44 protein-coding genes (1 of these 44 running past the window's edge) are annotated in these 53092 nt (G+C 56.3%); 16 read left to right on the top strand and 28 right to left on the bottom strand.

Going from position 1 to position 53092, the window contains the following annotated elements; genetic code table 11:
- A partial coding sequence (locus IEY52_RS07175; RefSeq protein ID WP_308424994.1) for a glycoside hydrolase family 3 N-terminal domain-containing protein occupies positions 1–376 on the bottom strand: 376 nt, incomplete at its 3' end.
- Between the two features lie 282 nt (positions 377–658).
- Here IEY52_RS07175 and IEY52_RS07170 point away from each other — a divergent pair.
- Complete coding sequence (locus IEY52_RS07170; RefSeq protein ID WP_189001819.1) at positions 659–1507, top strand: alpha/beta fold hydrolase; 849 nt, start codon at positions 659–661, stop codon at positions 1505–1507.
- Positions 1508–1573: 66 nt separating this feature from the next.
- On the opposite strand, the gene IEY52_RS07165 is transcribed toward IEY52_RS07170, so the two are convergent.
- The 5 genes from IEY52_RS07165 to IEY52_RS07145 form a co-directional block, all read right to left on the bottom strand.
- Positions 1574–2833 (bottom strand): MFS transporter, encoded by a 1260-nt coding sequence (locus IEY52_RS07165; RefSeq protein ID WP_189001817.1) that lies wholly within the window; start codon positions 2831–2833, stop codon positions 1574–1576.
- A gap of 295 nt (positions 2834–3128) precedes the next feature.
- Positions 3129–4022, bottom strand: a complete 894-nt coding sequence (locus tag IEY52_RS07160; RefSeq protein WP_189001815.1) for an aldo/keto reductase — start codon at positions 4020–4022, stop codon at positions 3129–3131.
- A 25-nt stretch (positions 4023–4047) separates the two neighbouring features.
- A complete protein-coding gene (locus IEY52_RS07155) occupies positions 4048–5409 on the bottom strand; it encodes a GH1 family beta-glucosidase (RefSeq protein WP_189001812.1) in 1362 nt (453 codons plus the stop codon).
- Between the two features lie 30 nt (positions 5410–5439).
- Positions 5440–6921 (bottom strand): gluconokinase, encoded by a 1482-nt coding sequence (locus tag IEY52_RS07150; RefSeq protein ID WP_189001809.1) that lies wholly within the window; start codon positions 6919–6921, stop codon positions 5440–5442.
- 24 nt (positions 6922–6945) lie between these two features.
- Positions 6946–7821, bottom strand: coding sequence for a MurR/RpiR family transcriptional regulator (locus tag IEY52_RS07145; protein ID WP_189001807.1), 876 nt, complete (start codon positions 7819–7821; stop codon positions 6946–6948).
- On the opposite strand from IEY52_RS07145, the gene IEY52_RS07140 reads away from it, so the two are divergent.
- Entirely contained in the window at positions 7820–8113 is a 294-nt protein-coding gene (locus IEY52_RS07140; protein ID WP_189001805.1) for a hypothetical protein, read from the top strand. The genes IEY52_RS07145 and IEY52_RS07140 overlap by 2 nt on opposite strands.
- Positions 8114–8127: 14 nt before the next feature.
- Here the strand turns inward: IEY52_RS07140 and IEY52_RS07135 are convergent, their stop codons facing one another.
- The 6 genes from IEY52_RS07135 to IEY52_RS07110 form a co-directional block, all read right to left on the bottom strand.
- On the bottom strand, positions 8128–8871 hold the full coding sequence (locus tag IEY52_RS07135; protein ID WP_229684665.1) for an ABC transporter permease: 744 nt from the start codon (positions 8869–8871) through the stop codon (positions 8128–8130).
- On the bottom strand, positions 8868–9809 hold the full coding sequence (locus IEY52_RS07130; protein ID WP_189001803.1) for an ABC transporter ATP-binding protein: 942 nt from the start codon (positions 9807–9809) through the stop codon (positions 8868–8870). The genes IEY52_RS07135 and IEY52_RS07130 overlap by 4 nt, the downstream gene beginning before the upstream one ends.
- Positions 9810–9815: 6 nt before the next feature.
- The gene (locus IEY52_RS07125) at positions 9816–10952 is read right to left on the bottom strand and encodes an ABC transporter permease (RefSeq protein ID WP_189001801.1); all 1137 of its coding nucleotides are present in this window, start codon (positions 10950–10952) and stop codon (positions 9816–9818) included.
- 18 nt (positions 10953–10970) lie between these two features.
- Positions 10971–11876 (bottom strand): glycine betaine ABC transporter substrate-binding protein, encoded by a 906-nt coding sequence (locus tag IEY52_RS07120; RefSeq protein ID WP_189001799.1) that lies wholly within the window; start codon positions 11874–11876, stop codon positions 10971–10973.
- Between the two features lie 92 nt (positions 11877–11968).
- On the bottom strand, positions 11969–12619 hold the full coding sequence (locus IEY52_RS07115) for a hypothetical protein (RefSeq protein WP_189001797.1): 651 nt from the start codon (positions 12617–12619) through the stop codon (positions 11969–11971).
- Positions 12612–13448, bottom strand: a complete 837-nt coding sequence (locus IEY52_RS07110) for a phosphate/phosphite/phosphonate ABC transporter substrate-binding protein (protein WP_189001794.1) — start codon at positions 13446–13448, stop codon at positions 12612–12614. Before IEY52_RS07110 ends, IEY52_RS07115 begins: the two co-directional genes overlap by 8 nt.
- A 462-nt stretch (positions 13449–13910) precedes the next feature.
- Here IEY52_RS07110 and IEY52_RS07105 point away from each other — a divergent pair, with 462 nt between their 5' ends.
- Both IEY52_RS07105 and IEY52_RS07100 read left to right on the top strand, forming a co-directional pair.
- On the top strand, positions 13911–15134 hold the full coding sequence (locus IEY52_RS07105; protein WP_189001792.1) for a sugar efflux transporter: 1224 nt from the start codon (positions 13911–13913) through the stop codon (positions 15132–15134).
- A 241-nt stretch (positions 15135–15375) separates the two neighbouring features.
- Positions 15376–16239 (top strand): aldo/keto reductase, encoded by an 864-nt coding sequence (locus IEY52_RS07100; RefSeq protein WP_189001790.1) that lies wholly within the window; start codon positions 15376–15378, stop codon positions 16237–16239.
- Between the two features lie 60 nt (positions 16240–16299).
- On the opposite strand, the gene IEY52_RS07095 is transcribed toward IEY52_RS07100, so the two are convergent.
- A complete protein-coding gene (locus IEY52_RS07095) occupies positions 16300–18447 on the bottom strand; it encodes a glycoside hydrolase family 44 protein (RefSeq protein ID WP_189001788.1) in 2148 nt (715 codons plus the stop codon).
- A 446-nt stretch (positions 18448–18893) separates the two neighbouring features.
- Between IEY52_RS07095 and IEY52_RS07090 the strand changes: the two genes are divergently transcribed.
- Together IEY52_RS07090 and IEY52_RS07085 are read left to right on the top strand one after the other, a co-directional pair.
- Positions 18894–22070, top strand: a complete 3177-nt coding sequence (locus IEY52_RS07090; protein WP_189001786.1) for a bifunctional diguanylate cyclase/phosphodiesterase — start codon at positions 18894–18896, stop codon at positions 22068–22070.
- A gap of 312 nt (positions 22071–22382) precedes the next feature.
- Positions 22383–23984: a hypothetical protein gene (locus tag IEY52_RS07085; RefSeq protein ID WP_189001784.1), complete on the top strand. Its 1602-nt coding sequence runs from the start codon at positions 22383–22385 to the stop codon at positions 23982–23984.
- 18 nt (positions 23985–24002) lie between these two features.
- Here IEY52_RS07085 and IEY52_RS07080 read toward each other — a convergent pair whose 3' ends face one another.
- A complete protein-coding gene (locus IEY52_RS07080; RefSeq protein WP_189001782.1) occupies positions 24003–26585 on the bottom strand; it encodes a PAS domain S-box protein in 2583 nt (860 codons plus the stop codon).
- Between the two features lie 314 nt (positions 26586–26899).
- On the opposite strand from IEY52_RS07080, the gene IEY52_RS07075 reads away from it, so the two are divergent.
- The 3 genes from IEY52_RS07075 to IEY52_RS07065 all read left to right on the top strand — a co-directional run bounded on the left by IEY52_RS07075 (position 26900) and on the right by IEY52_RS07065 (position 30510).
- The gene (locus IEY52_RS07075; RefSeq protein WP_189001780.1) at positions 26900–27325 is read left to right on the top strand and encodes a MarR family winged helix-turn-helix transcriptional regulator; all 426 of its coding nucleotides are present in this window, start codon (positions 26900–26902) and stop codon (positions 27323–27325) included.
- Between the two features lie 129 nt (positions 27326–27454).
- The gene (locus tag IEY52_RS07070) at positions 27455–27877 is read left to right on the top strand and encodes a hypothetical protein (protein ID WP_189001777.1); all 423 of its coding nucleotides are present in this window, start codon (positions 27455–27457) and stop codon (positions 27875–27877) included.
- A gap of 164 nt (positions 27878–28041) precedes the next feature.
- Positions 28042–30510 (top strand): UvrD-helicase domain-containing protein, encoded by a 2469-nt coding sequence (locus tag IEY52_RS07065; RefSeq protein WP_189001775.1) that lies wholly within the window; start codon positions 28042–28044, stop codon positions 30508–30510.
- Positions 30511–30608: 98 nt separating this feature from the next.
- Here the strand turns inward: IEY52_RS07065 and IEY52_RS07060 are convergent, their stop codons facing one another.
- Positions 30609–32174, bottom strand: coding sequence for a catalase (locus IEY52_RS07060; protein ID WP_189001773.1), 1566 nt, complete (start codon positions 32172–32174; stop codon positions 30609–30611).
- Positions 32175–32246: 72 nt separating this feature from the next.
- The gene (locus IEY52_RS07055; RefSeq protein WP_189001771.1) at positions 32247–32690 is read right to left on the bottom strand and encodes a Fur family transcriptional regulator; all 444 of its coding nucleotides are present in this window, start codon (positions 32688–32690) and stop codon (positions 32247–32249) included.
- 799 nt (positions 32691–33489) lie between these two features.
- Between IEY52_RS07055 and IEY52_RS07050 the strand changes: the two genes are divergently transcribed.
- Together IEY52_RS07050 and IEY52_RS07045 are read left to right on the top strand one after the other, a co-directional pair.
- Entirely contained in the window at positions 33490–33900 is a 411-nt protein-coding gene (locus IEY52_RS07050; protein WP_189001769.1) for a hypothetical protein, read from the top strand.
- 410 nt (positions 33901–34310) lie between these two features.
- Entirely contained in the window at positions 34311–34907 is a 597-nt protein-coding gene (locus tag IEY52_RS07045) for a DUF4142 domain-containing protein (protein WP_189001767.1), read from the top strand.
- Positions 34908–35008: 101 nt separating this feature from the next.
- Here the strand turns inward: IEY52_RS07045 and IEY52_RS07040 are convergent, their stop codons facing one another.
- Entirely contained in the window at positions 35009–36382 is a 1374-nt protein-coding gene (locus tag IEY52_RS07040) for an ammonium transporter (protein ID WP_189001765.1), read from the bottom strand.
- Between IEY52_RS07040 and IEY52_RS07035 the strand changes: the two genes are divergently transcribed.
- On the top strand, positions 36381–36518 hold the full coding sequence (locus IEY52_RS07035; RefSeq protein ID WP_189001763.1) for a hypothetical protein: 138 nt from the start codon (positions 36381–36383) through the stop codon (positions 36516–36518). The two genes, IEY52_RS07040 and IEY52_RS07035, sit on opposite strands and share 2 nt — an antisense overlap.
- A 153-nt stretch (positions 36519–36671) precedes the next feature.
- On the opposite strand, the gene IEY52_RS07030 is transcribed toward IEY52_RS07035, so the two are convergent.
- Positions 36672–37646: a glycoside hydrolase family 43 protein gene (locus IEY52_RS07030; protein ID WP_189001761.1), complete on the bottom strand. Its 975-nt coding sequence runs from the start codon at positions 37644–37646 to the stop codon at positions 36672–36674.
- 345 nt (positions 37647–37991) lie between these two features.
- Here IEY52_RS07030 and IEY52_RS07025 point away from each other — a divergent pair, with 345 nt between their 5' ends.
- The gene (locus tag IEY52_RS07025) at positions 37992–39248 is read left to right on the top strand and encodes a glycerate kinase type-2 family protein (protein ID WP_189001759.1); all 1257 of its coding nucleotides are present in this window, start codon (positions 37992–37994) and stop codon (positions 39246–39248) included.
- Positions 39249–39253: 5 nt separating this feature from the next.
- Here the strand turns inward: IEY52_RS07025 and IEY52_RS07020 are convergent, their stop codons facing one another.
- The 3 genes from IEY52_RS07020 to IEY52_RS07010 all read right to left on the bottom strand — a co-directional run bounded on the left by IEY52_RS07020 (position 39254) and on the right by IEY52_RS07010 (position 41498).
- On the bottom strand, positions 39254–39823 hold the full coding sequence (locus IEY52_RS07020) for an endonuclease dU (RefSeq protein WP_189001757.1): 570 nt from the start codon (positions 39821–39823) through the stop codon (positions 39254–39256).
- Entirely contained in the window at positions 39816–40541 is a 726-nt protein-coding gene (locus IEY52_RS07015; RefSeq protein WP_189001755.1) for a nucleotidyl transferase AbiEii/AbiGii toxin family protein, read from the bottom strand. Before IEY52_RS07015 ends, IEY52_RS07020 begins: the two co-directional genes overlap by 8 nt.
- A 138-nt stretch (positions 40542–40679) precedes the next feature.
- Positions 40680–41498 (bottom strand): helix-turn-helix domain-containing protein, encoded by an 819-nt coding sequence (locus IEY52_RS07010; protein ID WP_189001753.1) that lies wholly within the window; start codon positions 41496–41498, stop codon positions 40680–40682.
- A 188-nt stretch (positions 41499–41686) separates the two neighbouring features.
- Here IEY52_RS07010 and IEY52_RS07005 point away from each other — a divergent pair, with 188 nt between their 5' ends.
- Positions 41687–43579, top strand: a complete 1893-nt coding sequence (locus IEY52_RS07005) for a glycoside hydrolase family 127 protein (RefSeq protein ID WP_189001751.1) — start codon at positions 41687–41689, stop codon at positions 43577–43579.
- Here the strand turns inward: IEY52_RS07005 and IEY52_RS07000 are convergent.
- Positions 43570–45477 (bottom strand): PAS domain S-box protein, encoded by a 1908-nt coding sequence (locus IEY52_RS07000; protein ID WP_189001749.1) that lies wholly within the window; start codon positions 45475–45477, stop codon positions 43570–43572. The two genes, IEY52_RS07005 and IEY52_RS07000, sit on opposite strands and share 10 nt — an antisense overlap.
- A gap of 132 nt (positions 45478–45609) precedes the next feature.
- Positions 45610–46620 carry a DUF4384 domain-containing protein gene (locus IEY52_RS06995; protein WP_189001747.1) on the bottom strand — a complete coding sequence of 337 codons (1011 nt, stop codon included), beginning with the start codon at positions 46618–46620 and terminating at the stop codon, positions 45610–45612.
- Positions 46621–47017: 397 nt separating this feature from the next.
- On the opposite strand from IEY52_RS06995, the gene IEY52_RS06990 reads away from it, so the two are divergent.
- Both IEY52_RS06990 and IEY52_RS06985 read left to right on the top strand, forming a co-directional pair.
- On the top strand, positions 47018–47497 hold the full coding sequence (locus IEY52_RS06990; protein WP_189001745.1) for a cation:proton antiporter regulatory subunit: 480 nt from the start codon (positions 47018–47020) through the stop codon (positions 47495–47497).
- A 73-nt stretch (positions 47498–47570) separates the two neighbouring features.
- Positions 47571–48785, top strand: a complete 1215-nt coding sequence (locus IEY52_RS06985; protein ID WP_189001743.1) for a cation:proton antiporter — start codon at positions 47571–47573, stop codon at positions 48783–48785.
- 15 nt (positions 48786–48800) lie between these two features.
- Here the strand turns inward: IEY52_RS06985 and IEY52_RS06980 are convergent, their stop codons facing one another.
- The 5 genes from IEY52_RS06980 to IEY52_RS06960 form a co-directional block, all read right to left on the bottom strand.
- Positions 48801–50093 carry a sensor histidine kinase gene (locus IEY52_RS06980; RefSeq protein ID WP_229684664.1) on the bottom strand — a complete coding sequence of 431 codons (1293 nt, stop codon included), beginning with the start codon at positions 50091–50093 and terminating at the stop codon, positions 48801–48803.
- A 32-nt stretch (positions 50094–50125) separates the two neighbouring features.
- Positions 50126–50800 carry a response regulator transcription factor gene (locus tag IEY52_RS06975; protein ID WP_189001742.1) on the bottom strand — a complete coding sequence of 225 codons (675 nt, stop codon included), beginning with the start codon at positions 50798–50800 and terminating at the stop codon, positions 50126–50128.
- Between the two features lie 207 nt (positions 50801–51007).
- Positions 51008–51418: an SHOCT domain-containing protein gene (locus IEY52_RS06970; RefSeq protein WP_189001838.1), complete on the bottom strand. Its 411-nt coding sequence runs from the start codon at positions 51416–51418 to the stop codon at positions 51008–51010.
- A 154-nt stretch (positions 51419–51572) separates the two neighbouring features.
- The gene (locus tag IEY52_RS06965) at positions 51573–51914 is read right to left on the bottom strand and encodes a hypothetical protein (protein WP_189001741.1); all 342 of its coding nucleotides are present in this window, start codon (positions 51912–51914) and stop codon (positions 51573–51575) included.
- Positions 51915–52062: 148 nt separating this feature from the next.
- Positions 52063–53092, bottom strand: the 3' portion of a protein-coding gene (locus tag IEY52_RS06960; protein WP_189001740.1) for an MDR family MFS transporter. Its footprint extends 794 nt past the window's final position; 1030 of the gene's 1824 nt are visible here — the last part of the coding sequence; its start codon lies beyond the right edge, outside the window; its stop codon occupies positions 52063–52065.

Genomic DNA, 53092 nt, shown 5'->3' with positions numbered 1-53092 from the left:
CGGTGGCGCGTCCAATTCTGCGCACGAGATCAAAGTCCCTGGTGGCTCCCAGGGCGTTGTTGTGGGGGAAGAGGGTGGCGCCGATCATGTTGTTGTGGCCGTGGACGGCATCCACGCCGTAGATGAGGGGAATCTGGAGTCGGGAGTGTTGTGCTTCTTCCAGGAAGCCCTCGACCATGTCCCGCCAGTTTTGGGGGTTGTTTTCGGTAGGGTTTCCGCCGCCGCCTGAGAGGACGGATCCGAGGCTGTATCTGGCGATGTCGCCTTTCTTGACGCTGTTCTTTTCGGGCTGGGTCATCTGCCCGATTTTTTCAGCAAGGCTCATTTCTGACAGCAGGTTCTGGACAAAGGGATGGGGGGTGCTCTTCTGGTTCATGGTGCTCCTAGGAGGATACTTTAGCGGTACAAGTATATGGTACGCCTGTTTGAGGGGGAAGCATGTGACTTTGTTCTAGGGTGGTCTGTCGAAACGATTCGATGATAGCATGTTCACCCCCTGAACAAAAGGCCCTTTTCCCTGATCCCGGTTCAGATCTGGCAGAAGTTCAGACAAATTGGGCAAAGGTTTTCAGTGTCTGGCACATGAAGCGCTTCCAGTTCGTAAAGCAACAACACAGGGCAGGACCATTGCCCTACCGTCCTCCCCTACCCTGAAAAGATGGATTCACTTCAAATCAAATTTGCTCAGGTTCGGGACCTGCAGCTGCAATACCTGCAGTGGAGCACCACAGGGACACCCCTGCTGTGGCTTCCGGGCCTGGGGCACACCGCCCACATTTTCAGAGACATTGCTCCCGTTTTTGCACAGCGGTTTCAGGTGCTGGCCCTTTCCCGCAGAGGGCACGGAAAATCCGAAGCTCCGGCGAACCACGATTACACCCCGCAAAGACTGGCAGATGACCTGCTGGAATTCCTCAACGTTCTGGAACTGCAAGATGTGATTCTGGTGGGCCATTCCATTGCAGGAAATGAGATGACCCTGGCCGCCTCACAACAGCCAGAGCGTTTCAAAGCCCTGGTTTATCTGGATGCGGCCTACAACCGCAGTGGCGTTCTGAAACGCATGCAGCAAGATGCAGAGCACAACAGCAATGCCAGTCGCCCTCAGCCCCACACCTTGCAAGGATTTCGGGAAGACCTGCAGGCACAGTACGGTTGCTGGACCCCTGCTCTGGAAGCAGACCTGCAGGACATGCTGATTCAGGACCAGGGAAGGTTGCGCCTGAGGGAAGGTCCTTCCAGACTCTTTGCCGCCACAGACAGCCATGTGCCAGATTACCGCAGCATCCGCTGTCCTGCTCTGGCGATTTATGGCCTGCTGGAAGAAAAAGAGGATGCTTTGACCCGGAAGGTGATGCTTCCCTGGCAACAGGAATCCATGGCACAGTTTGCCAGAGAATGTCCTCTGGGGCAGGTCATCCGCTGGAACACCGATCACCATTTCTTTCTGACTGAGCCTCAAAAAACCGTGCAGTGCCTGCAGGATTTTCTGGGCACCTTGCAGTGAAGAAGCCATGTCGCTTTTTCACAAGCCTTCTGCAGCAAGTTTAAGGGAAACTGGAGGGTTGAAGCTTCAATTTTTCGCAGCATCCGCCAGCCGAATCCCCCGAATCGGCAGCAGGCAGATCAGGCGCATCCCGATGCACAGCAGGAAATACACCAGATAATGCTCCTGCACATGCAGCCCTTGCAGCAGGGACACCACACCCCCGGCCACCAGTCCCATGCTGAACGCTGCTGCTCCAGACAGCAGGTTGCCTGAAGACAGGTAAGGCAGGCGGTTTCCAGGCTGTGTTTTCTGCATGGCCAGATTGAAGATGGTCAGGTTGGCTGCGCTGTAAATCACGGCTTCCAGCACCGCCAGCAGCCACACCAGGGCCGTCCAGTGGGTCTGGTAAATCACCATCAGGGTGAGGGGAATCAGGAAAGCGCTGCACAGGGCCGCCATTTTGAGCACCAGGGTGTTGGGGATGCGGTCCACGACCTTTCCGATCTGGTAATTGACCAGCAGGCCCACCGCAGCGGTCAGGGCTGTGTAAAGGCCCACCTGGGTCATGGTGAAATGCATTTCTTTCAGGAAGTACGGAACCAGCATGACCGTGCAGAACGCCTGCGCACCGCCCCACACCGTCATGAAGCGCAGGAACGGTGCAAAATTCGCGTCTCTGAGGGGGGTCATCAGCACATCTTTGAAGGTCAGTCTGGGGGCACTGGGGTAAGGATCGTGGTACATCAGGTACATCACTGTGGAGACCATCGACAGCACGAAAGCCGCCCCAAACAGCACTGCATAATTGCTGGGAGGAACCAGATGGTCAATCACCAGACCGCCCAGCAATGCCGCTGAGGTGGCGCACATTCCCATCAGGCCGTTGCGCATTCCGAAATAGCGGCCCCGGATCACACCAGGGACAACATCCCCCATGATCCCGCTCCAGATGGTACCTGCTGCAGACTGGAAGATGTTGGTGATGGCCAGTCCCATCAAAAGCCAGATGACTTTCTGGGGATCAGGAACATCTGTAAAAAGCAGAACCAGGGGCAAAATGCCCACCAGTCTGCCCACCAGTCCGAGGTAAAACATCAGGCGTTTGCGTTTCTTGACCTGCGACACCCACCATGCGGTGACCGGGCCGCTGAGCTGGGCCAGAAAGGGAATGCTGCCTGCAAAAGCCAGCTCTGCACTGCTGGCCCCCAGGTGCCCCAGGTGCCCGATGAAGATGGGACCCAGCATCCAGGTGGCGTAAATTTGCCAGATGCAGCCTTCCCACACGGAAAGTTTGAGGGTGTTCAGTTTTTGTGGGTCGCGGATTTCGGCATAAAGGGATTGCATGAAAGGTCCTCTGAAAGCAAGGCGAAAGGCAGCAGGCCACAGAGGGCTGCCAGGGGCAAAATGGAGGAGGGCAAAGGAAGCCAGGATGGCCCTCATGGACCATCCAGATGCTTCAGTATGGTGGGTCATGAACAGCGGGTCAAGGAAGATCCTTCACAATGTTCAACCCGAAAAAAACGCTCACGAAAAACCCTGTTCCCATCTTGCTTTTTTTCTGTGCAGGAAAGATGTGAAAAACTTTTCATTGCTCAGTACAATTTTTTCAGGGTTGTGACAATACTTTCAAATTCAGCGTTCAGACAGAAGCAGGAGCAAGCCTGTTCAGCGTTGCAAAGTCTTCATCCGAGAGGTCCAGACGGGCTGCACCCAGGTTCTCTTCCAGGTGCTTCAGGCTGGAGGTTCCAGGAATCGGGAGCATCACCTTCGATCGTTTGAGCAGCCAGGCCAGGGCCACCTGGGAGGGGGTGGCATTCAACTTCTGGGCGATGGTGCTCAGCACCTCCAGATGACCTCCAGCAATGGGCCTCCAGGGAATGAAGCCAATGCCGTGCTGCTCACAGTGGTTCAGCACCGCCTCGTGGTTGCGGTCGGTCAGGTTGTACAGGTTCTGCACGGTGGCCACAGGGAGCACGTTCTGGGCGGCCTGCAATTCCTCGATGCTCACCTCTGAGAGCCCAAAGAAACGGATTTTGCCTTCCTGCTGCATGTCCCGGATCACGCCGAACTGTTCGTCTCTGGGGACCCTGGGGTCAATGCGGTGCAGTTGCCAGAGGTCGATGCACTCCAGCCTGAGGCGCATCAGGCTCATTTCCACGCACTGGCGCAGGTACTCGGGGCGACCCACCGGAACCCAGCGGTCTGGTCCCTGGCGGGTGTGTGCCCCTTTGGTGGCAATCACCAGATTGCTGGCGTAGGGGTAAAGGGCCTCACGGATCTGTTCCTCGTTGACGTGTGGACCGTAAGCATCTGCAGTGTCGATGAAATTGACACCCAGTTCCACCACCCGTCTGAGCACCTTCAGGGCGTTTTCGGGATCCCTGGGAGGACCCCAGATGCCCGGTCCGGTCAGGCGCATCGCCCCGAAGCCCAGACGGTGGATGTCCAGTTCTCCGCCAATTTTGAAGGTGCCACTGGATGCAGCGTTCAGTGTGTTGGTGTCTGTGTTGGTGTCTGTGTTGGTCTGAGTCATGCTGTCTCCCAAGTGGTGCAGAAAATCAGAAAATGCCTTTCGCCTGAGGTGCTTTTTGCAGGATGCCCCGCTGTTCGCCCACAAAATCCCGGTACCACTTCGCGCTGTCTTTGAGGGTGCGTTGCTGGGTGTCGTAATCCACATGCACGATCCCAAAGCGCTTGGCATATCCAAAGGCCCATTCAAAGTTGTCCAGCAAAGACCATTCAAAATAGCCGCTCACAGGCACCCCCTCTGCAATGGCCCTTTGCAGGTGGTGAAGATGGTCCTGCAGGAAGCGCACCCGCTCAGCATCGTGCACCTGACCATTGACCAGCTCGTCTTTGAAAGCCGCTCCGTTTTCGGTGATGTAATACTTCGGAACGGGGTATTCCCGGTGCAGGTCTTTCATCAGGCGGTAGATGCCCTCGGGGTAGATTTCCCAGCCCATGTCGGTGCGCTCCACGTTCTGCAGGGTTTTGCCCTCGGTGCTGACCCAGTAGCGGTAGTAGTAATTGACCCCCAGAAAATCCAGCGGCTGTGCAGCCACTTTCAGAGCCTCCAGGTCCAGATCGGGCATTTTTGCACCCAGCTGGTTCTGGTAATGTTGCAGCGCACGCTCGGGGAAGGTGCCCCGGAACACCGGATCCAGATACCAGCAGTTGATTTTTGCATCCAGCAAGAGCGCAGCTTCCTGATCTTCAGGGGAACCGGTGGCAGGGTCCACGGGGTAAAGGTTCAGCACCGTGCCCACCTCTCCCCTGACGTTCTCCCCTCTGAGGGCCAGCACGGCCTGACCGTGGGCCAGCTGGATGTGATACGAGGCCAGCACTGCAGTGGGCAAATCCTGAATCCCCGGAGCATGCCGCCCGATGTGGTACCCCAGTTCCGCCGTGCACCAGGGCTCATTGAAGGTGCACCAGCTTTTCACCCGGTCTCCCAGTTTGCGGTGCAGGGTCAGGGCGTAATCGGTGAACCACTGCACGATGTCCGGGTTGGCCCAGCCTCCCCGGTTTTGCAGGGCCTGGGGCAGATCCCAGTGATACAGGGTGAGGTGGGGATCCAGACCCCGTTCCAGCAATCCATCAATGAGACGGTCATAAAAATCCAGTCCCTTTTCATTGATCTGGCCCATGCCTTCAGGAAGGACCCTGGGCCAGGACACAGAGAAACGGTAAGCGTTCAGGTTGAGGTTCTGGATGAGGTCCAGGTCCTGCTGCCACAGGTGGTAGTGGTCGCAGGATGTGGTGCCATTTTCGCCGTTCAGGATCTTGCCGGGCATCAGGGCGTAGGCGTCCCAGATGCTGGGTCCCCGGCCATCTTCAAAAGCGGCCCCCTCGATCTGGTAGGCGCTGGTGGCAACGCCCCAGGTGAAATCTGCTGGGAATGTAGGAATCTTGTGGGTCATGGTTTTGCCTTTCTGATGGTGTTTTGGGCTTCAGGCGTTTTGCAGGGTTCTGGCAGGACGCAGCAGGTGCATCAGGTGCGTCTGGCGCTGCATGGCCTGCTGGTAGATCTGGTGGGCCTGCACAGAGGGTTCAAAGGCCGCTGTGATGCGGCGGTCTGGCAAATCAAAAGGATCCAGCACCCCCAGGGCACCCAGACCCATCAGGGCGGCCCCTCGGGCGGTGGCTTCATCTGGAATGTCTGTGACCACCACAGGGGCATCCAGCACATCAGAGAGCATCTGCAACCACACGTTGGAAGACAGGACAGCCTGACCACTGGCAAAATAGGTGGGCCTCACCTCCAGGGCGGTGCTGAGCCGCTGGGCAATGTCGGCCAGACGGTAAGCGATGCCTTCCATTCCCACCTGCAACACCTGCAAGGGCCGGGTGCTGAGTTTCAGGCCGTGCAGGGTTCCGGTGGCTTCAGGGTTGTAGTGGGGGCTGCGTTCTCCACTGAAAGAAGGCACAAAAGTCAGGCCATGACCATCCGGGGGCAACTGGGAGAGGTGCTGTTCCAGTTCATCCCAGGGTCCCAGGTTCAGGGATTCCCGCATCCACTGGTGGATGTTGCCGCCTTCGGTGAGGGCACCACCCAGCAGGGCATGGTCCTGATCAATCAGGTAAGACCACAACCCCTGAGGGATGGCAGGTGTGCGGGTGGGCAACACGGCACGCAGGGCACTGGTGGTTCCCACCGTGAGGGCCACCTGACCAGGACGGGTGGCTGCACTGCCCACATTGGCTGCCGCACCATCTCCCACTGCAGGAAAGAAGGGAATGTGGGCAAATTTGGGCCAGCGCTGCAGGTGCTCTTTTTTCAGGTGCAGGTGGGGAACGGTGTGGTCGGTCAGAACGGGAAGTTGGTCGTCAATCAGGCCCAGTTGCTGCAGCAATGCCCCATCCCAGCGCAGGGTATGCCTGTTCAGCAAACCCGTCCAGGAGGCCAGCGAATAAGAAGTGCGGGGGGCCTCTCCAAAATAACGCCACAGCACATGGTCGGCAATGTTGCACCAGTGCGCTGCCTGCAGTGCCGAGGTGGCCTGCCACCAGAGAATCTGGGTGGGCCAGTAGGCGGTGTAATCGGGGCAACCTGTGCGGTCCAGACGGGAAGGATCGAAAGGCAGGTCCTGCAACAGGTGGAGGCTGCGGGTGTCTGCGTAAGTGAGGACCGGAGACAGCGGCTGAAAATCCACGTCCAGGGCCACCAGGCTGGAAGCAATGCTGGTGAAAGCCACCCCCAGCACCTCCCGGCTGCCCAGCCGCACGTGCAGCGTGTCCAGCACCTGGTCCACCGCCTGACAGATGTGCAGCAGGTTGGCCTCTGCGCCTCCATCTGCATGGTGTTTCAGGCTGCACAGCACTTTTGCCCGGATGCCCGGAAAAGCCTGTCCGTGCTGGTCATAAGCCAGTCCTTTCACACTGCTGGAACCGATGTCAATGCTGAGCATCAGGGGTTCAGATCGGATGTGCATGCTGTCCTTTCACGTTTTGTGTTTTCACTTTCTGTCCCCGGATTTCCTGAGGGCCTGATTCACCTGCTGAATGCGCCTGCTGGAAAAAGGTTCTCCCAGCACCTGCAAAGCAGCCAGCAGTGCGTCGATGATGCAAAGCTGGGCCAGACGTGCAGCCACCTCCTCGGGCCTGTAAGGGCTTTCCGGGGCAGACGCCGTGAGGGTGTGTTGGGCCAGGCGGGTCAGGGGGGTGCGCCCCAGACCGGTCAGGGCCACCACCTGTGCGCCTCCTTCACGGGCCAGTTTCGCGGCATGCAGCACATCAGGGCGGGCTCCCGAGTAGGAAATGGCCACCAGCACATCTGCAGGTTCCAGCAACGCGCACACCTGGGTCATGCTGAGGGGGTCGGTGTGGGCCGCGCACATCAGGCCCAGCCGCAGGCATTTCTGCTGGGCATCCTGGGCCAGCAGTGCCGAGTGGCCCATCCCGATGAAATCAATGCGTCTGGCCTGCGAGAGCGCCTCCACGGTCCGGTTGAACGCCTGCAAGTCCAGGTGCTCCAGGGTGTCTGAAAGGGAAGTCATGCTGCCCTGAAAGACCTTCTGCAACACCTGCTCTGGTGGATCCTGGGGCTGGATGCCCAGGGGGGCTCTGGTTTTTTCCTGCCCCACCAGCGTGCGGGACAGTTTGAGCTTGAAGTCCTGGTAGCTTTTGAACCCCAGGCCCTGCACCAGCCTGACCACGGTGGCCTCCGAGGAATCGGACACGGCAGAGAGGTCTGCGATGGTCCAGTGCAGAAACTCTTCCGGGTGGGCCAGGATGGTGTCGATGATTCTCACACTGGCAGCCCCCACCTCGTCGCGCATCACATGCAGTTTGCGCAGCAGGGGGGGCAGGTGGGCAACAGAAGGTGCAGTCATGGGGCTCCTTGATCAAAAGGGTTGCAGTGGGGGCGGATGCTTCCATTGTAAGACCAGACCTGCAGAATTCAGGCATCAAAATGAAAGAATCATTCCTGATTCTGAGCTGCAGAGGATTCTTGTGAAGGGCCAAACAGTGGGGATCGCGGCAGAAACCGTGAAGCAAAAAACCGTCTTCTGCGAGGCAAAAGTCGGGCTAGGGTCAAGGCAAATCACCCAGGAGATGAAGTCAAGCTGTCATTTCCTGGGTGATTTCCTGAAGGAAAATTTCTTTTTCAAGCTTTCAGTTTGAAGGTTGTTTTTCTGTCATTTTTCAGCCTGCTTTGAAGCGAAAAGGCCCAGCAAAGCGTCCAGCGAAAGGGCCAGCAGAGCCGCAGTCAGGGCACCCAGCAAAACCAGTCCGGTGTTCTGCTCAGAAAGACCGTTGATGATCGGGGAACCCAGACCTCCAGCCCCCAGTGCCGCTCCGATGGTGGCTGTTCCAACGTTGTACACCGTGCTGGTGCGAATCCCGGCCAGCAGGATGGGCCAGGCCAGCGGGAGTTCAATGCGAAAAAGGCGCTGCAACGGGGTCATGCCTGTTCCGGTGGCGGCGTCCAGCACCCCTCCATCCACACTTTGCAGACCAGCAATCCCGTTGGACACCACAGGCACCAGACCGTAAAGCACCAGACCCAGCAGGGTGGGAGCAACCCCAAATCCCAGGGCCGGAACCGCCAGGGCCAGAATCGCCAGGGTGGGCACCGTCTGGCCCAGTCCGGTCAGGGTTTCGGTGAGGCGCAAAAACGCCTGGTTGTGGGGCCGCGTGACAAACACGATGGTGGGCAGGGCCAGCAGCAAAATGATCCCCTCGGCCAGCAGCACCAGCAAAAGGTGGTCCAGGGTGAGCTGCCAGAGGGGTTTGTCTGTGTGCGGAGGAACGCCAGCAGACAGGGGGGCCAGAAGTCGCGGCAACACATCTGGAAGAAGTGCCACAATCAGCAGCACAGGCCAGATCAGTCCTGCAGGAATGCGAATCTGTCTGGACCTGGAGGGCACAGCCAGTTTCAAGCGTAACTCCTGGCTTTTCCGGCATGCAAAAGGTCCTGATAGCGCACCACACCCAGAATGTGGTTTCCTTCCTGCACTGCCACCGCTTCAATGCCGTCCCTGAGCATGATGGACAGGGCCGTGCGGGCATGGTCTGTGGCAGAAAGCACAGGCATTCCTGCAGATGTTCCGGGCTGGACCAGTCCTCCCAGAACAAGCCCCGCAAGCTGGGTCAGCACGGCGTCCTCTCCCATGAAGCGCCGCACAAAAGCACTGGCCGGGCGGTGAATCAGGTCGTCGGGGGTGCCGTATTGTTCCAGCCGTCCTTCATTCAGGAGGGCGATGTGGTCGGCCATCAGGATGGCTTCTGCGATGTCATGCGTCACCATCACGATGGTTTTGGCCAGGGTTTTCTGGATCTGCAGGAATTCCAGTTGCAGTTTCTCACGGGCTATGGGGTCCAGGGCTCCAAAAGGTTCATCCATCAGGAGCACCGGAGGATCAGCGGCCAGTGCACGGGCCACCCCCACCCGTTGCTGTTGCCCTCCCGAAAGTTCTGCAGGTTTCTTGTGCTTGAAGAGGGAGGGTTCCAGACCCACCAGATGCAGCAGTTCATCCACCCTTTGCTGGGTGCTGGTGCGGTCCTGCTTCAGCAGTTCGGGCACGGTGGCCACGTTCTGTCCGATGGTCAAATGCGGAAACAGCCCGATGCGCTGGATCACATAACCCATGCTGCGCCTCAGGACTTCTGGACGCAGTGAGCGCACGTCTTTGCCCTGCAGGAGGATCTGGCCTCCTGAGGGATCAATCAGGCGGTTGATCATGCACAGGGTGGTGGTTTTTCCGCAGCCCGAAGGCCCCAGCAGGGCTGTGATTTTTCCGGTCTGGAAGGTGAGGTTCAGGTCCTGAACCACCACGTGGTCTCCGTATTTTTTCTGGAGGTTTTTCAGTTCAATCATGATGGATCAGGGTGTCCTTCCCAGTCGATTTCCCAGCACATTTTCTGCCCCCCTGAGCAGGGCATCGGCCAGCACGGCCAGCACGCAGGCAGGGATGGCCCCCAGCAGAATCAGGTCGGCAGCTCCGCTCTGCAGGCCTTTGAAGATGTACACACCCAGGCCTCCTGCTCCAATCAATGCAGCCACACTGCTGATCCCAATCAGGAGCACCGTGGCCTGCCTGACCCCGGCCAGCCACACAGGGAGGGCCAGAGGCAACTGCACTTTCCAGAAGCGCTGCGCCCGGGTCATGCCCATTCCGGTGGCTGCGTCCAGTGCGCCTTCATCCACACCTCTGAGGGCCACCACACCGTTTCTGAGCAGGGGCAGGAGGGCATAGAGGGTCAGGGCCACCAGTGCAGGAGCGGTGCCAATCCCGCTCACTCCTGCAGCACGCAAACCTGGAACATGGTCTGCAAGCCAGGCCAGGGGAGCAATCAGAAGGCCCAGCAAAGCCAGACTGGGCAGGGTCTGGAACGCCCCTGCAATGCCCAGGGTCAGGTTTGCTGCCTTTTCATTCTGGCTGGACCAGACCGCCAGAGGACTGCCAATCAGGGTGGCCAGAAGTAAAGCAGTCAGGGTGAGCCTGAAATGCTGCCCCAGTTCTGCAAGCCAGCGGTCGCCTTCACTGCGGCCTTCTGCCAGGACGCTCCAGCCGTCCAGCCCATGCAGCAAAGCAAATCCCAGAACAATGGGGAACCACAGCCACAAAAGAAAGCTGTTGCGCTTTTCCGTCTGGGCCAGTTGCGCGGTGTACAGTGCAATGCCTGATCCCAGCATCCACAGCCAGAAACCGCTGCTGGCGCTGGCACGTGCAATCTCTGACTGACCCGCCAGTGCTTCCTTGCTGAACAGTCCAAACAGCACCGGACCAGAAAGCAAAATCAGGTTGGCAGGAAGCCACAACAGTGTGGGTTTCCGGTAGGCCAGGGCAGCAAGCAACACCAACAGCACCCCTCCAGCAGCCTGCCATATCCACTGCAGGTGCAGGAAATGGGGCAATGCAATGCGGTTGGGCCTGAGACCCAGCCAGGGCAAAAAGAGTCCTGCCAGAAGCAGGACTGCAGAAAGCCAGACGGTTCGGGAGTCAAAGGGATGTTTCATGAAAGGGCCTTGAAGGGCTTATTTGATGATGCCCTTGCTTTTCAGGAAAGCCGCTGCCACTTCTCTGACAGGCTTGCCTTCCACAGCAATCTGGGCGTTCAGTTTTTGAATTCCGGTCTGGCTGAGGGTTCTGAAGGCCTTGTTCAGCAGGGTCTGAATTTTGGGGTTGGCTTTCAAAACCTCGGTGCGAATGATGGGGGAAGGCTGATACACCGGCTGGGCATTTTTGGGGTCTTTGAGGACCACCAGATCCAGAGCAGCAATGGTGCCGTCTGTTCCGTAAGCCATGGCAGCATTCACACCGTTTTGACCTGCTGCAGCAGCCTGCTGGGTTTGCAGGGGGGTTGCACCTGCCAGCAGCAGTTTCTGATCTGCTTTCAGTTTGAAGCCGTAGGTGTTCTCAAACAGCTGGAAAGCATCGGGGCGGTTGAAGAACTCCGGGCTTCCTGCCACTTTCAGGTTGCCGCCCCTGTTCAGGTAGGTGGCCAGATTGGTGTAGGTGCTGATTTTGTTGGCTCTGGCAAAAGCAGCAGGAAGGGCCAGTGCCCAGGTGTTGTTGACATTGGCAGGGTTCAGCCAGGTGATGCCGTTTTTCGCATCCAGCTCTTTTGCCAGCCCGTAAATCACTTGGGGGTTCTGGGCTTTTTCTTCGGCGATTTTGGCGTCTGGGAACAAATAAACAGCGTTTCCAGTGTATTCAGGGTACACATCAATCTCGCCCGACAGAATGGCTTTGCGGGCCACTCCGGTGTCTCCCAGGCTGGTTTTGTCTGTGACCTCGAACCCTGCGTCTTTGAGGGTCAGGAGGATGATCTGGCCCAGCAGCTGGGCTTCGGGATCGAGTTTGCTGGCCACCACAATGGGTTTCGCAAAGGCACTGGAGGTGAGGGCAAGGGCAGCAAACAGGAAAATGCTTTTCTTCATGTCAAAACTCCTCTGTTGTTTCTGTTGGAACGGATCAAAGATCCACAAATGGTGGTGAAGGTACGACTTTGAAAGCGGGAAGGTTCAATGCCTCAGAAGGCAGAACGCAGGGCCAGCCAGGGCCGCCCGGCACTGAAGTCATAGTATTTGGTGCTGGTCAGGCGCAATGTACCCTGAATTCCGGTGTCCAGCACCCCGTTGTGCAAGCGGATGCCCTGATAGTAATGCGGAGACAAATGTTGCGAAGCCCGCTGGTGGTGCTGGCTGTGCTGCCAGTACCCCATGTGCGAAAGGTCTTTCAGCACCACCAGATTCAGCCAGTTTAAGGAATCGAGCTGTCTGGAACTGTAGGCGAAAATGGCAGGCTCCGGGTCGTTGCGCAGGTCTTCCACCAGATGGGCATCAATACGGGTCAGTTCCTCCCGGACATCTGCAGGGGAATCTGGCCGCAGTATGGAACGGAACCCCACAAAAGCCAGTGCAGGTTGTTCTGACAATGACACCGCGTCAAAGATGTGGATGCCGTGGTACCCTCTCCCCTGCTCCAGGATTTCCTGCTGCTTTCTGCCGCTCCGCAGGGTGCCCAGCAATTGATCGCGCATTTCATGCAGCAAAAGCAAATCTTGCTGGTTGTGTGTTGGATCGGTGAAAGGGCGCTCTGGAACCCGTTCTTCTGTGCCCAGTTGCAAAAATCTGGAGGCTCCAGAAGTCTGAGGGGTCGCGTGTGGGGTCACTTCAGGCATGCACAACACCTCTGTCTCTCAAGATCTGGGCCTGGGCGGTGACTTCCAGCAGTGGCTGGTACTGGTCTTTGTGGGTGAGCTGGTAGTGGATGAAGCCCGCTTCATCCAGCAGTTTCTGCCCAGAGACCGTTCGGTGCAGGTTCAGCAGGGCTTTCTGCAACTCCTGGCGCACTTCAGGATCCAGGTTCTGGTGCACGGCAAAAGGTGGGGCTGGGAAAGGCCCCAGGCTGGCAATCACCCGCAGTTCCTGGCGCAGTCTGGGTTGCTGCCTGAGCACCCAGGACAGCACCTGTGAATCGATGGCCGCAGCATCCACCTGCTGGGTGAGCACCTGCTGGATGGATTGCAGGTGGGATCCACTGGGGGTGAAATCTCCGGTGAAGGCCGCCCCCAGCCGGGAAAGCTGGGCCAGAGGTGCAGCCAGTCCTGACAGTGAAGTGGGGTCGTTGTAAGCCCAGTGGGCCTGGGTCAGTTCGCTGAGCTGGTCGTAAATGCTGTCCCGGTGCACCACCACATCGCTGAAATACACAGGCTGTCCTTTGGCACGGGGGGCAAGCGGAACCGGAACGGCCAGAAAGTCGAGGTGTTCATGCTGCAGACCCAGCAGTCCACAGATGAAGCCCGCCTGTGCGTTTCCGGATTTGAGTGACTTTTCATGGGTGGTCCACAACTCTCCGGGCTGGTATTTCAGAGACAGGGAGGTGGTGGCATTCAGGTGGTTCACCAGGTCAATCAGGTGTTGCTGGTGGTTGGGTCCCAGCAGGGACACCAGTTCGACGGTGGTCTGGCTGGCCTGCCGGGTCTGATGGGGGTGGGTGATCAGCGTCATGAATCTTCTCCTTTCTGGGTGAGGGTTGTGCTGCTCCTGCCCGTGTGTGCCACAATCCTAGAGTAGTTTACAGATTTTGTCAACTTATTGTTTTGGCTTAGGGCCTTGCTGCTTCATGGTTGCGCATTGTTGCTCAGATGTGCTGTTCAAAACAGGCATTTTCAAGATCATTCTTCTGAGAAAAACACTTTTTCAGCAGCCATCTCACCTGGACTGCTCTGTCCTGGATTTAATTGTTGATTTGTTTTGTCTACCAAAGTCCTGCCAGCGGTTTGCAAGCCACCTTTCAACATCCAGCAGTCAGAAGGCCTGACGCCAAATTGGCCCTGGTGCCTGAAAACCCCTTTGCAGACCCGATGCACCTAATCAAATCCATAAACCCCTTCTGGCGCTTTGTTAGGATACGGTCAGCAGGCAATGGAAAACGATTTCAAAACCACATCAACTTGAAGGGAGACATCCATGAAATTCCTGCACACCCTGAAAGACCTTTTTCAGATCCCTGGTTATGCCCGGCTCAGTGTGGCCCTGACCATCTTTGGGATTGCCGTTTCTTACATCATGCCTTTCACCTCGCTGTTTGCCACCACCGAAGCCCACATGTCCAAGACCCAGCTGGGCATTTTTGTGACCGCCATGTCGGTGGCCAGCATCCTGATCAGCACGCAACTGGCCCGAATGTCAGATCGGGTGCAGGACCGCAAATGGATTCTGATGTTCACCCTCTTGTGTTCTGCTGTGGGGTATCTGCTGTTCAGTGTGATCCGGGACTTTTATGTTCTGCTGCTCATAGCCTGCACCCTGCTGGGAGCGGGCTCTGCAGCATTTCCCCAGCTTTTCGCTTTTGCCCGCATTCGCATTCAGGGGCAGCAGGTGCAGAATCCTGAGCTGGCCATCAGCACCCTGCGCACCTTTTTCTCGCTGGCCTGGGTGGTGGGGCCTGCCACTGGAGCTGTGCTCCTGGCCTCGCTGGGCTTTCCCTGGCTGTACCGGATTGCAGCCCTGTGCACCGTGCTGGCCGCCTGGATTGTGTGGCAGTTCAAATCCCTGAAAACCACTTCCGTTTCTTCCCAGCCTCCCCGTTCCCTCAGGATGGTGCTGAAAAGCCCCACTGTGATGGCGATTTTTTCGGGTTTCACCCTGCTCAGTGTGGCTGGAGCCCTCAGTCAGATTGTGCTGCCCCTGAGGGTGGTACAGGATTTGCACGGCAGCAAAGAACAGGTGGGTTTGCTGTTCAGTCTGGCTGCAGGCCTGGAAATCCCTTTCATGATTTACTTTGGCATCATTGCTTCAAGGCTTCCCAAAAGCCTGCTGATCATCGGGGCTGCGGCATTGCAGGGGATCTATTTTCTGGTGCTCAGTCAGGCCACGGCGGTCTGGCACATTTTTCCAGCCCAGATTCTGGCTGCCGTGGTGATCTCGGTGACGCAGGGGCTGGGCATCTCTTACTTTCAGGATTTGATGCCCGATGAACCGGGAATGGCCACCACCCTGAATGCCAATGCCAGCCGCACCGGATCCATTTTGAGTGGGTTGTTGTTTGGGATGCTCTCCAGCCTGCTGCTCAACAACCAGTTGTTTCTGCTGTGCATGGGAATGTGCTGGCTGTGCGCCCTTTTGCTGTTTGGGTTTGGTCGGGAGAAACACCTGCAGGCCTACCACCTGTCCCGGCAGCAGGTGAAGTGAGAAACCCTCAAGATCATTGTTGATATGGATTGTATTTTTTCACACCTTTATACTCGATAAGCCATTTCAAGCATCCAGGGTATCTTCTTGTTCAGAACACCATTTTCCATCCCACAAGCTCCAATTGTGCTTTATTAGTTGATTATTTCTATCAACTGTATTAGGCTGTCTGGCAGTCCCAGCGAGGCATTTCCCATAGACTTTTCCATCAAGCTCCCATTCAAAACCAAGAGGTGAAACCATGACAGCAACCCCATACACCCAACCCACAACGTTCAAAATCGGCGGCGACCTGGAAGTCAACCGTCTGGGCTTTGGAGCCATGCGCATCACCGGAGACGGCATCTGGGGCGATCCCCAGGACCCCGAAGCCGCCCGCACCTTGCTGAAGCGCGTGGTGGAACTGGGCGTCAACTTCATTGACACCGCAGACGCCTACGGCCCCGACACCTCCGAAATCCTGATCCGTGAAGCCCTGTATCCCTACGCCGACGGTCTGGTGATCGCCACCAAAGGGGGCAACACCCGCCAGGGTCCCGGCAAGTGGGCACCCGTGGGCCGCCCCGAGTACCTGCGCCAGGCCGTGGAACTCAGTTTGCGCAAATTGAAAGTTGAGCGCATTGATCTGTGGCAGCTGCACCGCATTGACCCCAAAGTCCCCAGGGACGAACAGTTTGGCGTGATCCGCGAGCTGCAGCAGGAAGGCAAAATCCGCCATGTGGGCCTCTCCGAAGTCTCTGTAGAAGAGATCGAGGCTGCCCGCAAAATCGTGGAAATCACCACCGTGCAGAACCTCTACAACCTCTCCAACCGCCAGTCCGAAGCGGTCCTGAATTACACCTCCCAGCATGGCATCGGGTTCATCCCCTGGTTCCCGCTGGCCACAGGCAACCTGGCCCGCGAAGGCAGCGTGCTGGACAGCATCGCGCGCAGGTTGAATGCCACCCCTTCTCAGGTGGCCCTGGCCTGGCTGCTCAAACGCGCCGCCAACATCATCCCCATTCCTGGCACCTCCAACATCAAACACTTTGAGGAGAACCAGAAAGCTGCATCTCTGGAGCTTTCCGATGAGGATTTTGCCGCCATTGGGCAATTGCGGGACTGATCTACGACACAAAAAGAGGAGCACCAGCAGGGTGCTCCTCTTTTCTGGTTTTGGTTGAGCTTACTTGATCACCAGCAAGGTGATGCTGGATGCAGGCAGTGAAGTGGTGACTTTCCCTGCACTGAGGGTCAGGTCAGGTTTGGTCACAATGGATTTCAGGGCTGCAGCAGTGTACTGGAACACTTTCGCATTGGTGGCAGTGATGTTTTTGGTCTGCAGGGTGATGTTGGCAACGGTTTCCTGCTTGTTGACCATCATGATGGTGATGGCTCTGTCCGAAGCCCGCTCTGCAGCGTAAATGGACAGCTTGGCCTGATCGGTGCTGGCGGAGTGCACATAGGTGTCCCCAAAAGCACTTCCCAGTCCGTCGTAGTTGCGGTACATGCGCAGGGCGTAGGTGATGGGGGTGCGGTCCGGGTCGTAGCCTGCCTGCCCCTCGCCCAGGAAGGTGGTTCCCCACAGCACGGCCATGTCCATGCCTTCACGCGCAAAGATGCCCAGTGCATCTGCCTCTGTAAGGGCTCCGTTGATGTCGTCTGGCGCACCAAAATTGTATTCTCCGATGGCCAGTTTGGTGCCTGGATAGTAAGTGTTCACCCAGGCTTTCATGCGGGGGATCAGGTTGACCTTGTCGGCAATCCAGCTTTCATCCAGGTAGGTGGGATCCCACAGGCTGCGGGTGCTGCGCAGGCGTTTGTAGCGGGTGGCAGCAGAAATGTCGTTGTTGTACACCCCGCTCTGGGGGTAATAGTGCAAATCCAGGTAATCCAGCAGGCGTTTGCCGTTGGTGGTCTCGTACGCCTTGAGCTGCTGCAGGTACCAGGCCACCAGTTCCATGTCCCCGTGGGCTTTACGGTCAGGGCGGGTGTTCCACCAGTCTCCACCTGCTGCTGCGTCCCTGGCCGAATAGAAATAGTTGCTCCAGCCCCACTCGGCAGGCCCGAGAAGCTGGGCAGCAGGATCCACAGCCTTGATTTTGCTGCCGTAATCGATGGTCTTGTTCAGCAGTTCATCGTAACTGGTGGGCTGGGGGTGCACATCCCGGTGGGTACTGTTCCACAGATTGGGCTCGTTGTCGAGGTTGTAGTACTTGACCCCTCCAGCACCGGCTTTTCCAAACGTCTGGGTCAAGTAAGTGATCCAGCCCTGCACAAATGCCGAGTTGGAGGCCACACTGGTGTCCAGCGGGTTGTTTCCGGTGATGAAACTGCCGTCTGGCTTGATGCCGTTGCCACAGTCGGTGTGCCAGGGGTCCACGGCCTGCTGCGCTCCGTATTTGCTGACGCTGAATCCGCAGGTGATATTGCGGTCTCTGGTGACATAACCCACCATCGGAACAGTGATCAGGCTGGAGGTTGCCGTGCGTTTGTCCTGCTGGATGAACAGATCCACAGCATTCCCTCTGGGCAGAATGCCGGGGTTGCTGTTGGCCACCGGGTAGCCTTCAAAGTACCAGTCGTTGGCGGTGGTGTCTGCATCCACCTTGTAATTGAATCGGCTGGTGCGGTTCCCACCCCAGCGGCGCACCGGGAGTTTCAGGTCTCTGGCCAGGGTTTCTCCAGCAAAGCTGATCCCATAAATGTTGGGGCTGATGGGTTTGCGGGCCAGTGCCGCGTCCACATAAAGGCTGAGGGCCACAGGAGGGGGTGTGGTGCCTTTCTGGTAGAACATCACCTCATCCAGGAAAAAAGCAGGTTGTGCTTTGCCCAGGGTGTCCTGAATGGCGATGCCAGAGATGCTGCTGGGCTTGCCCAGATTGCTGAGGGGAATTTCCACCAGGGTCCAGACGTTGGGTTTGGCAGTCAAGGAGAAAGATTGGCTGAGCAGGCTGCCTCCGGCTTCCAGCACCACCCGCACGGCCTGGTTTCCGGTGGTGCCTCCGTGCACATAAAAACGCAGGGTGTCCACTTTGCTGCCATCAATGGGGGCATCGGTGTGCAAATACAGGCCTGCCCAGGCTGCGGTAAACGTCACTTTCATGGCGCGGGTTCCGGCCTGCACCGGAGTGGTGGCCGCAAAATCTGCGGTGGTGCTCCAGGACCAGTTCTGGTAACCCGCAGTCAGACTGTCCGCAAAAACCGTGCTCTGGTTGGTGAGGGCCGCAGGCATCACCTCTGACGGTACAGAAGTGCGGGTCAGGGTGCCGGTGTTGCAGGCCACAAGGCTCAGGGTCAGGGGGATGGTCAGGGTGAGCCGCTTCAGGTGCATGGGGTCCTCCTCTGGCAGGGGGGTAAACATCGGTCGTGCAGCTGAATTCCAGAACAACTGGAGGCACCTGCATTGCGAGATTTGTTACCAGAACTGTACGTAGATTACCAGTTTCAGGGGCAAATTCCTGTGATGGCTGGTGGTTCCCCGCAAAATCACTCAACACCGCAAACAGAGGAAAAAGCATCTGGTACAGCAGATCTGTTTTAAGCTTCAGGCTTTTCCAGGGGGGTGCTGCAAGCCGGGTTTTCGGGGTATGCTGAGAACATCCCTGCTTCACGCTGCTGACCCAGCACCTGTTTTTCTGACAACACCTGCCCCTGCCAGATCCATTCAGATTCATGTCATGAAGATCTTTTTACAATTGGGCATCGCTCCGGCACATCCACACAGGTCCCGCCACAAACCTGCCGCGCAAAACTTCCGAAGATGGTGGAGGACTTTCCGTGAAACCCTTCAGACCCAGACCACCCCTCTCCAGAAATGACCACCTGTACCAGGCCCTGGTCGGGGGTCTCAGGCACTGGGTGATGGTGCTGGACCACCACGGGGACATTGTGGAAACCAGTGACAGCGTGTTGCGGGATTTGCAGACCTCCCGCCTGGATGTGCTGGGCCTGTCCTTCTGGGCCTGTCCCTGGTGGAAAGTGGAAGGGCTCTTGCAGGTCAAGGACCCCAGCAGCAAGACCCAGTGGCCGGTGTCTGCCCGCATGACCGTGACATTGCCAGATGGGCAGGTGGTGTTGCAGACCTTTCATTTCACCACCCTGGGCAAGGGCAAAAACACCACCATTGTGGTGGAGGCCTTTCCGCAACAAACCCAGGCCCTCCCCGAAACCCTGCTGCACGCCGCCTTTGACCATCCCTCTCAGGGATTTGCTTTGCTGGATGCACAGGGAACTCTCCTGTGGGCAGGCAACAGCTTTCATGACCTCACCAGCAACACCAAGCTGGCCCCTTACGATCCCCAGATCTGGCAGGACACCCTGAACATCAGGTGGGAAGAAATGCAGCCCAGAAATGCTGTGGCAGTGGATGTCACCCTGCCAGATCCCGAGCAGGAACGCCTCGCCCGCATCACCCTGTCTGCACTGCAGGAACCCATGGGTTACCTGTTGCGTTTCGAGGACATCACCCAGCATTTGCATTCCCAGCAACAAATGGAACAACTGGAAAGCCGCCTGTCCCTGGCCCTCAAAGCCGGGGGGGTGGGCATCTGGGAATGGGACATCCGCTCTGACACCCTGTTGTGGGACGACCGCATGCTGGAGCTGTACGGAACCACAGCTGAAGAATTCTCTGGCAAACTGGAAGGCTGGGAGAAACTGCTGCACCCTGAAGACATGGCCGCAGCTGTGGGCTTCACTTACCGGGTGCTGATGGGCTCTGTTGAGCAGGACATCGAACTGAGGGTGCTGCTTCCCACCGGCATGGTGCGTTACCTGCGCTGTTTTGCCAGTCTGGAACGCAACAGCAGCGGTCAGCCCATCCGGGTGATCGGCACCACCTGGGATGTCACCCGCGAAAAACTGGTGGAGGCAGGGTTCAAAGAAGCCCAGGACATCGCCCAGATTGGCCGCTGGCGCTGGGACCTCATCACCCGCAACATGGAGTGGAGCGAGGATTTGCGCCGCCTGTGGGGCTTCCGGGAGGATGATGTGCTGCCCAATGCCGATCAGGTGCATGAGCTGTTCACCCCGACCAGCTGGCAGGAATTGCAAAGGGTCGCCGGAGAGGCCGTCCAGGCCAGAGAGGGCTTTGCCCTGGACCTGGAATACCAGGGCAAACATGGCCGCAAAGGCTGGATGCACCTGCGGGGCCGTCTGGCCGAAAACCGCGAAGGTCAGGTGACCCTGATCTACGGCACCCTGCAGGACATCACCGAGAACAAAATGGCCCGGGCACAACTGGAAACCCTCTCCAACCGGCTGCTGATCGCCACCGAAGCCGGGGGCATCGGCATCTGGGAGTGGGACGCCCAGAGCATGAACATGACCCTGGACCGCCGCATGGCCGAACTGTTTCAGCTGTCGGTGCAAAAATTTCCCCACAGCATCGACATCTACACCCTGATCGAGCACCATGTGCACCCCGATGATGCCACCTCGCTGGCAGAGGCTTTCCGCAACCTTGCCGAAAACCCCCGGCTGGGCCATGACATCTTCCGGGCAGAGCCCCGGGTGAGCACCAGTGACGGCCAGAACCGCACCCTGCGCCTGCATGCCCGCATCCTGCCCTCTTCGGATGGGGTGGTGCGCATGCTGGGGACCGCCTGGGACATCACCACCCAGAAAGCCACCGAGAGCCTGATCCGCCACCAGGCCAACTACGACGCCCTCACCGACCTGCCCAACCGCCGCCTGTTTTATGAACTGCTGTCCCAGGAACTCAAGACGGCTTCCAGGACCAACAAGAGCTGCGCCCTGCTGGTCATCGACCTGGACCGCTTCAAGGAAATCAACGACATGTACGGGCACCCGATGGGCGATCACATCCTGATCGAGGTGTCCAACAGGTTGCGCATGTGCATCCGGGCCTCAGACATCATGGCCCGGCTTTCAGGCGATGAATTCGTGATCCTGCTGACCCAGCTTGAAGAACCTGCACCTTCTGCCACCCTGGTGGCCGAACGCATCCTCAGCATCCTGCGTCACCCCTACCGTCTGGGCACAGAACAGGTGACCCTGAGTGCCAGCATTGGCATCACGGTGTTCCCGGAAGACGCAGACGATCCCAACAAATTGATGGTCAGCGCAGATCAGGCCATGTACAGCGCCAAAAGCGAAGGCAAAAACCGCTACCGCTTCTTCAAGCGTTCCATGCAAGACAGCGCTTTCGAGAAACGCCGCATCCACAACGACCTGAGTTTTGCCATCCGGCGCAACGAATTGCAGATGTACTACCAGCCCATTGTGGACCTGGGAACAGGAAAAGTGGTCAAGGCAGAGGCCCTGCTGCGCTGGAAACACCCCGAAAAAGGCTTTGTCAGCCCAGCCCTGTTCATTCCCATTGCCGAGGAGAGCGACCTGATTCACCTGCTGGGAGACTGGGTGTTCAGGACCGTGACCCAGCAAATCCAGCTCTGGGACATGGCCGGTCTGCTTCCTGTGCAGGTCTCCGTGAACATCTCTGCCAAACAGTTCATGGACCCCAAAACCATGGACCGCCTGCTGGGGTACATCGCTTCTTCCAATGTGCCTCCAGAGCGCATCATCGTGGAGATCACCGAGAGCGTCTTCGTGCAGGAAAAAAACGAGATCGTGGCCCAGATCAAACAGTTGCAGGACGCAGGGATTCGCATTGCCCTGGACGATTTCGGAACAGGGTATTCCAGCCTCAATTACCTGACCCGTTTCAATGCGGGTTACATCAAAATTGACCGCTCGTTCATTCAGGGCATCCACCAGACCAGCGAGGCCGCCATCGTGGACGCCATCATCGCCATGAGCCACAAACTGGGCAAAACCGTGATTGCCGAAGGGGTGGAAACCCTGGAGCAGGCCGAATGGCTGAAAGAGAAACGCTGCGATTTCGTGCAGGGGTATTACTTTGCCCGCCCCATGCCGGTTCCAGATTTCGCAGCATTTGTGGAGAAGTTTGCCGTGTCAAAGTCTGAGGATTGAACCAGAAAACCGGCTACAACACCCTTCAGGTTTATGATGGGCTTTGAAATGATGAGTCCTGATTTGAACCCTGAATGGATTGCAAAAAACTCAAAATTGTTTCTGGAGGCTTTTCAGCAGCCCACCCTGATGCTCTGCCTGTACCAGACAGAGGCGCAGATCGAGGCCATCACCACCCATCCCGATGTGGCCCTGGGGATGCCCGAACGGGTGAATGTGGACACCCTGGTTCCTGGTTTGTTGGTGGAGGGGCAACGGCCTCACCTGCTGTTTGAATTCCAATACGAAGGGGCGCTGGAAGAACTTTTCCTGGTGCTGGCCTTCCATTTTGGATGGAACACAGCACACAGAGAATTTTTAAAACCCGTGCTGTGGCTGCAAGAATCTGCGTTTCTGACCCTGCAAGGCATCATGGGAGACACAATGAGGCGAAAGGTCCACCTTCATGACCTGCCTTCTGGCGAGGCAGACCGGGCAGACCGTCTGCTGCCAGAAACAGGCAGAGATGGCGTGAGGTGGAACATTGTTCGGACGTTGAGGGAGACTGCTCTGGTGGCCCGGTATCAGCGCCAACTGGAGGAAGAACAGTCACCGATGGTCCGGATGTTCAGGCTGGTACATCTGGCTGAGTTGCTCCACCATCGTGAACCTCTGGAAAACTTCAGAACCCGCCTTAAAATCATGAAACTGCACTGGGAACTGGTGGAACAAGGCAAACAGGAATTTTATAAACCCCTTGTGCATGCATTGGTGGACCTGCGCTGGCAGGATCAGTACTTGTTTCAACTCAATCCCGAAGAAACAAAAAGTGTTCTCTGGGAGTTTTTGCAAATTCACCAGACCCTCGTCAAGTTGGGTCGTGCCAAAGACCCAGATTGGGCTTGGAGCAGAATGCTTGCGGATCTGAGGAATGTTCTGCACCGGGGATCTCATATCAGGCCTTTAAAAGACTTTATGGACTTTTTTAATGAAGTGATGGATTATACTTTCCATCATCACAACATAGCTGTAACTGAATCCAATTATGTATTGAAAGAAGTGCTGTTCTTTTTTCGACTTTTCGCCCCTGTTCTCTCTGAACTTGATCTGCTCAAACAATTTGAGACACTCCAACAAGAAACAGGCCTGGCATTGCATCTCAAGAAGATTGGCTCAAAAAACCACAAGGAGATGCTGCAGAACCTGCATTGGACAGTGCTGCTCCATTTGATCCAGACGAACTCTCCCAGGCAACGGGAATATGGAGAGCGCTTTCTGCAATTTTTTGATCGCACACACATTTACAGCACCCTCTATGAAATTTTGAGGGATGCAAAATTTCCAATGCTGGAGTCATGGTCTGGAGATCCCCATTTCGAAATGACTTTGCTCAATGAGGCCATTGAACTTTATGAAAAAGAGGAAACACGTGACCTGGATCTGGCTCCTCTCTATATGGAGCGTGGCTGCAAGCAGCCCAGTGAATCAGCCAGGAAACAGGACTTTCAAAAAGCCCTGGACATTCACCTGAAACACCTGACCCAGACAACTTTTCGTGACCTGCCCGGGTCAGATGGACGCATCATCACCGATTCCAGCCTTGAGGTTGCAAAATTGTACCGTTTGCTGGGACAGCACCGCCAGGGCCTGGATGTGGTGAATCAAGCCATTCCGTTCTGGTGGCTGATGGGACAACAGCTCCACAAACGGCCTGAGCCCAATGAACACCGTCAGGAGCAACTGACTTTGCGTTTACAGGAAAGGGTCTTGATCCTTGAGGAACTTCTGGCCACCGATCAACCAGATCAAAAAGAGCTTGAAGCCCTGCTGGCAGACACCCAGCAAACCCTGCTGCACCTGGAAAACGTACAGCTGGGAAAAGAGGTCTGGGAAAAACACAAATTGCGCAAGGATCGGGAGAACAAAAACAGCTGAGAAAGCTTGCCTTGTTGTTCACTCCACCCGAACAGGCAACCTCACAATTGCAGTGGTCCCTTTCCCCAGCTCGCTTTCCAGCCAGATCTTGCCTCCGTGACCTTCTGCAATCCATTTGGCAATGGGGAGGCCCAGCCCGGTGCCTCCCGGGTCCTCTCCCCTCTGGCGGGCCCTGTCCACCCGGTAAAAGCGTTCAAAAACCCTCACGGCATCTTCCTCAGAGATGCCCACACCGGTGTCCCAGACCTTCAGCTCTGCTTCCTGGTCCTGCAAGGTCAGCTTCAAACCGACCTCTCCGCCTGCCGGGGTGTATTTGAGGGCATTTTCCAGCAGGATCAGGGTGAGTTGCTTCAGGCGGTCTGCATCTCCCAGCAACAGCACCTCCTGAATTTCTCCCAGCACCATGCGGTGGCTTTTTCTGACCCGTTCCAGGTCCCGGAAGGCCTCCTGGACCACTCCAGAAACATCCACTTCATCTTCCCGCATCTGTGCGCCACTGTCTCCACGGGCGAGTTGCAGCATGTCGTGAACCAGTCGGCCCAGACGGGTGGCTTCCCGCTGCACATCGCGCAGGATCTCTTTGCGGTCGGTTTCCGGGATGTCCGGGAAGCGCACAAACAGATCCAGGTTGCCCTGAATGCTGGTGAGGGGGGTTCTGAGTTCGTGGGCGGCATCCGCCACAAAGCGTTTCTGGGATTCAGAGAGTTCCCGCAGCTTCTGTTCGCTGTCCTGCAATACGGTTTCAGCCATTTTGCGGTCATGGATGTCAATGCAGGCCCCAATGAAACCCACAAACTTGCCTTCTGGTGTGAAGCGGGGTGCACCCCGGTCCACCACCCAGCGGTACTGTCCGTCATGGCGTTTCAGGCGGTACTCGGTTTCAAAAGGCTGATGCAGGCGTTCCGGGGCCAGGAAGGTGTCCATCAGGATTTTTCGGTCCTCGGGGTGCATCAGGTCCAGCCATCCGGAGCCCAGGTCCTCTTCTGGTGGGCGTCCGGTGAACTGGGTCCAGCCCAGGTTGTGAAACACAGCGTTGCCTTCCGGGTCGGCCATCCAGATCATCACCGGGGCGCGGTCTGCCACCACCTGAAAGCGGCTTTCGCTTTCCTGAATGGTCTGCTGGGCTTCCTTCCATTCGGTGATGTCGATGGCTCCGCCCAGAAACTGTGTGGGATTGCCCTGCTCATCCCGTGAAAAGATGGCTTCTCGGGTGAACAGCCAGCGCCAGGAACCGTTTTTGTGCCGCATGCGGTATTCGCGGGTCAGCACTTCGCCCATTTGCAGGGTCCAGAGTTTCTGGTAGTGCTGCACGGTCACCTGCAATTCATCCGGGTGGATCATTGCAGAGGCAGAGCTCTGGTCCAGGTTTTGCATCTCTTCAGGGGTGTACCCCAGGATGTTCTGCAGTTCCCGGTTGAAATAAATGTTTTTCCTTTGCCCGATGTCATAAATGTAAATCAGGGTGGGCACGGTGTCTGCCATGCGCTGCAGAAAGTGCTGGCTCTCCCGCAAAGCCAGCTCTGAAATTTTGCGCCGGGTGATGTCCTGAATGATGCTGCCCACCCCCAGCGTGCGTCCATCTGTGGATTTCACCGGGAAGTAATTGAGTTGCCAGTGGTGGCCTTTGCGGAACCCCGGCAAATCCTGATCGGTCAGTTCCAGGTCCAGAATGGGGATTCCACTGTCCAGAACCTGCTTCATGTAGTTTTCTACTTTTTCGAAGGCTCCGGGGAACAGTTCGTTCATGGAGCGGTTCTGGTGGGCCGTTTCGGGGTGCTGGTTGTACTCTGCGGCCTTGCGGTTCACCAGTTCGATTTTCAGGTCGGTGTTGCGCAGGCCGATGCCCACCGGAGCATTGTCCAGAATGGCCTGCAGGCGGGCGATGGTGGTTTCCTGATCGTCGCGCCATTTCAGGCGTTCCAGGTTCTGGGTCAGCAAGCAACCCACACTGTGCAGCAAAAGCTTTTCGGTGTCAGACCATGCAGCAGGGACAGGGCAGACCAGACCCAGCACTCCATCTGGCAGGGGGCAGCACACCAGGGTTTCTCCGGCGGTCAGGGGGAAAACCTGCACAACATCCTGCCCTGAGGTCTGCAGGTCTGGCTTCTGCACAGGTCCATTCACCTCACCTGCAATGATCACAACATCCTCTGACCCAAACAGCACGCAACCCTTTGCCAGAGGAAACACCTGCAGCATGCAGTCCAGCATTTGCCCCCGGTCCTGGGATGCAGACATCAGCTCAAAAGCTTTTTTCAAACGTTTAGAGGCCTGACCCTCTGCCCGGAAAAACCCCATCCAGCCTGGATCTCCTGCCTGAAGGGGAAGCAAAAACAGCTGGCCGAACTGCTGTCCCAGACGGGCAGCAAAAGAAACAGGCTGCCCGCCGTTCAGGGGCAACAGAGGATGCTGTTCTGGGGGCATCATGTCCTGCAAGGAAACCTGATCTGGACCAAACATGTCTCTGAAAGGCCCATTGCAGGACAGCAGTGCATGGCTTGCATTGCTGATCCAGGCTGGTTCGGAGAGCACCTCAATCAGGTGCCCTCCAGCCAGGGTGAAGCCTTGCAGGGGATGATTTTGCATCAAATCAGAATTCAAGCCAGCTCCTCAAAAACCCTCTTCCAGCAGGGAATGACCTGATTGTACCCCCTCAGTGGCTGCTTTGCCGCAAAGTCAGGCTGCGCCTTCACCGCAACCGCTGGATGACCTCCACAATCCAGAACAGCACCTCTGACCTTTGCTTGTCGATGAGGGAGAGCAGCCTCCATCTGATTCCTGCTTTGGTCCCAGCATGAAACCCTGCAGGCAAACGGGCCTGTTCTGGCTGGACCAGGGTTGCCCATGCTTTTGACCATTGACAGCTGCCCTCCTCCAACATATGCTTAGGAAGCTAGCAATCAGAGGATCCTCCTGTGTCCAAACCCGTCTTTTACCTCAAACGTGCCTACCTGTTCATGCGCAAGTCTTTCGATGAAAGGCTCAAGCAGCATGACCTCACCACCTCGCAGTTCGAGGTGATGGGACACCTGTATCCCTCCCACCTGATGGACCAGCAAGAGTTGCAACAGCGCAATGGCATCACCTCTGCAACCCTGACTGGCATTCTGGATAAACTGGAAGAGCGTGGCCTGCTTTCTCGCATTCCCAGCAATCTGGATGGCCGAAGCAAACAGGTGCAACTGACCCATGAAGGCCAGACCCTGTTTTCCCAGCTGATCCATCTGGTTCACGATTTTGAAGACGTGATGCTGAAAGGTTTTTCCGCTGCAGAGCGTGCTTTGCTGGCAGACTGGCTGCAAAGAATCACCGTGAACCTGGGCGACAGTGGTCCCGCTTAAGTTGCTATTTTTTGCATAAACAATTAGGATCCTAGCAATCAGGATCCTGGAAAGGAAACCATCAAATGTCCCTGAACCAGACCCCAGACAAGCCCATCCTTCAGGCCTGTTCTTCCCGGAGGTGCCCCGATGCATTCACAACTGCGGTTTAAGGTGGGATGGCTGGTGCAACATCAGGTGCTGGCCCTCACCCACTTTGATCCGGTGGTGCTTCCCGAAGACACCCGGCAAATCCTGCAGCAGGCCGACCACCTTTTGCTCCAGGCCAGACCGGGCTTTCATTTGCTGATCGACAACCGCACTGTGCAGATGTCACATCTGGTGCCCCTGCAATTCATTCTGGACACCCTTCCTGCCCTGAAAGCCCATTTTCTGAAATCCATTGTGGTGATGGTCCCCGAAAACCTCCAGCAGCAAGCCAGACAGTTGCCTGTTGAAGAGGTGGAAGACATCCAGTTGCACCATGTTCTGGGGCTGCAGGAAGCCTTTCAGTTGCTGCATCCTGCAGAAGAACAGCTGCACTGGGATGAGAAATTTTTTCTTCCTGAATAGGTCTCCAGTTGTTCCAGACCACCAGCGATGTGCTGGTGGTGTCTTTTTGTGGTCTTTCGGTTCAGGGTACCCTTTGCTTTGCACCTGACTGCACCACCCTCCCGGTCCCAGAAAGGATTCAGGGTACACTGGTAAACAATAAATTGACCTGTGGAGTGCTTTTCATGACGGAACGTCCTGCCTTGCCCCAATATCCGGTGATCTTGCTTCCTTTACCCCTGCAGGATGCCCTCTCTGGTCAACCCCAGCGGGAACGTTTTGCAGAACCCGAACCGGAGCTGCCTGTCTGGAACATGCCTTTTGTTTTGCAGATCACCGTTGCCCTGCTGCGCCTTTTTGGACGGGGAACACAGGCCGATCAGAAAATCCAGCAGGCCAGACAACCTCTGCTGGATGCCCATCAGACCCAGAAACAGCTACATCAGGAAAGAAAAGCTGCATTTGAGACGCAGGAAAACCACAAATTTACCCCTGAGGCGTTGCTGGATTACCGCAGGAAACGCACCCTGACCCTGCTGGAATCCAGTGTTCCAGAGGTGGGGAGAGAGGGTTTTGCGCCTCTGGGTTTCGCCGAAGACCATTTTCTGGAACACCTGCAACACCATTTTGAAAGCCGCATTGGCAGGCACTTTCAGGTCAGCAAGGCCGGACACAGCAAGGGCTTCGAGTACGTGCCAGATTTTGTGTATTTTGATCCCCGCTTCGAACTGCGCATCTGCATTGAGGTGGATGAACCCTACAGCAGCAACAGAACTGCCATTCACCATGTGGAGTTCAGCGAGGTGACGGGCCAGTGGGAAAGCATTGACGCTGCACGCGACCAGCATTTTCTGGATCTGGGCTGGGGGGTGGTGCGTTTCAGTGAAGAGCAGGTGATTCGGGACCCGGAAGGGTGCTGCCGCACCCTGCAAGACGTGATTGAACACATCACCCTGGAACATCTGGAGGGTTTGCATGCGGTCTCTCCGGTGACGGCCCATCCCCGCTGGGACCGCCAGACCGCCAACCAGTGGGGCGAAACTGGATACCGTGAGCGTTACCAGCAGGGCATTCAGGGGTCCAGACAAATCAAAAACAGCGTCAAATCCTTCATCCCTGATCCTGAACCTTCGGAGCACCAGCAGGCCATTTACCAGTTTGTGCGGGAAGGTAAGGGGCATGGTCTGGTGCTGGCAGTGGCCGGATCAGGCAAGAGCACCACCTTGCTGACAGTGGCCCAGGAGGTGCTGCAGCAAAACCCCCAGGCCAGCGTCCTGATGCTGGCCTTCAACAAAACCATCCAGCAGGAATTGCAGGAAAAAGCCCAGCAAAGGGGGCTGGATCAACTGGAAGTGAAAACCCTCAACAGTTTTGGCCTCAGTGTGCTGCGCCGCCACTTTGAGGGAATCTCCAGCGAGGGCACCTGGAAACGTTACGGGGGTTACCTGACCCGCTCCCTGAAAGCCCGTTATGCTGGCAACTTCGAGCAGGACCGCAAAACCCTGTTGAAACTGCTGTCTCTGTGCAAGAGTTACCTGCTGGATTTTCGCAACCTGCTGGAGGTCAGCCGCATTGCCGAGCAGTACCGCATTGACTTCAAAACCGTGCAGGACCTGCATCCCATTCTGGTGGAGGTGATGGAATGGGGGTTGCAGCAGGTGCAGAAAACCCAAAAAGTGGATTTTGATGACCAGTGCTGGCTGCCCGTGCACCTGGACCTCTCCATCCAGCCTTATGATTTTGTGCTCATTGATGAATGCCAGGACCTCACCCAGATGCAACTGGAAATGGTGCAGCGCTCGGTCAAGGCCGCAGGTCGGCTGCTCTTTGTGGGGGATGTTGCCCAGGCCATCATGGGATTTCGGGGTGCAGACCACAACAGCGTGAACAACATCCGGCAACTCTCCCCCACCGAGTTGTCTCTCTCGGTGTGCTACCGCTGTCCCAGCAGCCATCTGGAAAAAGCCCGCACCCTGATGCCCCTGGTTCAGGCAGCTCCGGGAGCAAAAGTGGGCACCGTGCAGGAAATTCCCTGGCACCACCTCCCCAGCCATGCTGGACCGGGAGATTTGATGTTCGGGCGCACAAAGGCCACCGTCCGGCAGGCCCTGTACCAGCTGGTCAGGAATGGCCGCAAAATCAATTTCCTGCAAAACCGCGGCACCCAGGACCCCCTGCAGGGTGAAGGCAGCAGGGAGGACAGCGGCGGAGACACCCTGCTGAACGCCATCGACAACCTGATGACCGCCGCACAGAACATTGCCCAGCACAGGCAACGCAGCGGTTTGCCTTATGGGGATGAGCTTTCCAGCCACCTGACCCGGCTTTCGGCCAGCAAGACCAGTGGCGAGGACTACCTGCAGCTGCGGGCCTTGCATGGCCTGTACCAGTCCAGGGATTTTCTGCAACCCGAGGATTTCCTGGAATTTTTGAAACACCAGCTCACCCCGGATCCCAGAGGGATCATGCTCTGCACCGCACATCAGGCCAAAGGGCTGGAAGCAGAACGGGTTTTTGTGCTGGCCCATGAGGAATTCAACGTGAAAGACCCTTCCCTGCTGGACTGGGAACAGCAACAGGAGAAAAACCTCTGGTATGTGGCCCTCACCCGGTCCAGAAAAGAACTTTATCTGGTTCGGGGCATCAAGGCCTGAAAACCACCCCAGAAAGAAGCACCCCCAAAGGGTGCTTCTGGTCATTTGACTTTGATTTGACTTTGATTTGACTTTGATTTGGTTTTGATCCAGCTTTTTTACACTGAGGCCACTTCACGGAAAGCTTCATCATCGAGGGTGGCCTGCACGCGGTCCTGCTGGGACAGTTTGGAGAGTTCGATCACCCGGTTCAGATCAAGGTTCAGGCCTTTTGCGAGACGGCTGCCGTAATCCTCGTCCACCAGGTAAAACAGGGCGGTCTGGCGGTACTGCAGGCGTTTGACAGCTCCACCCAGCGCACCCACGATGTTCTCGATCAGCTGAACGCGCTTGTCTTCGGTGAGGACTTCACGGTACAGGATGCCGGGCTGCACAAAGTCCGAGTTGGGGTGGGTGTAGTCCTGACGGGCTGCTGCACCAATCACCGAAAGCTGCGGCACAGAGATGTCTTTCTTCTCCTGGGGGCCACCAAAGGTGTTGGGGTAGTAGTTGGGACCACGGCCTCCGTTGCTGCCCGTCATCATGGCTCCATCGCGCTGGTAGTTGGAGCCACTGGCGTTTTTGGGGTTGTTGACGGGAATCAGGTGGCTGTTGGCCCCCAGACGGTGGCGGTGGGTGTCTGCGTAGCTGAACAGGCGGCCCTGCAGCATCTTGTCAAAGCTGGGAGCAATGCCCGGAACGAAGTTGCTGGGGGCAAAAGCGCTCTGTTCGGTTTCGGCAAAGTAGTTTTCAGGGTTGCGGTTGAGGGTGAGGGTCCCGATGGGAATCAGGGGGTAGTCTTTCTGGCTGATGGTCTTGGTGACATCGAAGATGTCGTATTTGTAGGTCGGGGCTTCTTCTGCAGGAATGATCTGCACAGCCACATCCCACACCGGGAAATTGCCGTTTTCGATGTTGTCGAAAAGGTCGCGGGTGGCGTGGTCGGGGTCCAGCGCTTTCCATTTCTCGGCTTCTGAGGCATGGAAGGTTTTGAAGCCCCCTCTGGCCTTGAAGTGGTATTTGACCCACACGTAATTTTCAGCGTCGGTGTACCACATGTAGGTGTGGCTGCCGAAGCCGTGCATTTCGCGGTAGTTGGCAGGGGTGCCCCGATCGCTGAACAGGATGGTGACCTGGTGCAGGCTTTCGGGATGCAGGCTCCAGAAATCCCACATGGCGTTGGGGCTTTTCAGGTTGGTTCTGGGGTCGCGTTTCTGGGTGTGAATGAAATCCGGGAACTTCAGGGGGTCACGGATGAAGAACACCGGGGTGTTGTTGCCCACCAGATCGTAATTGCCTTCTTCGGTGTAGAACTTGACCGCAAAGCCTCTGGGGTCCCGTTCGGTGTCGGCACTGCCCCGTTCTCCACCCACAGTGGAAAAGCGCAGGAAGACTTCGGTTTGCTTGCCCACTTCGGAAAGGAAGCTGGCGCGGGTGTATTTTGTCACGTCGTGGGTGACTTCAAAGGTTCCGTAAGCACCTGCACCTTTGGCATGCACCCGGCGCTCGGGAATCACTTCCCGGTCAAAGTGGGCCATCTTGTCAATGAAGTGCACGTCTTGCAACAGGCTGGGGCCGGGCCATCCTGCGGTCTGGGTGTTGGAATCGTTCTCCACAGGAGCGCCTGTGCTGGTGGTCAAAGTGCCGTTGTTCTGGGTGTTCAATGGGTTCGGATCATCTGCCATAATGCTGACCAGTCTAACACAAATTCATAATCATTATGGATATGAAAAATAGGCAAAGTCGGTGCTGCCCGTTCAATCCTGCAGCGCAGACAGCCTGATCTGGCAGCGTTCACAGAGGCCCTCGAGGTCCAGTTGAATTTTTTGCACCTGCCAGTTTGCTGTGGTCCCCAGAGCCACCAGAGCCGACGCCAATTCGTCTGACAGATCCAGGTCCAGAATCCTGCCACACGCTGTGCAATGCAGGTGGTGGTGGGCAGAGGTGTTGGCATCGTAACGGGCAGTGCCATCTGCATCCACAAATTTGCGGATCAGTCCTGCTTCTGAAAGCACCTGCAGGTTCTGGTAAAGGGTCGCAATGCTGATGGGATGCCCACTCAGTTTCAGACCTTCCAACAGTTCATAAGGGGTGGGATGGTGATCACACCCCATCAGATAGGCCAGCAGGGTTTTGCGTGGTGCACTGGGACGCAAACCACATGTCTGGAGCTTCTGGATGATCTGTGAGGGGTCTTCCATAAAAGGTGATTGTAGCAGACCTGGCAAAAGGCAGTTGCAGGATTGCACACCAGCACCCATCACATTCTGGTTTTCCCGAGCAGAAATTGATTTGATCTTGCTCTCGTGCTTTTGGAGTTGTTTTAGCAAAACATGCTTGCTTTACCAGATTTCTGATTTCCAAATGTTTTCCATCCGAAACCATTGTGAGTCATCTGATTTTTATCATCGAAGATCTACAAAAGCAAATCAACAGAATTTACAGAAGGACATTTACAGGAAGAGCATCTACAAAATCATGTATCATTTTTATGATCATAAGACCTTTGATGGTTCATGTGATGCAGGATTGTTCTGCCAGAACCTGGTGTTGTGACAGGCTGGAACAGCAGTCCACAACCCTCCTTCAGAAAACCCTATGGTCTTTGCGCCGTCTCAGAAGGCTGAGGCAATCACCCAGGGAGCCCTCCTTCGCAGACCTGCTGCAATGGGTTGACCTTCCAGAAAATCCCACCCAGGCGGCGTGCTGGGGGATGGCGTATTGCTGAAACAGCCATTCATACAGTTGTTGCATCTCCATCACACAAGCCTTTTCCAACTCAAATCCACCTCCACATTGCAATGAAAGATTCCCTTTGCTGAACAACGATTCTTTACCCTTCTGTGGCAGCTTACTCAGTTTCACTACAGCATCTATGTGGTGTTTCCCGCCTTTTGTATAGGCGATCCGCATTGTTGAAACGGTTTGTCGGGTCTCCTCAAGGCAAGGGGCGTTTTAATGTGATTGATTTCTATTTTTTTTCCTGTTATCCTACACAGCATGAAGCTACAAAAACTCAGTGAAGCCGTACAGGGACTCAATAATGCTCAGCGCAGTGATCAGTTCGTGCGCCAGTTCCGTAATGCAGTTCGCGACGAAATCTTTGATGCCGCAGAAATTGAAGGGCGTTTTGAGCTCCCCAAGGAATACAGCCGTCGCAGCAGTGGTGACACCTACAAGCGACAGGCCAAAGAAATGATCTTTGAACTGACCCCTGCATATGAAAAATGGTATGAAGAAGTCACCCAGGAACTGAACACCAGCAAGCGCCAGAAACGGATCAAACCCACCCTGGAAGCGTATGCTTCTGGCTCTCTGGACTTCAAAACTGCTGCTGCTGCCACCCGCGAAAAAATGAAGGCCAGTGAACAAAAAGGCAAAAAGCTGGGTTCCAGTCGCAAGAAGAAATGATCCATCTTTAATCCATCCCCCCACAATCATGTGGGGGTTTTTGCTTGATTTTCCTCTTTTCAAAAACATGCTGCTTTTGCTTTCAGACTCCAGACATTTCATGATTGTTGCTGAAAGCACAACGTGATCTTCAAAAGACAACAATTGCTCGCTGCAACGGCCACAACCTCTTCCCGTGAGAATCCCTGCAACACTTCATGTGTGTTTTTTCATGTGTGTTTTTTCATGTGTGTTTTTGGCGTCTCAAGCTCCAGTGCCTCCGAAACCCCTGTCCCAAAACCTGTCTGCTTGCCTGCTTTCTTGTAGGAATGTGTACATCCTGTGAGCAAAAGGCTTGTTAGGGTAGAACCATTGAACATTGCAAAACCAGCTGCTCAGGCTCTGGTTGCTGGTTTGAAAGGATGGTGCTTATGAATCGGACATTGCAACTGCTGGGTCTGGGTCTGGCTGCAACACTGCTGATTTCTGCCACTGGAGGGGGCAACCTTCCCACTTTCTCAGCTAAAAAATTGCAACAGGATCCTGCAGCCATGACAGAAAGCCTGGCCTCAGAGACCTCTTTCACTTTTACAGACCGCACTTTTGTCAGCCGCATGACCCAGGGGCACAATTACGAAATTGCAGCTGCAGAACTGGCCCTGACCCTGGCAAAAGCCACAGAAGTCAAAACCTTTGCCCAGTTGATGCTGAGCGACCACAAAAACCTGCGGGGACAACTGGCAGCAGCGGTGGGCAAGGTGAATCCTGCTTACGAACTTCCTGCAGACATTGATGTCAGTGCCAGACAGCAGGTCATGCTGGAAAGGCTGGAGAATGCCGGAGACGGCTTTGATGCCGAATACAAAGCCCAGATGATGCAAAGCCATGAAGAAGCCCTCAACCTGCTGGAAAGCTACCTGGGCAGCAAATATGCCAACCCCATCATCAGGACCGAAGCCCAGAAAGCCTGGCCTGTGGTGGAAGCCCACCATCAGGCCGTTGATGCCATTCCTGCAGCAACACCCTGAACACACCCTGAATCCATCCAGCTTTAAAGCCCTGATGTGTACTCAGGGCTTTTTGAGCTGTTCACAGCTTCAAAATGGAGAGTTTCAATCTCCAGAAACCTTCAATCTCCAGAAACAATGGCTGGAGCACCCAGGGGGGGCACCTGTTCCTCCTGGTATGCAGGCTGGGCATGTTCTGAGACGTCCAGACCTGCAGTTTCATGCGGAGGGGCCACCCGGATGCGGAACACTGCGTCCAGCAACTTCAGGATCAGCCAGGTTCCAGCAGCAGCCAGCAGAATGGCTGCCATCACCCCCACAGCCTGGATGCCCAGCTGGGTCCAGTTGCCATCCAGTACCCCAGAGTAGGCACCGTTGACGGCTCTGGAGGCAAACACACCCGTCAGCAGGGACCCCACAACGCCACCCACAGCATGGCAGGCGAAAACATCCAGGGCATCATCGGCGCGCATGCGGTGCTTGTACTGGATCACCCAGAAGGAACAGGTGGATGCAATCAGACCAATCAGGATGGCAGACCCCGGACTGACAAAACCAGCAGCAGGGGTGATGGCAACGAGGCCCACAACTGAGCCAGTGGCAGCACCAATGGCACTGGGTTTCTGACCACGCATGGCTTCCCAGAGGAGCCAGCCAAGCATGGCGGCACTGGTGGCGGTGCTGGTGGTGATGAAAGCGAGGGAGGCACTGCCATTGGCTCCGAGGGCAGATCCAGCATTAAAGCCAAACCAGCCAAACCACAGGAGACCTGCGCCCAGCAACACAAAAGGGATGTTGTGGGGAAGGGCAAGCCGTTTGGTGGCCTTCATGCGCTCTCCCAGCAGGGTGGCAGCCACCAGGGCTGAAACCCCGGAGGAGATGTGCACCACGGTGCCTCCGGCAAAATCCAGGGCACCCATTTTGAACAACCAGCCACTGGCATCCCAGACCCAGTGCGCCAGCGGTGCATACACCAGCAGGCTCCACAACGACACAAACAGCAGAAACATGGAGAATTTCATGCGGTCCACCAATGCGCCACTGATCAATGCAGCGGTGATGATGGCAAACATGCCCTGAAACATCACAAAAACGTATTTGGGAATGGCATGCCCCGTTGCTGCTTCAAAAGTGCCATACAGGGTGTTCTGATCGATGCCGTTCATGAAGAGGTTGGCAAGGGTGCCAATGTAGGGGCTGCTGGCGTTGTCTCCGAAGGCCAGGCTGTACCCGAAGAGCACCCACAGCACCCCCACCACACCCATGGTGCCAAAACACATCAGGATGGTGTTGAGGACGCTTTTGGTTCGGGTGAGGCCGCCGTAAAAGAAAGCCAGTCCAGGGGTCATCAGCAGCACCAGGGCACTGGACATCAGCATCCAGGCGGTGTCTCCACGGTCCAGTGTCAGTGGGACAGCAGCCTGGGCATGGGAAATGGTGGTGAGGGCCAGCAAAGTCGAGCAGCCAAAAAGAGAGAGGTGGGTGTTTCGTTTCATGATTCCCTCCAGTGCTGCATGGGGAATCATGCAGCAGCGTTCAGCCAGATGGGCAGAGGTGCGTCAGAACGAAAAGGGCAGCAAGAAGCCGGAGGGTGTGCTGGGCATCCATCCGTCCTTCTTGCTGTCAGAATAGCAGAAAGCCTGATCTTGTCAAGGGAATTTTCTTTCATTTCAAATTTTTACTTGATTTAAAGCTGTAAAAGGTTTTCTGAAACATATAGAACACAAATGGACATTTTAAAAGTTTCTTAAAATTTATGTTACATTTGCTTCACATGCCTGCCGTTCAGGGGGTGGGTTCAGGCTGGGTGTCTGGCAAGGGTACACCAAAGACCGGGGCTCCATCTTCCCCATAACCAAACACCTGTGCCCGGGCATGGCGGTTGGGATCATAGAGGGGATCGCCCACAATGTCTTTGTAGCTGCGGGCATGGAAAATCAGCACATCCTGACCGTCTGGCAGGGTGGTGAAACTGTTGTGACCGGGACCATATTGCTGGTTTGCTTCACTGGTCTGAAAAACCGGTTCCTGGGATTTGCTCCAGGAGGCGGGGTCCAGCAGGTCTGCATTTTCATCGGCAGTGAGCAGGCCCATGCAGTAATGGTGATCCGTGGCGCTGGCCGAAAAGGTGATGAAGATCTTGCCATTGCGCTTCAGGACAGCAGCCCCTTCATTGACCAGAAAGCCAATCACCTCCCAGGGATGCTCGGGGGTGGTCAGCATCACCTGGGGGCCTTGCAGGGTCCAGGGGTTTGCCATTTCGCTGATGTACAGGTTGGAGTTGCCGAAAATCTGGGGGTCTTTTTGTGCCCACACCAGATAACGCCTCCCCAGATGCTCGAAGGTGGTGGCATCCAGGGCAAAGCTTTCCCACCGGGTTTTCAGCTGGCCTTTTTCAAGCCACTCGCCTTCCAGGGGGTTGGCTGATGCGTTTTCCAGCACAAAAATGCGGTGGTCAAAGAGGCCATCTCTGGTTTCTGTGGTGCGGGCTGCAGCAAAGTAGATGTACCATTTGCCCTCAATGAAGTGCAGTTCAGGGGCCCAGATGTTGGCACTGAGGGGTCCGGTTTCGTATTTTCTCCAGGCCACCACGGTTTCTGCGTTGCCCAGGTCTTGCAGCCGTTTTGCGCGCCTCAGTTCAATGCGGTCATATTCGGGCACCGAACCGGTGAAGTAGTAGTAACCATCGGTGTGCAGGTACACCCAGGGATCGGCACGCTGTTCGACCAGAGGGTTGGGAAAAACAGGGGTTGAACTCATGAAAACTCCTTTGCTGCTGGGGGAAATTTCACTGTGATCGTTCACATGTGTCAGGAGGCGTGCACGAACCAGAAGAAGCTTGCTGGAAGAATTTGAACCGTTGAGTCGCTGATGTGATCGCTCACACATTAGCACTCGGTCGAATCGGCTGTCAAGACTCTCAAAACCGGGCGGCCTGGAGAGGCCAACTGTTGCACCGTGAACCCTCATTTCAAGGGTCCTGCTGCAGCAAGCACACACAAGCTGACTTCCAACAAACTGATGAACGGTGTGTCTTCATGGGTTGGATGGCCCCTGGCTTCTTTCTGGAATTTCCCTCTGCTCCTGCATTAACCTTGAAGACAGATGCAAGACCTGATGCTGCAAGCCTTTCAATTTGCATTGCAACAAAACCATCCCTACACCCTCACCCACAAACACCTGCCTCCTCCTCCTGAACAGGGAAAACTGGCGGTGCTGGCGGTGGGCAAAGCTGCACTTCCCATGCTGAGGGCCGCCGAAGACTTTTATGGACCGCAAATCAAAGGACATGCTGTGACCCGCTATGGACACGGCGGAGAAACCCGCTTCATCCCCCTGCAGGAAGCTTCCCATCCCACCCCCGACGAAAACAGTGAACTGGCTGCCCAGCAAGCCCTTCTGCTGGCCCAGGCTCTGGGACCCCAGGACACCCTGCTGGTGCTGGTCAGTGGTGGAGGGAGTTCGCTGTGGTGCGCCCCAAAAGGCACCAGCAGACCTGAAAAGGTGGTCCTCACCCGACTGCTCCTCAACAGTGGAGCCACCATTCACGAAATCAACACGGTCAGAAAGCAGTTTTCCCACATCAAAGGCGGAAAGCTGGCCCAGGGCACCCGGGCAAAAGTCATTTCGCTGCTGCTCTCGGATGTGCCCGGAGATGATCCAGATGTGATTGCCTCTGGTCCCACCGTGCAAAACACCAGCACCGCCCAGGATGCACTGGACGTCCTCAGGCGGTATGGTCTGGATGATCGCCCAGAGCTGAAAAATGCCATTCTGTTACTGCAGCAGGCCCAGCAACAACCTTCAACGGGACCTGTCCACAGTGAAAACATCCTGATCGGAAGCAACCATGGTTTTCTGAAATCCGTGCAGGATTTCTGGGTGCAGCAGGGCATTCCTGCCTTCATTCTGGGAGACACTTTCACCGGAGAAGCCCGCGAGCTGGCCGCCTTTCATGCTGGACTGGTGCGCAGCATCCGGGAACACAGGGAGCCCTTCAAACCCCCCGTGGTGCTGATCAGTGGCGGCGAGGCCAGCGTCACGGTCAAAGGCACAGGCCAGGGCGGCAGAAATCAGGAATTCCTGCTGTGGCTGTGCTGGCACCTGCGTGAACAGGGTGTGTGGGCCTTTGCAGCAGACACAGATGGCATCGATGGCACCACCCATGCGGCAGGCGCTTTCCTGACCCCGGAAACCTTCCAGCGCAGCCAGAACCTCAGAAACATCCGCCAGGACCTGGACAACAACAATGCATTCGGGTTTTTTGAAAGCATGGGGCAACTGGTGGTGACAGGACCGACACAGAACAACCTGAATGACGGCCGGATGGTGTTCATCCCTGGGGATGGAGCAACTTCATGATCGGTTTAAGGTCTGGCCCGACTCTCCCCCGTTGCCACACCCCCTGCAATCAGGTGTGCTGCACGCAAAGGTTCAGGAATGTTGGAACCAGAGGCAAACCGCTGGATCACCTGCCCGGCCTGTTCCAGGGTCAAACCTGCCCGCTGCACATACACCCCGGCCACATGCTCCATGGGTCCGGCTTTCTGGATCAGGGACCATTTGCGTTTTCCCCCCGGAACCCGGTTCAGAAGGGCATCCTCGATTTTTTCCAGGTTGGGTTTGCGTCTGGAGACCACCAGCACAGGCCGGTCCAGTGCTGCACTGAGCTGGTGAATGTCAATGACATTGAACCCACCAAGCGCGATTCCCTGCAGCATGATCAACTGGGTGTGCTGGTAAAACTTGGAGTTTTTCACCAGCTGGGCAATCACACGGGTGCTGTTGGCCCCGTCACGCCGGATTTTTGCACTGAGGATGCCTTCCAGTTTGAGGCCTGCATACACGGTGCCCACGATCTGGATGTCTCCGCGGTGGCTGCGCAGAAAAGGAAAATCATCAAACCCGATGGTGTGGGAAAGTTTGCTGTCACGCATGGTCCAGCCCCATTTTCTTCAGAACCCCTCTGACCTTGTGGCGAGCATCCAGAAAATTCTGCTGCAACTGGTGTTTTTTCAGGAAAGAGCGCCATTTGCGCTGTCCCGAGGTGCTGCATCCCCAGTTTTCACGGGTGCAAAAGTCCTGAAGGTTTGCAGGGTCATCTCCCCTGCTGGTGAAAGCCACAGGCAAAGCAGCCTGCAAGACCTGCAAATTCAGGTTCAATTCACTGAGCACAGCCAGATCATACAGGTCCTTGGCCCTCCAGCGTCCCCGTCCAAATTCGGTCAGGCCATGCAACTTCCAGGCCACCAGAATTTCCGGGAGGCAGGACAGCACAGCGCCCACCCCCTCCACATGCACATCAACAGGTGGATGAACCAGCGGGTCTCCAAACGCAAAGTCAATCTGGAACGTCTGGGCGCCCTGGTCTGGCAACGTCCCTTTCAGGAACACCCTGAGGCCCGGAAAAGGCGTTTCTGCCCAGATGATTTCAGAATGCTCGAAAATCAGGTGGATTTCACAGTCTGGAACAGCCAGCGTTCCCTGCACCCGTGAGCAGGTCATGGGCTGAATGGGAAGGCCGGGTTGCAGTTCAATCACCAGAGGTTTGACCCCCAACTGCCTGCAAAGCCAGGTGAACCCCTGAACCTGTTCTGGATGGAGGGGATGGGTGGTGAGGTGCAATTCAAAGACATCCTGCTGTTGCAGGGTCAAAATGGCACAATTTCCATTTGAGAGGACAAAGCAATTCAGTTCCATCTTTGCATTTCAGAAGGATCTGGCCCGACAGGACAGGATTTTTGTGCTTACTCTGGACAGGTGGGTTGGCCTAAAAGCTGCATTCCCTGAGCACTACTCGGTGTTGACATGCATCTGGGCATGCAACTGGCGGTACCTGGAGGGCGTCACCCCTTCCAGGGCCTTGAACACCCGCCTGAAATACACCACCTCTTTAAACCCACATTCCTGCGCAATGGCCTCGATGGTGTTGCGGGTGTTGAGCAGCAACAAACAGGCTTTGCGCACCCGGTAGCGGTTGATCCCCTCGGTGAGGGTGTGCCCGTAAACCGTCCGGTAAGCCCGCCCCAGGTAGTCGGTATTGTACCCGAGTTGCCGGGCAATCCGGCCACTGCTCAGCCGGTTCTGGTGGTGCAGGCCAATGAAAGCGTGGGCTTCGCTGGCAATGCGGTGCAGGGAATTTCTGGGCTCTGCCACCTGCTGTTCGGACCTGCTGAGTTCGGTCAAGAGCAGCAAACCCAGCACATCCCGGGCCAGGGCAAAGCTGTCCGGCCTTTCGTGTTCGTCCAGCAAACGCCTGAACAGGGCACTGAGGTGGTCAGGGCGCTGCACCTGCACATGTTTGGGGAGGAGAATCTGCTGGCCTCCAGAGCTGTCCTGCAGGTAAAAATGCATCCAGAAAAAAGAAAGGGTCTTCTGGTAGGGCTCAAAACCCCAGTGCCTCTTTCCAGGCATCAAGAGCAGCGCTTCTCCAGCCTGGACAGCAAAATACCGACCATCCTCTGCAATGAAAAGGGTGCCTTCCCGCACGTAAATCACTTCAAAAAAGTCCACAATGCGGTCCGGGTGGGTGCCAATGCCCCTGGACACAAAGAGGCCTGCCACATCGGTGCGGATGGGAAGCTGCATGCTGAGCGTAAGGTTCTGGACCATGGTCGGAAATGGTTTCCTTTTTGAGGTGATTCCAGTCTTGTCTGGGGCGGGGGATGGTGTCAAGATGGCAGCAAGAAACAGAAGGCAGATGTAGGGACGAAGCATGCCTCGCCCAAAGGAAACCAGCCCAACCAGCAGCAAAAGGTTTTTGCTGTGCTGTTCCCATTCCTTGATTTTCCGGAGAACCCATGACCCAGATCCAGACACGCAGCATTCCTGTGATTCGCACAGCAAACAGTCCTTTTTCCCGGTTGCATCCGGTTTCTTTGCAGCAGGTGCAGCTTCAAGACACCTTCTGGAAACCCAGACGGGACATCAACCGCCAGAAAACGCTGCCCAGCCAATACGCCAGACTGGAAGAGTCAGGTTGCCTGAACAACTTCAGACGCGCTGCTGGACACCCTGAGATTCCTTTTGAAGGGCCATTTTTTGCAGATTCTGATGCCTACAAATGGCTGGAGGCTGCAGCCTGGACCCTGGCAGAAGGCCAGCATCCCGAACTGCAAAACAAAATTGAAGAACTGGTCGGGCTGATTGAAAATGCCCAGTGTGAAAGCGGCTACCTGAACACCTTTTTCATGTTCGAAAGGGAACATGAGCGCTTCACGGACACTGGAGCCCATGAGTTGTATTGTGCTGGACACCTGTTTCAGGCGGCTGTGGCTTTGAATCGTGCAGGGGGCAACAACAAATTGCTGGAGGTCTCTGAAAAGCATGCCCGGCACATGGCCCAGACGCTGGGTCCTGCTGAAGAAGGCAAGAAACCCTGGGTGGATGGTCACCCCGAAATCGAAATGGCTCTGGTGGAACTCTACCGGGAAACTGGAAACCAGCAGCACCTGCAACTGGCACAGTATTTCCTGGATGCCCGGGGGCGTGGTCTGGCCCGTGAGAAGATCTGGACCTTCTGGGGAAGTTACGGTCAGGACCACCAGCCTTTCCGTGATTTGAAGGAAGTGACCGGACATGCTGTACGCATGGTTTACCTCAGTGCTGGCGCGGCTGACCTTGTGCTGGAAACCGGGGAACAGGCCTTAAAAGATGCTCTGGATGCCCAGTGGCACAACATGACTGAAAAACGCATGTCGGTGAATGGCGGCATCGGTCCCAGGCATTACATCGAGGGTTTCGGGAAAGATCACGAGCTTCCCAGCGAGAGTGCTTACAACGAGACCTGCGCGGCTGTGGGCAGCATCATGTGGTCCCAGAGGATGCTTTCCCTGACCGGCGATGTGAAATATGCCGATCTGATTGAGCATCAATTGTTCAATGCAGCTTTGCCCGGAGTTTCTCTGGATGGACAGTCCTATTTTTATGTGAACCCACTGGCCGCAGGTCCTGAGCACCGCCGTCAGGGCTGGTTCGGCTGTGCCTGTTGCCCTCCGAATGCAGCGAGGCTGCTGGCCACTTTGCCCGGTTACTTTTACAGCACGGAAAAAGACAGCATTCATGTGCATCTGTATGCCCAGTCCAGCAGTGAAATCCAGCTCTGGGATGGACGCATGGTGCGCATTGAACAACACACCCATTACCCCTGGGATGGGCACATCAAACTGGTGATTGAAGGCACAGGCGAGTTTGCCCTCAAACTTCGCATTCCTGCGTGGTGTGAAAACGCCAGCGTGAAGGTCTCAGGTGAAGTGTTTCAAAATGTTCCTGCTGGATGTTTTGAAATCCAACGGAACTGGGAGGGCACCACCGAAGTTCAACTGAATCTGGAGATGCCTGTGCGCTTCATGGTCAGCCATCCGCATGTGGCAGACAGCAGTGGCAAGGTGAGCGTGTTCCGGGGGCCTCTGCTGTACTGTGCTGAAAGTGTGGACCATGCAGGAGATGTGCGGGATCTGGTGTTGCCCGCAGAAAACACCTTGCAGCTTCAGGCCAGCAGTGCTTTGCAGGGCGCTCTGGTGTTGCAAGGCACCGGTCAGGTCAAGTTGCATCCCACCTGGTCAGGCAAACTGTACCAGTACACTGCAAAAATCCACAGTCCATTGCAAACCGAACAGATCACCCTGGTGCCTTACTACACCTGGGCCAACCGGGAGGAAGGCAGAATGCAGGTGTGGCTGGATCACTCCTGAAGCGGAAGCACCGTGTGCACCGTGGTTCCTTTGCCCGGTTCGCTTTCAATCCAGATTCTGCCACCGTGGCCTTCCACAATCCATTTCGCAATGGGCAGGCCCAGACCCGTCCCTCCAGGGTCTTCACTGCGGTGGCGGCTCTGGTCTGCACGGTAAAAACGCTCAAAGACCCGTGGAAGGTCCTGGGCACCAATCCCCTGCCCGGTGTCCTGCACCAGCAGATGCACCTGGTCTTCTGTAGCGGTGAGGGAAAGGGAGATCCTCCCTCCATCCGGGCTGTACTTGACGGCATTTTCCAGCAGGATCAAGGTGAGCTGCATCAGGCGGTCTGCATCTCCAATGGTGGTCACAGGGTCCAGGGGTCCCAGCACAAATTCATGCTGGTTGCTGATGCGCTCGATTTCCCTCCAGGCATTCAGGACCACCCTTTTCAGGTCGATTTCTTCTTCACGCAGGGCCGCTCCAGCATCTCCCCGTGCGAGTTGCAACATGTCATGGACCAGTCGGCCCAGGCGGGTGGCTTCCCGTTGCACATCCCGCAAAATCTCCTGCTGCTCCTGTTTGGGAATGCGGTCATAACGGAACAGGATGTCCAGGTTGCCCTGAATGCTGGTGAGGGGGGTTCTGAGTTCGTGGGCAGCATCCGCCACAAAGCGTTTTTGCACCCCCATCAATTCTTCCAGGGATTCCTGGGCAAGTTTGCGGTCATGGATGTCAATGCAAGCCCCAATGAAGCCCAGAAACACCCCAGCTTCGGTGAAGCGGGGCACTCCACGGTCCACAATCCAGCGGTACTGCCCGTCGTGTCTGAGCAAGCGGAATTCCATCTCAAAAGCGGTTTGCTGCTCTGCATTGTGGGCAAAAATCTCCAGACAACCGTGCAGGTCTTCCGGGTGGATGCCTTCCATCCATCCTGTACCCAGTTCCTGCTCACTGCTGCGCCCCCGAAATTCCAGCCAGTGTTTGTTGTAAAAGGCGGTGTCACCGTCCAGGCTGGACATCCAGACCATCACCGGGGCGGTGTCTGCCATCTGTCGGAAGCGTTGCTCACTTTCCTGAAGGACATGCTCGATGTTTTTGCGGTCGGTGATGTCCTGCACCGTACAGCCCACACCCAGCAAGGTTCCCTGGGGGGTGCGAACCGGGAAGTAATGGGCCAGCCAGTACCGACCCGGGTAGCGTCTGGACTCCAGTTCCACATCCAGTACAGGCTGCCCGGAAGTCAGCACCTGACGAAAGTACTGGTCTGCCAGACCTTCATTGCCGGGATACACCTCATTCATGGTGCGTCCCAGATGCTCCTGCACCGTTTTGTTGTTGTAGTCCGCCAGTTTCTGGTTGATCAAGAGGAACCGCAACTGGTGGTCCATCAGGGCCAGACCAATCGGGGCGTTGTCCATGATGGATTTCAGCTGGGCCAGGGTGGCTTCATGGGCCTGTTGCAAAGCAGACTGCTGTTCCTGTTCCAGCAAATCCAGCACTTCCCCGGAAGCCAGTTCCAGCAGGGGAGCAATGCCTTCCCACAAATCCTGGCGTTCACACTGCACGTAGATGCAGGCCCGCAAGGTGGAGGCGTTGCGGCCCAGTTCCATCTGGCGCACACCTGTTGTTGCAGCAATTTCAGAGCATGCAGCAGAAAACCCCGCAGAGGCCCACCCCTCGGGAGGATCGCCCACCTGGGCCACCACTTTTTCTGTCTGAAATTCTTGCACCGTCAGGACAGACCAGCACGGTCCCTGAAGGACCTCCAGCAAAGTGTGAATGGCCTCCAGCGCCTGCTGGGGAGACCGGGCATTCCGCAAATCCCTCACGAAATCCCGCACCAGTGGCGTGATCCGACTGAGCAGCATGGTCCCACTGGTTTTCTGAACAGCAGGTTTCTGGGGCACCTGAGACATGCTCTTCAGTGTAGAAGAAAATCGCCGCAGACAGCATTTTTCCTCAGTTGGCTTTCAGGAAAGCATCTGCAACCAGCAGAAGAAGGAGCCTTTTAAAAGACTCCTTCTTCAAAAAGACTGTGTTGTCTGAGATCAACGGGGACGCAGGTTGATGTAGAGGGTCTTGTTGCCCGTCAGCTTCACATAGGCGGCAAAGTTGGTGTAACCCTGGGCGACCACCGACACCTTGTACTGCTTGTTCTTCAGCAGGCTGGTGGTGAACTTGCCGTTCTGGGAGTTGCCCAGGTACTGGCCGTTCATGTAGATTTTGGCGGTTTTGACGTTCAGCACCAGGTTCAGGTTGGCCTTGGTGGAGGGGGTCTGGCGCAGGTTCACGGTCAGGTTGATCAGGCGGTCCTGCTTGATGGTGATGGGCGCAGAGTAGGTGACGTAACCAGGAGCCACCACTTTGAGCTGGTAAGAACCGGGGGTCAGTTTGGCCAGGGTCACACCAGCATCGCCAACCAGACGGCCATCCAGGTACACCTGGGCGTTGTTGGCATTGGTGACCACTTTCAGTTCACCAGAAGCCGCTTCTGCTTTGCGGGTGCGGTACAGGGCCACATCGCTGTTCCAGTCGTTGTCGGCAATGCTGTTCAGGATACCACTGACTTCACGGGCAAAGGCGTCCTGCCCGCCACCGGAGTACACAGCGAAGGCAGCGTTCTGTTTGATGTCCAGGATGTCATTGAAATCCAGGGGATTCCGGCTGGCCACTGCAAAGACCTTGCCCACCCCGATGTCGCTGTCGGTTTCCAGGGTGTAATCGTCGTTGGCTCCGGGGAGGCTCACGGTCTGACCGCCTGCCACAAAGTTGTCCCCGGCGTAATCGTTGGGGAAAATCTGGGTGACTTCACCTGCCACATCCACACTGAAGATGTACAGGTAGGCGTCTTCATTGACCGTGGCCTTGATCTGGACTTTTTCACCAGGGACGTAGGTCGCGTATCCAGAGTTGTCTGCAGCCTTGTTGAGCGAAACATTGACCTCCAGAGAAGTCTGAATGGGATTCACAATGATGCGCTGGGGACTGATCTGGGGGGCAGCCATGGCCACAGGGGCCAGGGTTCCAAAAAGCAGCAAACCTGTCAAGATGTGTTTCATGGTATACCTTCCTTTTGATCTGCTCACCGGTGCTGATGGTGCGCTGATCGGGGGCTGAATGAAAACATCTTCCACCTTCCAGATGTGTTGACCATCATGATTCTGGGCTCTGGTCTTTACCGGGTGTTTATTTTTGTGATTAACGGAAACTTCATGAAGCGATCTTCAGGGGTTTCTCGGATCTGGTCAGCTTTTAAACAGCAAGCCCTCTGCTTGATGTGCAGGCTTTCTAGTGATTGTCAGGCCTCCATTCCATAATCATCTCCTGACATCCTGCCTTTTCATTCAATGCACTCCTCACGCAGCAAAGTCCCCACCTCCACTCTGCATTCCAGCAGCTGGCTCCACTGTGACAGACAGGGGAATCTGCTCTCCTGCCAGACAGTACACTTGAGGCATGGTCGAAGTCATCGAAAGCACCCTGCCAGGCGTGGGCCGCAAATACATCATGAAACTGCGTTCTGGAGGCAGCGTCACCGTGATCTCCAAGCCGGATGGCACCCGCGAAATGTACCACTTCAAGGGGAAAGAAGACATCCCCTGTGACACCGTGCAGTTCAACCCGGAAGAAGCGCAGCAATTTGCCACCCTGCTGGGAGCCAATTTTTCTCGCCCTGCACTGAAAGAGGAAATTGAACTGGTGCTGGGCAAACTGCAACTGGAATGGATCACCCTTGCAGAGGGGGCCAGTTGCATCGGGCACACGCTGGGAGAACTGAACCTGCGGGCCCTCACTGGAGCCAGCGTGATTGCCATCATGCGGGGTGAGGAAGCCATTCCCAACCCGCAGGTCAAAGAAACCCTGCTGCTGGAAGACACCCTGGTTTTGATTGGCAATGACCTGCAAATCAAAAAAGCCAGTGTGCTCCTGATGTGAACACGGCCAGAGCCTGATTTTTCAGATTTGAAGTGCAAATCCAGTCACTTTTGAACCATCCTAGGAGTTTATTTTGCCTTATGCAGAAGGATTGAAGCACTTTGTCGAATCGCTGGGAGCACTGGGAGAACTCGGCCTGATCGGACTGGGATTGTGGATCAGTGGCCTGATCGCCCAGTCCCTCAGGCTTCCAGCTTTGCTGGGATACATCGGACTGGGGTTTCTGTGTGGTCCTCTGGGGCCACTTCCCATCATTTATCCCTCTGAGATCACGGCGGCCCTTTCGGAAATTGGCGTGGTGCTGCTGATGTTCTTCATCGGTCTTGAATTCTCGCTCAAGCGTTTTCTGGAAGCCAGAGGCACCATCATGAAAGCCGGGCTGTGGGATTTGCTGAATTTGCCTGTGGGATTTGGAGCAGGCTTGCTGCTGGGTTTTTCTTTCTGGCAGTGCATTTTCCTGGCAGGCATCACCTACGTCAGCAGTTCCGGGGTGATCATCCGCATGCTCACCGAACGGCAACAGGTGGCCTTCCCGGAAGCTGAACGCACCCTGGGCGTGCTGATTTTCGAGGACCTGGCCATGATCCTGTACCTGGGCACCCTCAGCGTGTTCACCGGAGGCAACGTCTGGCAGAAACTGCTGGGGGTGGTCACTTTCGGGGTGATGTACCTGGTGATGCTGCGTTTCGGGCGGCCCATGCTGGAAAAAGTGATGGCCCAGCAAAGCAAAGAGCAACTGGTGCTGCTCACCCTGGGAGGGGTGGCGATGTTCGCTGCTCTGGCCCACCTGCTGTCCTTTCCAGATGCCGTCGCAGCCTTCCTGCTGGGTGCACTGGTGGGAGAACTCAGCCGCATGCACGAAATCGAAGAGGTGCTGACCCCATGGCGGGATGTGGCGGTGGGGGCTTTCTTTCTGGGTTTCGGCCTGAAAGTGGAGGCCATGGCATTGCTGGGCTCTCTGCTGGTGGCCCTCCTGCTTTTGCTGCTGACCCTGGTCAGCAAAAGCATCACGGGTTTCTTTGCCGGACGTGCCACAGGGCTGTCTCTGCGTGCCTCGGTGGGTCACGGCCTGATGCTGCTTCCCAGAGGGGAATTCAGCCTGGTGATTGCAGGTCTGGCAGTCAGCAGTCCCCTGCTGTCCCAGGTGCAGAAAAATGCCCTTTACGAACTCACCAGTGCTTATGTGCTGCTCAGCATCCTGCTGGGTGTGGTGGTCAGTGCCCGCCACATCCCCCTGACCCGCTGGTTTGCAGAGTCCAGATGGCTGAAAAGGTTTGACACCCCCTGAGTCCCATTAGGAAGTTCACTTCCTGAAGATCAGGGTGAACACCGCCCCACCCTGTGGATGGTTCTCTGCTTCCAGGGTTCCCCCATGGGCTTCCACAATGGCACGGGCAATGGGGAGACCCAGACCAGAGCCACCCTCTTCCTTGCTCTGGCGGGTCCGGGAGAAATCTCCTTTGAAAAAACGCTCAAACACCCGTTCCAGGGCTTCTTCAGGAATGCCTGTTCCGTGGTCCCGCACGCTGATCAAGGTGCCCTGATCGGTCCTGCGGGCCTGAATTTCGATGGGTCCCTGGGCATACCGTGCAGCATTTTCCAGCAGGTTGTTCAGCACCCGGGTGATCTGGGTGGAATCAAACACCGCACTGAGCACCGGAGGGATGGTTTCCAGCTTCACCTCCATGCCCATCTGGCCTGCCCGTTGCTGGAAGGAACGCACCACCTCTCCCAGAAAAACCTGCAATTTCACGGTTTCAGGTTTGAGGGTGAGGCCGCCACTTTCGGCCAGAGACAGGGTCCTCAGGTCTGTGACCAGCTGGGACAGCAGCAGCACCTGATGGTGCAGGCGTTCCAGACCAGCTTCATCGGTGGACACCACCCCGTCCTGCATGGCTTCAATTTCGGAACGCAGCACCGCCAGAGGGGTCCTCAGGTCATGGGCGATGTCTGCCACCAGATTGCGCCTCCAGGCCTCCTGGCGTTCCAGACCCGTCACCAGGTTGTTGAAAGCCTCGGTGAGGGTGCGCAATTCCGTTTCCATGGACGGCAGGCGAAGTTTCAGGCCCCGTTCTCCGCGTTCCAGACGCTTGGCCCCCTCGGTCAGGGTCACCAGTGGAGAGGTGAAAATCCGGGTCACCAGACCGGCCACCACAGAGGCCAGCATCACCGAAAACAGCCCCGAAATGAAAGCCGTCCCGGTGATGCGTTTAAACACTTCTCTGGCCTGCTGGTACTCGGGTAGATCAATGCCCTCCATCCGCCAGTGAAACGGGCCAGAACCATGGGGCAGACCCGGAAAAAGGGCACTGGACACCGAATTGAGGGTAAACCAGGTGTTCAGGAACACCGCAGCCAGCGCCACAAAAGCAAAGACCACGGTCAGGCGTTTGCGCAGACCCCATTCTCTTCTTTTAAACCGACGCCACTTTTTCTTTGTGGCCTGAACTTCGGGGTCTTCCTCCCAGATTTTGCGCAGGCGTCTCAGTTCCTCAAAAGGGTGTTCGTGCCCCTCAGAATGATGGTTGTGGTGTTTGTGGTGTCCCATCTGCCCTTCTTGCCTTTCCTGGCTTTTGCCCGCTTTGGTGCATTTCATCGGTGGTCCTTCCTGTTCAGGGCTGCATCCGGTCAGTGGGCCATGAGCTTGTAACCCACACCCCTCACGGTGTCGATGTGCTCTCCGAAGGCCCCCAGTTTGCGGCGGATGTTCTTGATGTGGGCATCCACGGTGCGTTCATCTGCAAAACCCGCAGCATCTCCTGTGACGGCCAGCAGTTCCGCCCTCTGGCGCACCCGGTTGGGCTCCTTTGCCAAAAGGGCCAGCAGTTTGATCTCGCTGGTGGTCAGGTCCATGAGTTCCCCATTGCACCGCACCTCGAAAGCCCCCAGGTTCACTTCTAAAGCACCCACCCGGTAAATTTCCGGGGCGATCATCTGACCTCTTGCACGCCTGAGTACAGCTTTCACCCTTGCAACCACCTCTCTGGGGCTGTAGGGCTTGACCACATAATCGTCTGCACCCAGTCCCAGACCCACCAGCTTGTCCACCTCATCGTCGCGGGCGGTCAACATGATGATGGGGAGATCAGACTCTGCCCGCACCCTGCGTGCCACCTCAAAGCCGTCCAGAATGGGAAGCATCAAATCAAGCAAGATCAGGTCAGGCTGGGCGGCCCGCCAGAGTTCCAGCGCCTGCTGGCCGTTTCTGGCTCGCTCGGTGTGAAAGCCTTCCCGTTTCAGGTAATCTTCCAGGATCTCGGCAAGGCGGGCTTCGTCTTCTACGATCAGAATGGTCTGGGCCATGGGTTTCATGCTACACCTGATGGGGTTGGGGCAGCCTGCGGAAGGCAGAAAGCCAAAAGACAAAAGCCGAGGGCCGAGGGCAAAAAGCAGAAGGCTGATGGCTGATGGCTGATGGCTGATGGCACTGTACAGACAAGCGTCAAAAGGACAGGGGGTGTCCTGTCCTCGTGTCATTGGGTGAGCTGTGCGCTGAACAGGTTTCCAGGCTCAATTCTCCAGGGCTTTGCGGATGGCTTCGTACTCCTCGGGGGTGATGTCTCCCTGGGCCAGACGCTGGCGGGCCACTTCCAGGGCGCGGTCGTTGCCCATGAAAGGAGGACGCCACTGGGTCTGGACGGTTTCCTGTTCTTCTTTCTTGACGCCCAGACCGGCCATCAGGTCCTGGTATTCCTCGCGGTCAATTTCCCCTCTGGCATAGCGTTCACGCACAATCTGGGTGGCTCCAGAGTCCTGCTGCCAGAACTTCTGCATGTGGTGTTTTTTGTGCTTCCAGTGGTGCTTGCCACATCCGCCCCCAAAAGCGAACATCCGCAGCAGACCAAAGATGAACATCAAAAACAGCACCGTACCCACAAAATTCAGAAAGCCCAGTCCAAATCCGATTCCTGACTCCAACATGTGTAAACTTCTCCTTTCGCGCTGTCATCAGCGTTGGAATCAGGATAGGTCTGGCCGGGTGAACACTGCGGGATGGAAATGTGAATGCACTGTGAACGGGAATCAGGGAGGGATGGGGTCAAAGAGACCTGGCCTGACCAGTGAGACTCAACAGCTAGAGTTGAGCCGTCTCAGGTTCTAAAACAAAAGAAAAGTAAAGGTCTGTTCCCTCAGAAAAGTGCTCCTGGAAGTAAGTTTGAATCTCATCACCCGCCAAAGAGATGAGGTCTGCAGCTTTGTCTTTATAGCCCTGTGAAGTGGCATAGATGTGTTCCATCTGTGGGCAGAGGTGACCTTCTGGGGTGATTTTAAAAGCATCAAAGCCCAGAATCAGAACCTTCTCCAGACGACAACGTTCCAGTAGGGCAGGAACTTCTGAGTCAGCGAGAAGAAATTCCGCACCCATGACCAGCAAATCTGGATCAATCGAAAGCAGAAATTCATGTTCAGACCACATGTGGCCTCCAATCTGATGCCTATTGTAGCCAGATGATCGCTGGGAGTAGACACTCAACCTCGGCAAGGATCAACAGGTGCCAGATGGAGACTCGCCAAACCAGCAAAAACCCCCGAATTTCTCCAGGGGTCTGACACACCTGCAAGAATCAGTCTGCAGCAACAGTGCGCACGTTGGTCTGGCGGCTCTTGAGCGGAATCTGGGGCACAAAGAAGGTGAGCAGCAGGGCCAGCAGGGAGATCCACATGCCCACCCGGAACAGGTGGATGATGCTGGCAGCAAAGCCTTCTTTGAGTCCTGTGTTGAGTTTGGTGCTCAGCTCGTCAGCCTGTTTGTCCATGGTGGTCTTGAGCTGCCTGAGGATCTGGGTTTTCAGAACAGCCGGGGTGCGGTCTGCATTCTGGACCAGGGTCTTCAGCTGGGCCGGGGTCTGGGGGTTGGCCAGCACGGTGGTCTGGGCTTTTTTGTCCCCCTCCAGGGCACCTTTGATGGTGGCGTACTGCTCATCAAATGCGGCCTTGACTTTGCTGCTGACATCCAGGTTTCCGGTGAGGCCTGCCCCACCTTCACCCGTGAGGGCAGAGAAAGACTGGCCCTGCATGCCAGGAATTTCAGGCATGTGTTTTGGCATTTCGGTGGTGAGGGTGTTGGTCAGCACGGTCCCGAAGATCGCCACCCCGATGGTGCCCCCAATCTGGCGGAAGAACTGGCTGGCAGAGGTGGCAACCCCAATTTCAGTGGGCTGCACAGCGTTCTGAACGGCCAGGGTGAACACGCTCTGGGCAGGTCCGAGGCCCAGACCCAGGATCACCATTCTCCAGACCATGTCGAACTGGGTGCTGTGAACCGTGACGGTGGTCATCAGGAAGATGCCCAGCACCATGATCATGGTGCCCACAATCAACACGGGTTTGTATTTCTTCATGCGGGCAATGATGGTGCCAGAAATGATCGAGCTTCCAATCATCCCGACCATCAGGGGCAGCATGGTGGTGCCCGATTTGGTGGCAGAGATGCCCAGCACCTGCTGCATGAAGAGGGGCAGGAACATCAGGGCTCCCATGAAGGCCATGTTGATCACGATGGAGGTGAGGTTGCTCATGCTGAAAACACGGTTTTTAAACAGGGACAGGCTGAGGATGGGTTCTTTGACCCGCGCTTCGGTGATCAGGAAGAGG

This window comes from Deinococcus roseus, assembly GCF_014646895.1.
GTDB classification, from domain to species: domain Bacteria; phylum Deinococcota; class Deinococci; order Deinococcales; family Deinococcaceae; genus Deinococcus_C; species Deinococcus_C roseus.
The sequence above is the reverse complement of the archived record's forward strand: the minus strand, read 5'-3'. Positions and strand labels throughout refer to the sequence as shown.

Excerpts from the sequence above, each read along its gene's own strand:
- IEY52_RS07170 (WP_189001819.1), top strand. The coding sequence starts at position 659 with ATGGATTCACTTCAAATCAAATTTGCTCAGGTTCGGGACCTGCAGCTG.
- IEY52_RS07165 (WP_189001817.1), bottom strand. The coding sequence starts at position 2,833 with ATGCAATCCCTTTATGCCGAAATCCGCGACCCACAAAAACTGAACACC.
- IEY52_RS07160 (WP_189001815.1), bottom strand. The coding sequence starts at position 4,022 with ATGACTCAGACCAACACAGACACCAACACAGACACCAACACACTGAAC.
- IEY52_RS07155 (WP_189001812.1), bottom strand. The coding sequence starts at position 5,409 with ATGACCCACAAGATTCCTACATTCCCAGCAGATTTCACCTGGGGCGTT.
- IEY52_RS07150 (WP_189001809.1), bottom strand. The coding sequence starts at position 6,921 with ATGCACATCCGATCTGAACCCCTGATGCTCAGCATTGACATCGGTTCC.
- IEY52_RS07140 (WP_189001805.1), top strand. The coding sequence starts at position 7,820 with ATGGGGCTCCTTGATCAAAAGGGTTGCAGTGGGGGCGGATGCTTCCAT.
- IEY52_RS07145 (WP_189001807.1), bottom strand. The coding sequence starts at position 7,821 with ATGACTGCACCTTCTGTTGCCCACCTGCCCCCCCTGCTGCGCAAACTG.
- IEY52_RS07130 (WP_189001803.1), bottom strand. The coding sequence starts at position 9,809 with ATGATTGAACTGAAAAACCTCCAGAAAAAATACGGAGACCACGTGGTG.
- IEY52_RS07125 (WP_189001801.1), bottom strand. The coding sequence starts at position 10,952 with ATGAAACATCCCTTTGACTCCCGAACCGTCTGGCTTTCTGCAGTCCTG.
- IEY52_RS07120 (WP_189001799.1), bottom strand. The coding sequence starts at position 11,876 with ATGAAGAAAAGCATTTTCCTGTTTGCTGCCCTTGCCCTCACCTCCAGT.
- IEY52_RS07115 (WP_189001797.1), bottom strand. The coding sequence starts at position 12,619 with ATGCCTGAAGTGACCCCACACGCGACCCCTCAGACTTCTGGAGCCTCC.
- IEY52_RS07110 (WP_189001794.1), bottom strand. The coding sequence starts at position 13,448 with ATGACGCTGATCACCCACCCCCATCAGACCCGGCAGGCCAGCCAGACC.
- IEY52_RS07105 (WP_189001792.1), top strand. The coding sequence starts at position 13,911 with ATGAAATTCCTGCACACCCTGAAAGACCTTTTTCAGATCCCTGGTTAT.
- IEY52_RS07100 (WP_189001790.1), top strand. The coding sequence starts at position 15,376 with ATGACAGCAACCCCATACACCCAACCCACAACGTTCAAAATCGGCGGC.
- IEY52_RS07095 (WP_189001788.1), bottom strand. The coding sequence starts at position 18,447 with ATGCACCTGAAGCGGCTCACCCTGACCATCCCCCTGACCCTGAGCCTT.
- IEY52_RS07070 (WP_189001777.1), top strand. The coding sequence starts at position 27,455 with ATGCATTCACAACTGCGGTTTAAGGTGGGATGGCTGGTGCAACATCAG.
- IEY52_RS07065 (WP_189001775.1), top strand. The coding sequence starts at position 28,042 with ATGACGGAACGTCCTGCCTTGCCCCAATATCCGGTGATCTTGCTTCCT.
- IEY52_RS07060 (WP_189001773.1), bottom strand. The coding sequence starts at position 32,174 with ATGGCAGATGATCCGAACCCATTGAACACCCAGAACAACGGCACTTTG.
- IEY52_RS07055 (WP_189001771.1), bottom strand. The coding sequence starts at position 32,690 with ATGGAAGACCCCTCACAGATCATCCAGAAGCTCCAGACATGTGGTTTG.
- IEY52_RS07050 (WP_189001769.1), top strand. The coding sequence starts at position 33,490 with ATGAAGCTACAAAAACTCAGTGAAGCCGTACAGGGACTCAATAATGCT.
- IEY52_RS07045 (WP_189001767.1), top strand. The coding sequence starts at position 34,311 with ATGAATCGGACATTGCAACTGCTGGGTCTGGGTCTGGCTGCAACACTG.
- IEY52_RS07035 (WP_189001763.1), top strand. The coding sequence starts at position 36,381 with ATGATTCCCTCCAGTGCTGCATGGGGAATCATGCAGCAGCGTTCAGCC.
- IEY52_RS07040 (WP_189001765.1), bottom strand. The coding sequence starts at position 36,382 with ATGAAACGAAACACCCACCTCTCTCTTTTTGGCTGCTCGACTTTGCTG.
- IEY52_RS07030 (WP_189001761.1), bottom strand. The coding sequence starts at position 37,646 with ATGAGTTCAACCCCTGTTTTTCCCAACCCTCTGGTCGAACAGCGTGCC.
- IEY52_RS07025 (WP_189001759.1), top strand. The coding sequence starts at position 37,992 with ATGCAAGACCTGATGCTGCAAGCCTTTCAATTTGCATTGCAACAAAAC.
- IEY52_RS07020 (WP_189001757.1), bottom strand. The coding sequence starts at position 39,823 with ATGCGTGACAGCAAACTTTCCCACACCATCGGGTTTGATGATTTTCCT.
- IEY52_RS07010 (WP_189001753.1), bottom strand. The coding sequence starts at position 41,498 with ATGGTCCAGAACCTTACGCTCAGCATGCAGCTTCCCATCCGCACCGAT.
- IEY52_RS07005 (WP_189001751.1), top strand. The coding sequence starts at position 41,687 with ATGACCCAGATCCAGACACGCAGCATTCCTGTGATTCGCACAGCAAAC.
- IEY52_RS07000 (WP_189001749.1), bottom strand. The coding sequence starts at position 45,477 with ATGTCTCAGGTGCCCCAGAAACCTGCTGTTCAGAAAACCAGTGGGACC.
- IEY52_RS06995 (WP_189001747.1), bottom strand. The coding sequence starts at position 46,620 with ATGAAACACATCTTGACAGGTTTGCTGCTTTTTGGAACCCTGGCCCCT.
- IEY52_RS06990 (WP_189001745.1), top strand. The coding sequence starts at position 47,018 with ATGGTCGAAGTCATCGAAAGCACCCTGCCAGGCGTGGGCCGCAAATAC.
- IEY52_RS06980 (WP_229684664.1), bottom strand. The coding sequence starts at position 50,093 with ATGAAATGCACCAAAGCGGGCAAAAGCCAGGAAAGGCAAGAAGGGCAG.
- IEY52_RS06975 (WP_189001742.1), bottom strand. The coding sequence starts at position 50,800 with ATGGCCCAGACCATTCTGATCGTAGAAGACGAAGCCCGCCTTGCCGAG.
- IEY52_RS06970 (WP_189001838.1), bottom strand. The coding sequence starts at position 51,418 with ATGTTGGAGTCAGGAATCGGATTTGGACTGGGCTTTCTGAATTTTGTG.
- IEY52_RS06965 (WP_189001741.1), bottom strand. The coding sequence starts at position 51,914 with ATGTGGTCTGAACATGAATTTCTGCTTTCGATTGATCCAGATTTGCTG.